The organism is Variovorax beijingensis (assembly GCF_003951285.1).
GTDB lineage: Bacteria > Pseudomonadota > Gammaproteobacteria > Burkholderiales > Burkholderiaceae_C > Variovorax > Variovorax beijingensis.
This window is the reverse complement of record NZ_RXFQ01000005.1, coordinates 354,387-407,995: the sequence shown is the minus strand read 5'-3', so window position 1 is coordinate 407,995 and position 53,609 is coordinate 354,387. Positions and strand designations below refer to the sequence as shown.

Annotated in this window: 61 protein-coding genes (1 of these 61 only partly in view); 39 read left to right on the top strand and 22 right to left on the bottom strand. The window is 68.5% G+C overall.

What is annotated here, in order from left to right; genetic code table 11:
• Window positions 1–6: 6 nt before the first annotated feature.
• The 5 genes from rpsC to EJO66_RS11300 all read left to right on the top strand — a co-directional run bounded on the left by rpsC (window position 7) and on the right by EJO66_RS11300 (window position 2,523).
• The gene (gene rpsC / locus EJO66_RS11320; protein ID WP_015867665.1) at window positions 7–933 is read left to right on the top strand and encodes a 30S ribosomal protein S3; all 927 of its coding nucleotides are present in this window, start codon (window positions 7–9) and stop codon (window positions 931–933) included.
• Between the two features lie 28 nt (window positions 934–961).
• Window positions 962–1,378 (top strand): 50S ribosomal protein L16, encoded by a 417-nt coding sequence (rplP, locus tag EJO66_RS11315; protein WP_015867664.1) that lies wholly within the window; start codon window positions 962–964, stop codon window positions 1,376–1,378.
• Window positions 1,379–1,433: 55 nt separating this feature from the next.
• On the top strand, window positions 1,434–1,643 hold the full coding sequence (gene rpmC, locus EJO66_RS11310; RefSeq protein WP_026284221.1) for a 50S ribosomal protein L29: 210 nt from the start codon (window positions 1,434–1,436) through the stop codon (window positions 1,641–1,643).
• 9 nt (window positions 1,644–1,652) lie between these two features.
• A complete protein-coding gene (gene rpsQ / locus EJO66_RS11305) occupies window positions 1,653–1,922 on the top strand; it encodes a 30S ribosomal protein S17 (RefSeq protein WP_015867662.1) in 270 nt (89 codons plus the stop codon).
• Between the two features lie 94 nt (window positions 1,923–2,016).
• Complete coding sequence (locus EJO66_RS11300) at window positions 2,017–2,523, top strand: peroxiredoxin (protein ID WP_124958954.1); 507 nt, start codon at window positions 2,017–2,019, stop codon at window positions 2,521–2,523.
• 5 nt (window positions 2,524–2,528) lie between these two features.
• On the opposite strand, the gene EJO66_RS11295 is transcribed toward EJO66_RS11300, so the two are convergent.
• Entirely contained in the window at window positions 2,529–3,116 is a 588-nt protein-coding gene (locus EJO66_RS11295) for a GNAT family N-acetyltransferase (protein ID WP_124958953.1), read from the bottom strand.
• The gene (locus EJO66_RS11290; protein WP_124958952.1) at window positions 3,113–3,826 is read right to left on the bottom strand and encodes a cytochrome b/b6 domain-containing protein; all 714 of its coding nucleotides are present in this window, start codon (window positions 3,824–3,826) and stop codon (window positions 3,113–3,115) included. Before EJO66_RS11290 ends, EJO66_RS11295 begins: the two co-directional genes overlap by 4 nt.
• Window positions 3,827–3,983: 157 nt before the next feature.
• Between EJO66_RS11290 and EJO66_RS11285 the strand changes: the two genes are divergently transcribed.
• Window positions 3,984–4,430: a c-type cytochrome gene (locus EJO66_RS11285; protein ID WP_124958951.1), complete on the top strand. Its 447-nt coding sequence runs from the start codon at window positions 3,984–3,986 to the stop codon at window positions 4,428–4,430.
• A 62-nt stretch (window positions 4,431–4,492) separates the two neighbouring features.
• Here EJO66_RS11285 and EJO66_RS11280 read toward each other — a convergent pair whose 3' ends face one another.
• Entirely contained in the window at window positions 4,493–4,990 is a 498-nt protein-coding gene (locus tag EJO66_RS11280) for a TlpA disulfide reductase family protein (RefSeq protein ID WP_124958950.1), read from the bottom strand.
• Window positions 4,991–5,079: 89 nt separating this feature from the next.
• Here EJO66_RS11280 and EJO66_RS11275 point away from each other — a divergent pair, with 89 nt between their 5' ends.
• The 11 genes from EJO66_RS11275 (at window position 5,080) to EJO66_RS11225 (ending at window position 14,385) form a co-directional block, all read left to right on the top strand.
• A complete protein-coding gene (locus tag EJO66_RS11275) occupies window positions 5,080–5,622 on the top strand; it encodes a hypothetical protein (RefSeq protein ID WP_124958949.1) in 543 nt (180 codons plus the stop codon).
• Complete coding sequence (locus EJO66_RS11270) at window positions 5,619–6,863, top strand: MFS transporter (RefSeq protein ID WP_124958948.1); 1,245 nt, start codon at window positions 5,619–5,621, stop codon at window positions 6,861–6,863. The genes EJO66_RS11275 and EJO66_RS11270 overlap by 4 nt, the downstream gene beginning before the upstream one ends.
• Entirely contained in the window at window positions 6,860–7,315 is a 456-nt protein-coding gene (locus tag EJO66_RS11265) for a PTS sugar transporter subunit IIA (RefSeq protein WP_124958947.1), read from the top strand. Before EJO66_RS11270 ends, EJO66_RS11265 begins: the two co-directional genes overlap by 4 nt.
• Window positions 7,284–7,553: an HPr family phosphocarrier protein gene (locus tag EJO66_RS11260; protein WP_124958946.1), complete on the top strand. Its 270-nt coding sequence runs from the start codon at window positions 7,284–7,286 to the stop codon at window positions 7,551–7,553. The genes EJO66_RS11265 and EJO66_RS11260 overlap by 32 nt, the downstream gene beginning before the upstream one ends.
• Before the next feature lie 103 nt (window positions 7,554–7,656).
• Window positions 7,657–9,450, top strand: coding sequence for a phosphoenolpyruvate--protein phosphotransferase (gene ptsP, locus EJO66_RS11255; protein WP_124958945.1), 1,794 nt, complete (start codon window positions 7,657–7,659; stop codon window positions 9,448–9,450).
• 212 nt (window positions 9,451–9,662) lie between these two features.
• A complete protein-coding gene (locus tag EJO66_RS11250) occupies window positions 9,663–10,034 on the top strand; it encodes a DUF4148 domain-containing protein (protein WP_124958944.1) in 372 nt (123 codons plus the stop codon).
• Between the two features lie 42 nt (window positions 10,035–10,076).
• Entirely contained in the window at window positions 10,077–10,544 is a 468-nt protein-coding gene (locus EJO66_RS11245; RefSeq protein WP_124958943.1) for a Spy/CpxP family protein refolding chaperone, read from the top strand.
• A 130-nt stretch (window positions 10,545–10,674) separates the two neighbouring features.
• Window positions 10,675–11,031: a DUF4260 domain-containing protein gene (locus EJO66_RS11240; protein WP_223262266.1), complete on the top strand. Its 357-nt coding sequence runs from the start codon at window positions 10,675–10,677 to the stop codon at window positions 11,029–11,031.
• 100 nt (window positions 11,032–11,131) lie between these two features.
• Window positions 11,132–11,830, top strand: coding sequence for a response regulator transcription factor (locus EJO66_RS11235; protein ID WP_164547811.1), 699 nt, complete (start codon window positions 11,132–11,134; stop codon window positions 11,828–11,830).
• Window positions 11,827–13,224 carry a HAMP domain-containing sensor histidine kinase gene (locus tag EJO66_RS11230; RefSeq protein ID WP_125965298.1) on the top strand — a complete coding sequence of 466 codons (1,398 nt, stop codon included), beginning with the start codon at window positions 11,827–11,829 and terminating at the stop codon, window positions 13,222–13,224. The genes EJO66_RS11235 and EJO66_RS11230 overlap by 4 nt, the downstream gene beginning before the upstream one ends.
• 117 nt (window positions 13,225–13,341) lie before the next feature.
• Window positions 13,342–14,385 carry an NADP-dependent oxidoreductase gene (locus EJO66_RS11225; RefSeq protein ID WP_124958940.1) on the top strand — a complete coding sequence of 348 codons (1,044 nt, stop codon included), beginning with the start codon at window positions 13,342–13,344 and terminating at the stop codon, window positions 14,383–14,385.
• Window positions 14,386–14,460: 75 nt separating this feature from the next.
• Here the strand turns inward: EJO66_RS11225 and EJO66_RS11220 are convergent, their stop codons facing one another.
• The 6 genes from EJO66_RS11220 to EJO66_RS11195 form a co-directional block, all read right to left on the bottom strand.
• Window positions 14,461–14,784: a hypothetical protein gene (locus EJO66_RS11220; RefSeq protein ID WP_124958939.1), complete on the bottom strand. Its 324-nt coding sequence runs from the start codon at window positions 14,782–14,784 to the stop codon at window positions 14,461–14,463.
• Window positions 14,785–14,857: 73 nt separating this feature from the next.
• On the bottom strand, window positions 14,858–15,709 hold the full coding sequence (locus EJO66_RS11215) for a DMT family transporter (RefSeq protein WP_124958938.1): 852 nt from the start codon (window positions 15,707–15,709) through the stop codon (window positions 14,858–14,860).
• Between the two features lie 71 nt (window positions 15,710–15,780).
• Complete coding sequence (locus tag EJO66_RS11210) at window positions 15,781–16,491, bottom strand: AraC family transcriptional regulator (protein ID WP_125965297.1); 711 nt, start codon at window positions 16,489–16,491, stop codon at window positions 15,781–15,783.
• Between the two features lie 37 nt (window positions 16,492–16,528).
• Window positions 16,529–17,665 (bottom strand): SLC13 family permease, encoded by a 1,137-nt coding sequence (locus EJO66_RS11205; RefSeq protein ID WP_125965306.1) that lies wholly within the window; start codon window positions 17,663–17,665, stop codon window positions 16,529–16,531.
• The gene (locus tag EJO66_RS11200) at window positions 17,646–19,178 is read right to left on the bottom strand and encodes a class I adenylate-forming enzyme family protein (RefSeq protein WP_125965307.1); all 1,533 of its coding nucleotides are present in this window, start codon (window positions 19,176–19,178) and stop codon (window positions 17,646–17,648) included. The genes EJO66_RS11205 and EJO66_RS11200 overlap by 20 nt, the downstream gene beginning before the upstream one ends.
• Before the next feature lie 104 nt (window positions 19,179–19,282).
• A complete protein-coding gene (locus EJO66_RS11195) occupies window positions 19,283–20,188 on the bottom strand; it encodes a LysR family transcriptional regulator (protein WP_124958936.1) in 906 nt (301 codons plus the stop codon).
• A 112-nt stretch (window positions 20,189–20,300) separates the two neighbouring features.
• Between EJO66_RS11195 and EJO66_RS11190 the strand changes: the two genes are divergently transcribed.
• Complete coding sequence (locus EJO66_RS11190) at window positions 20,301–21,860, top strand: MFS transporter (protein WP_124958935.1); 1,560 nt, start codon at window positions 20,301–20,303, stop codon at window positions 21,858–21,860.
• An 18-nt stretch (window positions 21,861–21,878) separates the two neighbouring features.
• Here the strand turns inward: EJO66_RS11190 and lipA are convergent, their stop codons facing one another.
• Genes lipA through EJO66_RS11170 form a run of 4 tightly spaced genes read right to left on the bottom strand, consistent with a single transcriptional unit; the run spans window position 21,879 to window position 24,789 of the window.
• The gene (gene lipA, locus EJO66_RS11185; RefSeq protein ID WP_124958934.1) at window positions 21,879–22,877 is read right to left on the bottom strand and encodes a lipoyl synthase; all 999 of its coding nucleotides are present in this window, start codon (window positions 22,875–22,877) and stop codon (window positions 21,879–21,881) included.
• Between the two features lie 7 nt (window positions 22,878–22,884).
• A complete protein-coding gene (gene lipB, locus EJO66_RS11180; RefSeq protein WP_124958933.1) occupies window positions 22,885–23,565 on the bottom strand; it encodes a lipoyl(octanoyl) transferase LipB in 681 nt (226 codons plus the stop codon).
• A gap of 19 nt (window positions 23,566–23,584) precedes the next feature.
• Window positions 23,585–23,899, bottom strand: coding sequence for a YbeD family protein (locus EJO66_RS11175; RefSeq protein WP_124958932.1), 315 nt, complete (start codon window positions 23,897–23,899; stop codon window positions 23,585–23,587).
• Window positions 23,896–24,789: a D-amino acid aminotransferase gene (locus tag EJO66_RS11170; protein WP_124958931.1), complete on the bottom strand. Its 894-nt coding sequence runs from the start codon at window positions 24,787–24,789 to the stop codon at window positions 23,896–23,898. The genes EJO66_RS11175 and EJO66_RS11170 overlap by 4 nt, the downstream gene beginning before the upstream one ends.
• Window positions 24,790–24,945: 156 nt before the next feature.
• On the opposite strand from EJO66_RS11170, the gene EJO66_RS11165 reads away from it, so the two are divergent.
• The 17 genes from EJO66_RS11165 (at window position 24,946) to EJO66_RS11085 (ending at window position 40,061) form a co-directional block, all read left to right on the top strand.
• A complete protein-coding gene (locus EJO66_RS11165; protein ID WP_124958930.1) occupies window positions 24,946–25,419 on the top strand; it encodes an ATP synthase subunit I in 474 nt (157 codons plus the stop codon).
• Between the two features lie 24 nt (window positions 25,420–25,443).
• Window positions 25,444–26,322: a F0F1 ATP synthase subunit A gene (gene atpB, locus EJO66_RS11160; protein ID WP_124958929.1), complete on the top strand. Its 879-nt coding sequence runs from the start codon at window positions 25,444–25,446 to the stop codon at window positions 26,320–26,322.
• Window positions 26,323–26,371: 49 nt separating this feature from the next.
• The gene (gene atpE, locus EJO66_RS11155) at window positions 26,372–26,629 is read left to right on the top strand and encodes a F0F1 ATP synthase subunit C (protein WP_124958928.1); all 258 of its coding nucleotides are present in this window, start codon (window positions 26,372–26,374) and stop codon (window positions 26,627–26,629) included.
• A gap of 34 nt (window positions 26,630–26,663) precedes the next feature.
• Window positions 26,664–27,134 (top strand): F0F1 ATP synthase subunit B, encoded by a 471-nt coding sequence (locus EJO66_RS11150; protein WP_124958927.1) that lies wholly within the window; start codon window positions 26,664–26,666, stop codon window positions 27,132–27,134.
• Between the two features lie 7 nt (window positions 27,135–27,141).
• On the top strand, window positions 27,142–27,672 hold the full coding sequence (locus EJO66_RS11145) for a F0F1 ATP synthase subunit delta (protein WP_124958926.1): 531 nt from the start codon (window positions 27,142–27,144) through the stop codon (window positions 27,670–27,672).
• A 49-nt stretch (window positions 27,673–27,721) separates the two neighbouring features.
• Window positions 27,722–29,275 (top strand): F0F1 ATP synthase subunit alpha, encoded by a 1,554-nt coding sequence (gene atpA, locus EJO66_RS11140; RefSeq protein ID WP_124958925.1) that lies wholly within the window; start codon window positions 27,722–27,724, stop codon window positions 29,273–29,275.
• 21 nt (window positions 29,276–29,296) lie between these two features.
• Window positions 29,297–30,172, top strand: coding sequence for a F0F1 ATP synthase subunit gamma (atpG, locus tag EJO66_RS11135; RefSeq protein WP_124958924.1), 876 nt, complete (start codon window positions 29,297–29,299; stop codon window positions 30,170–30,172).
• Window positions 30,173–30,258: 86 nt separating this feature from the next.
• Window positions 30,259–30,630: a hypothetical protein gene (locus EJO66_RS11130; RefSeq protein ID WP_125965296.1), complete on the top strand. Its 372-nt coding sequence runs from the start codon at window positions 30,259–30,261 to the stop codon at window positions 30,628–30,630.
• 125 nt (window positions 30,631–30,755) lie between these two features.
• Complete coding sequence (gene atpD / locus EJO66_RS11125) at window positions 30,756–32,156, top strand: F0F1 ATP synthase subunit beta (RefSeq protein WP_124958922.1); 1,401 nt, start codon at window positions 30,756–30,758, stop codon at window positions 32,154–32,156.
• 12 nt (window positions 32,157–32,168) lie between these two features.
• A complete protein-coding gene (locus tag EJO66_RS11120; RefSeq protein ID WP_124958921.1) occupies window positions 32,169–32,588 on the top strand; it encodes a F0F1 ATP synthase subunit epsilon in 420 nt (139 codons plus the stop codon).
• A gap of 238 nt (window positions 32,589–32,826) precedes the next feature.
• Entirely contained in the window at window positions 32,827–33,996 is a 1,170-nt protein-coding gene (locus EJO66_RS11115) for an ROK family protein (protein WP_124958970.1), read from the top strand.
• A complete protein-coding gene (locus EJO66_RS11110) occupies window positions 33,993–35,531 on the top strand; it encodes a sugar ABC transporter ATP-binding protein (RefSeq protein ID WP_125965295.1) in 1,539 nt (512 codons plus the stop codon). Before EJO66_RS11115 ends, EJO66_RS11110 begins: the two co-directional genes overlap by 4 nt.
• Window positions 35,518–36,519, top strand: coding sequence for an ABC transporter permease (locus EJO66_RS11105; RefSeq protein ID WP_015867625.1), 1,002 nt, complete (start codon window positions 35,518–35,520; stop codon window positions 36,517–36,519). The genes EJO66_RS11110 and EJO66_RS11105 overlap by 14 nt, the downstream gene beginning before the upstream one ends.
• A 55-nt stretch (window positions 36,520–36,574) precedes the next feature.
• On the top strand, window positions 36,575–37,540 hold the full coding sequence (locus tag EJO66_RS11100; protein ID WP_124958919.1) for a substrate-binding domain-containing protein: 966 nt from the start codon (window positions 36,575–36,577) through the stop codon (window positions 37,538–37,540).
• Window positions 37,541–37,577: 37 nt separating this feature from the next.
• Complete coding sequence (locus EJO66_RS11095; RefSeq protein ID WP_420856672.1) at window positions 37,578–38,705, top strand: Gfo/Idh/MocA family protein; 1,128 nt, start codon at window positions 37,578–37,580, stop codon at window positions 38,703–38,705.
• Window positions 38,706–38,754: 49 nt separating this feature from the next.
• Window positions 38,755–39,462: a phosphatase PAP2 family protein gene (locus tag EJO66_RS11090; RefSeq protein WP_124958917.1), complete on the top strand. Its 708-nt coding sequence runs from the start codon at window positions 38,755–38,757 to the stop codon at window positions 39,460–39,462.
• Between the two features lie 80 nt (window positions 39,463–39,542).
• Window positions 39,543–40,061 carry a DUF3617 domain-containing protein gene (locus EJO66_RS11085; RefSeq protein WP_124958916.1) on the top strand — a complete coding sequence of 173 codons (519 nt, stop codon included), beginning with the start codon at window positions 39,543–39,545 and terminating at the stop codon, window positions 40,059–40,061.
• On the opposite strand, the gene hpxZ is transcribed toward EJO66_RS11085, so the two are convergent.
• From hpxZ to EJO66_RS11045, 8 genes are all read right to left on the bottom strand, one after another.
• Entirely contained in the window at window positions 40,062–40,451 is a 390-nt protein-coding gene (gene hpxZ, locus EJO66_RS11080; RefSeq protein WP_223262264.1) for an oxalurate catabolism protein HpxZ, read from the bottom strand.
• An 8-nt stretch (window positions 40,452–40,459) separates the two neighbouring features.
• On the bottom strand, window positions 40,460–41,236 hold the full coding sequence (locus EJO66_RS11075; protein ID WP_021012746.1) for an ABC transporter permease: 777 nt from the start codon (window positions 41,234–41,236) through the stop codon (window positions 40,460–40,462).
• A complete protein-coding gene (locus EJO66_RS11070) occupies window positions 41,233–42,066 on the bottom strand; it encodes an ABC transporter ATP-binding protein (RefSeq protein WP_124958915.1) in 834 nt (277 codons plus the stop codon). Before EJO66_RS11070 ends, EJO66_RS11075 begins: the two co-directional genes overlap by 4 nt.
• 8 nt (window positions 42,067–42,074) lie before the next feature.
• Complete coding sequence (locus EJO66_RS11065; RefSeq protein ID WP_125965293.1) at window positions 42,075–43,082, bottom strand: ABC transporter substrate-binding protein; 1,008 nt, start codon at window positions 43,080–43,082, stop codon at window positions 42,075–42,077.
• Window positions 43,069–43,614, bottom strand: a complete 546-nt coding sequence (locus tag EJO66_RS11060; protein WP_124958913.1) for a VOC family protein — start codon at window positions 43,612–43,614, stop codon at window positions 43,069–43,071. The genes EJO66_RS11065 and EJO66_RS11060 overlap by 14 nt, the downstream gene beginning before the upstream one ends.
• Window positions 43,611–44,825, bottom strand: a complete 1,215-nt coding sequence (locus tag EJO66_RS11055; RefSeq protein WP_125965292.1) for an FAD-dependent oxidoreductase — start codon at window positions 44,823–44,825, stop codon at window positions 43,611–43,613. Before EJO66_RS11055 ends, EJO66_RS11060 begins: the two co-directional genes overlap by 4 nt.
• 163 nt (window positions 44,826–44,988) lie before the next feature.
• A complete protein-coding gene (gene atzD / locus EJO66_RS11050; protein ID WP_125965291.1) occupies window positions 44,989–46,161 on the bottom strand; it encodes a cyanuric acid amidohydrolase in 1,173 nt (390 codons plus the stop codon).
• A 135-nt stretch (window positions 46,162–46,296) separates the two neighbouring features.
• Complete coding sequence (locus EJO66_RS11045) at window positions 46,297–47,202, bottom strand: LysR family transcriptional regulator (protein WP_124958910.1); 906 nt, start codon at window positions 47,200–47,202, stop codon at window positions 46,297–46,299.
• Between the two features lie 132 nt (window positions 47,203–47,334).
• Here EJO66_RS11045 and EJO66_RS11040 point away from each other — a divergent pair, with 132 nt between their 5' ends.
• From EJO66_RS11040 to EJO66_RS11030, 3 genes are read left to right on the top strand one after another with little or no spacing between them, the layout of a single operon-like run.
• Entirely contained in the window at window positions 47,335–48,435 is a 1,101-nt protein-coding gene (locus EJO66_RS11040) for a ligase-associated DNA damage response exonuclease (protein ID WP_125965290.1), read from the top strand.
• Window positions 48,432–50,087 carry an ATP-dependent DNA ligase gene (locus EJO66_RS11035; protein WP_125965289.1) on the top strand — a complete coding sequence of 552 codons (1,656 nt, stop codon included), beginning with the start codon at window positions 48,432–48,434 and terminating at the stop codon, window positions 50,085–50,087. Before EJO66_RS11040 ends, EJO66_RS11035 begins: the two co-directional genes overlap by 4 nt.
• Entirely contained in the window at window positions 50,084–52,861 is a 2,778-nt protein-coding gene (locus tag EJO66_RS11030; protein WP_125965288.1) for a ligase-associated DNA damage response DEXH box helicase, read from the top strand. Before EJO66_RS11035 ends, EJO66_RS11030 begins: the two co-directional genes overlap by 4 nt.
• Before the next feature lie 10 nt (window positions 52,862–52,871).
• Here EJO66_RS11030 and trxC read toward each other — a convergent pair whose 3' ends face one another.
• Window positions 52,872–53,321: a thioredoxin TrxC gene (gene trxC, locus EJO66_RS11025; RefSeq protein WP_124958906.1), complete on the bottom strand. Its 450-nt coding sequence runs from the start codon at window positions 53,319–53,321 to the stop codon at window positions 52,872–52,874.
• Between the two features lie 76 nt (window positions 53,322–53,397).
• Here trxC and pdeM point away from each other — a divergent pair, with 76 nt between their 5' ends.
• On the top strand, window positions 53,398–53,609 hold the 5' end (the start) of the coding sequence (gene pdeM / locus EJO66_RS11020; RefSeq protein WP_125965287.1) for a ligase-associated DNA damage response endonuclease PdeM. 472 nt of this gene lie beyond the right edge of the window; 212 of the gene's 684 nt are visible here — the first part of the coding sequence; the start codon lies at window positions 53,398–53,400; its stop codon lies beyond the right edge, outside the window.

The window sequence follows — 53,609 nt, the reverse complement described above, 5'->3', positions numbered from 1 at the left end:
AGAAATATGGGACAGAAAATCCATCCGACCGGCTTCCGCCTTGCGGTTACCCGTAACTGGTCCAGCCGCTGGTACGCAAGCGACCGCGATTTCGCGGGCATGCTGGCCGAAGACATCAAGGTTCGCGAATACCTCAAGAAGAAGCTGAAAAACGCTTCGGTGTCGCGCGTCATGATCGAGCGTCCCGCCAAGAACGCACGCATCACGATCTACTCGGCTCGTCCGGGCGTCGTGATCGGCAAGAAGGGCGAAGACATCGAGAACCTCAAGCGCGAACTGGGCAAGCAGCTCGGCGTGCCGGTGGCAGTGAACATCGAAGAAGTGCGCAAGCCTGAAATCGATGCCCAGCTGATCGCCGACAGCATCACGCAGCAGCTCGAAAAGCGGATCATGTTCCGCCGCGCCATGAAGCGCGCCATGCAGAACGCCATGCGTCTGGGTGCCCAGGGCATCAAGATCATGTCGGCCGGCCGCCTGAACGGCATCGAAATTGCCCGTACCGAGTGGTATCGCGAAGGTCGCGTGCCCCTCCACACGCTGCGTGCCGACATCGACTACGGCACCTCGGAAGCCAAGACCACCTATGGCGTCATCGGCGTCAAGGTCTGGGTCTACAAGGGCGACACGCTGGGCCGCAACGACCTGCCGGCCGTCGAAACGCCGCGTCCGGACGACGAGCGTCGTCCGCGTGGTCCGCGCCGCGATGGCCGCCCGGGTGGCGACCGTCCGGGTTCGGACCGTCGTGGTCCCGGCCCGCGCGCCGGTGCCCGTGGCCCGATCGGTGGCAACACCGCTCCGGCCGACGGCAGCGACAAGCCCGCAGAAGCCACTGGCGCAGCCCCTGCTGCTCCGGGTGCAGACTCGAAACCCGCCGTTAAGCGCGTCCGCAAAGCCGCGCCAGCTGCAGCAGCTGACGGTGCCAAGACCGAGTGATCGGTCTTAGAACTACGGAGTATTAAAAATGCTGCAACCTGCACGCAGAAAGTTCCGCAAGGAACAAAAGGGCCGCAACACCGGCGTCGCAACCCGGGGCAACTCGGTTGCCTTCGGTGACTTCGGTCTCAAATGCACCGACCGCGGCCGCCTCACGGCGCGCCAGATCGAAGCCGCTCGCCGCGCGATTTCGCGTCACGTGAAGCGCGGTGGCCGTATCTGGATCCGCGTGTTCCCGGACAAGCCGATCTCTACCAAGCCCGCCGAAGTGCGGATGGGTAACGGTAAGGGCAACCCCGAGTACTACGTCGCTGAAATCCAGCCTGGCAAGATCGTGTTCGAGATCGTCGGCGTGCCCGAAGAACTCGCCCGCGAAGCGTTCCGCCTGGCCGCCGCCAAGCTTCCGCTGCGCACGACGTTCGTCGCTCGCCAGCTCGGCGCCTGAGAGGAGAACATCCATGGCAACACGTAAGAAAAAAGAAACCGCGGCTCCGGCCAAGGTGACCAAGGCTGCAACGCTGCGCACGAAGGACGTCGCAGGCCTGCAAGCCGAAATCAAGGACCTGCAGAAGGCCCATTTCGGCCTGCGCATGCAGAAAGCCACGCAACAGCTGTCGAACACCTCGACGCTGCGCGTGACGCGCCGCGACATCGCGCGCGCCAAGACCATTCTTGCTCAGAAGCAGCAAGAAACCCAAGCCGCCAAGTAAGGAGTGAACATGACGGAAGCTAAAAAATCCCTCAAGCGCACCTTGATCGGCAAGGTGGTCAGCGACAAGCGTGCCAAGACCGTGACCGTGCTGGTCGAGCGCCGTGTGAAGCACGAGCTCTACGGCAAGATCGTGGCCAAGACGAGCAAGTACCACGCCCATGACGAAAAGGGCGAGTACAAGCTGGGCGACACCATCGAGATCACGGAAAGCCGTCCGATCTCCAAGACCAAGAACTGGGTCGTGACCCGCCTGGTCGAGAAGGCCGTGCTGGTCTGATCACTGGTTGATCGACCCCGGGAAGCCTCTCGAAGGCAACCCATCCGGAAACGGCCCACAATGTGGGCCGTTTTTCTTTTTCAGGAGCACTCAGATGATCAAAGTCGGCGACACCCTACCTTCGGCAACCCTGCAGGAATATTCCGAGGTCGAGGGCGAAGGCTGCAGCATCGGACCGAACCCGGTGGACGTGGGCAAGGCCACGGCCGGCAAGACCATTGCGCTGTTCGCGCTGCCGGGCGCCTTCACGCCCACCTGCTCGGCCAAGCACGTGCCCGGCTATGTGCAGCACTTCGACGACTTCAAGGCCGCCGGCGTGGACGAGATCTGGTGCGTGAGCGTGAACGACGCCTTCGTGATGGGCGCCTGGGCACGCGACCAGAAGACCGGCGCCAAGGTGCGCATGCTGGCCGACGGCAGTGCCGATTTCGCCAAGGCCACCGGCCTCACGCTCGACCTGACCGGACGCGGCATGGGCCTGCGCAGCAACCGCTATTCGATGCTCGTGAAGGACGGCAAGGTGGCCACGCTGAACGTCGAGGCACCGGGCAAGTTCGAGGTCAGCAACGCCGAGACGCTGCTGGCCCAGGCCCGCGGCTGAGCTGACTAAAGCTCCACTTTGAGGTAGTGCGCGCCCGCGATCGGGTTGTGATAGTAGGGCGGCACTTCCTCGAAACCCAGGTCCTCGTAAAGCGCGCGAGCCGACTCCATCTCGTCCAGCGTGTCGAGCAGCACGCAGGCATAGCCTGCGCCGCGCGCGGCGTCGAGGATCGCTTCGGCGAGCTGCCGCCCGACCCCCAGCCCCCGAAAGCCGGGCCGCACGAACAGCCGCTTCATCTCGGCGGCATTGGCGTAGTCGGTGTTGTCGAGCGGGCGCAGTGCGCAGCAGCCGGCCACGTGCGCCAGCGTGCCGTTGGCGCGCAGGAAGGTCGGCGCGCGTTGCCCGGCCTCTTCCTTGATGTGGGCGGCATCGACCAGCGCAAGCAGCAGGGCGCCGCGCGGTTCGGCGTAGTCGCCCGGCAGCGTGGCGACCTCTTCCTCGAAGTTCTGGAAGCACAGATCGATGTCCAGCGAGGCGGCGTAGTCGCGGAAGATCGCGCGCGCCGCATCGAGTTCGCCAGGTTCCTCCGGCGTCAGGAGCACGACGGCTGGCGTATCGGCCAGCGGCAGGGGGCGTGAAACCGAAAAGCTCATACGCGCAGCGATGAAATCCACCAGGCCGCACCTGCGCATGCGGCGAACAGCACCAGCGCGAGCCCGCGCGAGGCGGTGTCGTCGCGGCTGGGCGCCGCCTGGCTGTGGGCGGGCGTGACCAGCTTGTCGCCCGACACCATGGGCCGCACCAGGCGGTGCCGCTTGACCAGCACGTAGAAGAGCACCGCCAGCACGTGCAGGCTCACCAGGGCAATCACGATCGTCTTGCCCGGCCCCTCGTGCCAGCCCGTGGCAAGGCTCACCACGTCGCCGGAGACGAAGCGCGTGAGCGGCCCCGCTGCGGAAATTTCGTCGTCCGCCATCAACCCCGTGCCGACCTGTGCCGCAAGCACCGCAAGCACGGCGAAAACCGAGAGGGCACCCAATGGCGTGTGGCCGATCACATGATCGGGATGAGCCCGCCCGCGCAGGTACGCGACGACCGAGCCCGGGCCATAGAAGAACGAGGCAAAGCGCGACCAGCGTCCGCCCACGAAACCCCAGAGCAGGCGAAACAGCAGCAGGGCGAGCACTGTGTAGCCCAGGCGGAAGTGCCACTCCATGACGCCGCCGAGGCCGGTGGCGATCAGGCCGATCACGGTGACGCTCAATGTCCAGTGGAAAACGCGCGTCGGCAGATCCCAGATGCGCTTTCGGACGGGGGTGTCGGACGATGCGGCCTGCATGGCGGCCACGGAGGAGTCGGTCATCGAAGAGGCGGGGTGCGCAAAAGACTGCGGAAGGCGCAGATTAGCAAAGTCCGGGCCGCTGCATGCTTCGGGTTGTTGCTATGCGCGCCAGGAACGCTGCCCCTACACTCGGCGCGGCGCCGTTTTCGACGGTGCCGAACCCACAACAAGGACCCCGATGATTCGACTTGCTCCGTTCGCGCTGGCCGCTGCCTGCGCCGCGATTTCCCTGCCGGCGGCCGCCCAGTTCGCCAAGCCCGAGGACGCCATCAAGTACCGCCAGAGCGCGCTGTTCGTGATGGGCCAGCATTTCAGCCGTGTCGGCGCCATGGCCAATGGACGCATTCCCTACGATGCGGCTGCCGCCTCCGCCAACGCAGAGATCGTGGCCGAAATGGCCAGGCTGCCCTGGACCGCTTTCGGGGCCGGAACCGAAGGCGGCAAGGGCAAGCCTGAGGTCTGGAAGGAAACCGCGAAGTTCAAGGAGCACCAGGACAAGATGGTTGCCGAGACCGGCAAGCTGGTGGTCGCAGCCAAGGCCGGCACCATCGACGCGCTCAAGGCCCAGTTCGGCGCCACCGCCTCGAGCTGCAAGGCCTGCCACGACAGCTTCCGCAACCAGTAGCCGAGCGGCAGAACAAGAAAGGCGCTGCCGAAAGGAGCGCCTTCATGATTCCAGCGGGCGGATCAGGCCTCGGCGAGCAGCTTCTCGATCAGCTTGTGGAGCTCGGCGAAATCGGGCTCGCCCACATAGCGCTTCACGATCTCGCCCTTCTTGTTGACCAGGTAGGTGGTGGGCGTGAGCTTCACGTCGCCCCAGGCCTGCGCCACGCTGCCGGTGTTGTCGATCGCCACCTTGAACGGCAGCTTGCGGGTCTCGGCAAAGTTGACGACGTAGCTCGGCGGGTCGTAGCTCATGGCCACTGCCAGCGTGTCGTAGCCCTTGGACTTGTACTTGTCGTAGGTGGCGATGACCTTGGGCATTTCAGCCACGCAGGTCACGCAGCTCGTAGCCCAGAAGTTCACCAGGGTGACCTTGCCCTTCAGGTCGTTGGTGCTTTTCTTGCTGCCGTCGAGCAGCACGAAGGTCGAGGCCGGTGCCGCGGTGGCGCCGGAACCGAGGTACACCCCCACGCCAGCGGCCAATGCAAGGGCGACTGCGGCGACGGCGATGTATTTTTTCATGGCAGCGGATGGAGAGAGGCGGGGCGATTTTAGTTCCGCCCGCCGGATCGTGCCGGCGTGCGTCCGCGCGGCTCGATAATGGCTTTCCGATGCCATCGTCCGATTCCCGTTTCCGGCCCCCGCTGGCCGCAGCCGCCGCGCTCGTGCTTGCCGCCTGCAGCCCCACCTTCAATTGGCGCGAGGTGCCGGTTGCCGATGACGGCCTGGTCGTTCTCCTGCCCTGCAAGCCGGACCGCGCCAATCGCGCCTTGCCGCTCGGCGTCGAGTCGGTGCAGGTCGACATGGCGGGCTGCGAGACCGGCGGTGCAACCTTCGCCGTGGCCCATGCATCCGCCGACAGTCCGGCGCAGGCCGAGGCCTGGCTCAAGGCGTGGCGTGCTGCCACCCGCAGCCAGCTGGGCGAGACGCAGATGACCGAAGCCCCTGCTGCACTGAAACGCGCGCTCGCCGCGCCCGCACCGGTGCGGCTCGATGCGCAGCCGCCGCGGCAGGGCGCCGCACCGGTCCAGGTGCTCTGGTTCGCCCAGTCGAAGAAGAACGGCGGTGTCTCGCTCTACCAGGCCACCGTGCTCGGCCGCCCTTCTGCGCCCGACGCGGCAACCACTTTCTTCGAGGGCCTGCGTCTCCCATGAGCGGCGGCCTGCTTGCCGGCCGGCGGCGCATCGCCACCGTCTTCCTGGCCTTCGCCTTCGCCTATTTCCTCTCGACGCTGGTGCGGGCCATCACGGCCACGCTGTCGCCGGCGCTCACCGCCGAGTTCGGACTCGAGTCGCGCGATCTTGGATTGCTCGCGGGCGGCTATTTTCTGGGCTTCGCGTTCACGCAGCTGCCCATGGGCACCTGGCTCGACCGCCATGGGCCCAAGCGCGTGATCGTCTGCTTCCTGTCCGCCGCGGTGGCCGGCTGCCTGCTGTTTTCGGTGGCCACGCATTTCTGGCTGCTGCTGGCGGCGCGCGTGCTCACCGGCGTCGGCGTGAGCGCCTGCCTGATGGCGCCGCTCACCGGCTACCGGCGCTGGCTGACGCCGCCCATGCAGCTGCGCAGCAACTCGTGGATGCTGATGGTGGGCTCCTTCGGCCTGGTCGGCGCGACCCTGCCGGTGCAGTGGCTCATGCCCTACCTCGGCTGGCGGCCGCTGTTCTGGCTGCTGGCGGCGGGCGCGCTCGTGTCGATGGCGCTGATCGCATGGGCGGCGCCGGCATGGGATGACGGCGCCGCCCGGGAAAAGAACCAGGACGAGGGCAGCTACGCGGCCGTCTGGCGCGACCCCTTCTTCCGCAAGCTGGCGCCGATCGGTTTCTTCAACTACGGCGGCTTCGTCGCGATGCAGACGCTCTGGGTCGTGCCATGGCTCACGCGCGTGGCGGGCTACACGCCCCAGGAGGCCGCCGGCGCGCTGTTCTGGATCAGCATCGCGCTGCTCGCGACCTATGGGCTCTGGGGCATGGTCAATCCGCGGCTCGCGCACCGCGGCATTCCCGCTGCCCGGCTGCTGGCCTGGGGCATGCCGCTCGGGATGCTCGTGCTTGCTCTGGTTTTGATAGCTGGCCCCGCGGCGGGGACGGTGGCCTGGGTGGTCTTCCTGTGCGTCTCCACCGTCGTCACGCTGGCCCAGCCCGCCGTTGCCCTGGCCTTGCCGACCGCGCTCGCGGGCCGCGCGCTGTCGGCCTACAACCTGGTGGTCTTTGCAGGCGTATTTGTCGTGCAGTGGGGCATCGGCCTGCTGATCGACCTGTTCGCCAGCGCCGGGCTCGATCCGGTGGCGTCGTTCCGTGCGGCGCTGTCCGTTTTCCTCGCCTGCTGCGTTATGTCGTATGTCTACTTCCTCTGGGCGCCCCCGCATAATCGGTGCGTAGTTCCCCGACCCGCATGAACAGCATCCTCATCATCGCCCACTCACCGTTCGCGCAGGCGCTGCGGCGGTGCGCGCTGCATGTGTTCCCCGATTGCGAACAGGCCATCGTCGCACTCGACGTGCTGCCCAACGTGTCGCCCGAAGAAACGCTGGCGGCGGCCCGCATCACGCTCGCGCAGCAGCTCAATGCACCGCGCTCGCAGGTGCTGGTGCTGGCCGACGTGTTCGGCGCAACGCCCTGCAACGTGGCTCAGAAGCTGGTGGACGGCGTCCGCTCGCGGCTGGTGGCAGGCGTCAACCTGCCGATGCTGCTGCGCGCGGTGACCTACCGCCACGAGCCGCTCGAGACGCTGGTGCAGCGCGCCATCGCGGGCGGCACCGCGGGTGTCATGCAGGTGGCGGTGGCGGCACCCCAGAATCAGGCGAAGAGAAAGCACAGTGATCAAGAAATCCGTGACCATCAGCAATAAGCTCGGCCTTCATGCGCGCGCATCGGCCAAGCTCACCAAGATCGCAGGCAGCTTTCCTTGCGAGGTGTGGCTCTCGCGCGGCGACCGCCGCATCAATGCCAAGAGCATCATGGGCGTCATGATGCTGGCCGCCGGGCTCGGCTCGACCGTCGAGCTCGAGACCAACGGCCAGCAGGAAGAAGAGGCGATGGATGCCCTCGTTCAATTAATGAACGACAAGTTCGGCGAAGGCGAATGAATGTGGCCCCCACGCTCCGCACTGCGTGTCGTCGCTGCCCCCCGAGGGGGCTCGGCCGCCTTGGGGCGGCCCGGCGGCGGCCGGTGACCTTCGGTAGACGCCCATGACCTTCGCAGTCCACGGCCTCCCTGTCGCCCGTGGCATTGCCATTGGCCGCGCGGTGCTGGTGGTGTCGAGCCGCATCGACGTGGCCCACTACTTCATCAAGCCCGAAGAAATAGAAACCGAGATCGACCGGGTGCGCATGGCCCGCAACGCGGTGGCCGACGAGCTTGCCAAGCTGCAGGCCAGCGTCGCGCTGATGGGCCCCAACGATGCGCCGCACGAGCTCGCGGCGCTGCTCGAAGTGCACCAGATGCTGCTGCAGGACGAGGCGCTCACCGGCGGCGTGAAGCACTGGATCACCGACCGGCTCTACAACGCCGAATGGGCGCTGACCACGCAGCTCGAAATCATCGCGCGCCAGTTCGACGAGATGGAGGACGAGTACCTGCGCGAGCGCAAGGCCGACCTCGAGCAGGTGGTCGAGCGGCTGCTGCACCGCATGAAGGGCACGGCCGCGGTGCTGGCGCCGAGCCCGCCGCGCCGCAAGCGCCCCGCGGCCGAGGAGGACGACGACCCCACCGCCGGCGACGGCATCGACGCGCCGCTGGTGCTGATCGCGCATGACCTGTCGCCGGCCGACATGCTCCAGTTCAAGAAGAGCGTGTTCGCCGGCTTCGTGACCGACGTGGGCGGGCGCACCTCGCACACCGCCATCGTCGCGCGCAGCATGGACATTCCGGCCGTGGTGGGCGCGCGCACCGCGAGCCAGCTGGTGCGCCAGGACGACTGGGTGATCATCGACGGCGATGCCGGCGTGGTGATCGTCGATCCCTCGCCGATCATCCTGGCCGAGTACGGCTTCAAGCAGCGCCAGGGCGACCTCGAGCGCGGCCGGCTCGCACGCCTGCGCCACAAGCCCGCGGTGACGCTCGACGGCCAGCGCGTCGAACTGCTCGCCAACATCGAGATGCCCGAGGACACCGTCGGCGCCGTCAAGGCCGGCGCGGTGGGCGTGGGGCTGTTCCGCAGCGAGTTCCTCTTCATGGGCCGCGAGTCGCAGCACCAGACCCGCCTGCCCGACGAGGAAGAGCAATACCAGGCCTACAAGCGCGCGGTCGAAGGCATGCAGGGCATGCCGGTCACCATCCGCACCATCGACGTGGGCGCCGACAAGCCGCTCGACGGCAAGGCAGTCAGCAAGCAGGAGCACCTGAATCCCGCGCTCGGCCTGCGCGCCATCCGGTGGAGCCTGGCCGACCCGGCGATGTTCCTCACGCAGTTGCGCGCCATCCTGCGCGCGGCGGCGCACGGCGAGATCCACCTGCTGATCCCCATGCTCGCGCACGTCAGCGAGATCCGCCAGACGCTGTCGCTGATCGACTTCGCGCGCTCGGAACTCGACAGCCGCGGCGCCGTGTACGGCAAGGTGAAGCTCGGCGCGATGATCGAGATTCCCGCCGCCGCGCTCACGCTCAAGACCTTCCTGAAGTACTTCGACTTCCTGTCGATCGGCACCAACGACCTGATCCAGTACACGCTGGCCATCGACCGGGCCGACGAGGCCGTGGCCCACCTCTACGACCCGGCCCATCCCGCGGTGCTCAGGCTGGTGGCCGACACCATTGCCGAATGCCGCCGCCAGGGCAAGAGCGTGGCCGTGTGCGGCGAAATGGCGGGCGACGTGGCCTTCACGCGCCTCTTGCTCGGCCTGGGACTGCGCAGCTTCTCGATGCATCCGTCGCGCATCCTCGCCGTCAAGCAGGAAGTGCTGCGCGCCGACACCAGCAAGCTCGAGGCGTGGGCCAAGGGCGTGCTCGAGTCGGACGATCCGGCGGCGGCCCTGGCAGGCTGAGACGCGCGCGGCCTCTTCCAGAAACACCGAGGAACCGGCTTTGCCGGGCCTCTGGTGTTGCCCCCGGTAGGGGGAGGGCGAAGCGACACGAAGTGCGCGAAGCCTGGGGGCGAGCGAAACATAACGAAACACGCCGAAACTGCGGCGAAAGGACTTGCAGCACCGCGGCAAGCACCATCAGGTCTCCTCTTCCACAACAGAAAGGCCTGATCGTGAAATCTCTCTCCCTGACCCAAGTCGTTGCCATCGGCTCCTTCGCGCTGCTCGCTGCAGCCGGCGCCAAGGCTGAATCCTACGAAGGCGTCCAGCCGCTCGCCTCGGCCAAGAGCCGCGCCGAAGTCAACGCCGAGGCCGTTCGCGCGGCTTCCGCACCGGACCAGAACGTCGTGCGCGGTTCGCGCGGTGCCGAGACCATGGCCGTTTCCAGGGACCGCGCGGGCGTCGTCTTCGAAGCCATGCGCACCGCCGCCGCACCCGACCAGAACGTGACCTCGGGTTCGCGCGTGAACAGCAAGGTCGTCTCGACCATGCAGAACCCCGTCGATGCACGCGCCGCAGCCGCCGGCAACAGCAACAGGCTCTAAGACCCACGCCCGCAGGGCACCCCTCGGGCCGCAAGGAACATCATGAAACACTGGATCAAACGCACTCTCTTCGGTTTTGCCGGCCTTGCGGTGGTGGCGGGCAGCATTGCCGGCTGCGCCGGCCATCGGCACGGCTGGGGCAGCGGCGACTCCGCCGAGTTCCGCACCAGGATGGTCGAGCGCGTCGGCAGCAAGCTGGAACTCGACGCAGCGCAGAAGCAGAAGCTCACCGTGCTGGCCGAGAAGCTGCAGGCGCAGCGCGAAGCGATGCGTGGTGCGAGCGGTGCAGGCGATCCGCGTTCGCAGTTCAAGGCGCTGTTCGCGGGCAACAAGCTCGACCAGGCGGCGGCCACGCGGCTCGTCGACGAGAAGACCACGGCCGTGCGCAACGGCAGCCCCGAGATCATCGCGGCCGCCGCCGATTTCTTCGACAGCCTGAACGCCGAGCAGCAGCAGAAGGTGCGTGACTTCATGGATCGCGGCGGACGCCGCTGGCGCCGTCATGGCTAGGCTTGGCTCGCCCCCGGTCTTCGCGCACTTCGTGTCGCTCCGCCAACCCCCCTCCAGGGGGCGACACCTGTGGCCAGGAGAAGCCGGTTCCACGGTATCCCACGACCAGGCAGTGGCAGGCGGCGTGCGCATGCTGCTGCGTGTGGAAGGTGTCGTGGTGCTTGCCGCATCGCTGGCCGCCTATGCGCAGTTCGGTGCCGGCTGGGGCGTGTTCGCGCTCTGGCTGCTGGCGCCCGATCTCGCGATGCTGGGCTACCTGGCCGGGCCGCGCATCGGCGCCGCCTTCTACAACGCCACGCATTCGTACCTCGGCGCCGTCGCGCTGCTGGCCATCGGTGCGCTCGCGGCCATCCCGTGGGCCGTGGCCGGCGGGCTGATCTGGTGCGCCCACATCGGCCTCGATCGCGCGCTCGGCTGGGGCCTCAAGTACGGCGCGGGCTTCGGCTCGACGCACCTGGGCCGCATCGGGCGGGCCGATCCGTGGTGAAGGCCGCGCAATGGCGCGCCTCGCAGCGGGCGGAAATGGCGGTGCAATGCCCGCAGGCCTGATCGTCAGCCAACTGTTTGCCAGGAGGCACAATCCCGCCATGCCGCGCATCCTGCTGATCGACGACGACGAACATCTCGCCGCGCCGCTGACCACCTACTTCGCCCGCTTCGGCTACACGCTGGAGAGCGCGGTGCGCCCGAGCGAAGGGCTCGCCAAGCTGCGCGCGGGCCCCTACGACGCGGCGATCCTCGACGTGATGCTGCCCGAGATGGACGGCTTTGCGCTGTGCCGCGAGATCCGCAAGGAGAGCGACATTCCGATCGTGATGCTCACTGCGCGCGGCGAGGTGATGGACCGCGTGGTCGGCCTCGAGCTGGGCGCCGACGACTACGTGCCCAAGCCCTTCGAGCCGCGCGAACTGGTGGCGCGCGTGCAGACCATCCTGCGCCGCCAGCGCAGCACGCCGGCGGCGGCCAACGGCAACGGCACCCAGCACCGCGTGTTCGACGGGCTGTCGATCGACCTCGACCGGCGCCAGGTGCTGCGCCAAGGCGAGCGCGTCGAACTCACCGGCACCGAGTTCGAACTGCTCGCGCTGCTGGCGGCCGAGCCCGGCAAGGTGTTCAGCCGCGACGACATCCTGAACCGCCTGCGCGGCCACGAGGCCGAGCTCTACACCCGGGCGGTCGACATCGTGGTGAGCCGCCTGCGCAAGAAGCTCGAGCCGCTGGACTGCATCAAGACGCTGCGCAATGCCGGCTATGCGCTGGCCGTCGCGCGCAGCGAGCCTGCATGAAGGGCAGGCGGCGGAGTTTGCGCGAGGCGCTGCGCGGGATCGCATCGCGCCGCGCGGAGCTGCACAGGCAGTGGCACGCGCAGTGGCACGAGAAGGTGCAGGGCAAGCGCCGCTGGCGCCGCTCGCTGCGCATCCGGCTGGTCATGATGTTCGTGATGCTGGCGCTGGTGATGGCGGCGGTGTTCATGGGCGGCATGAAGAAGTCCTTTTCGACCGGCTGGGCCGAGGCCGCCAAGCCGATGCTGGTCGACTATGCCGACCGGCTCGTCGCCGAGATCGGCACGCCGCCCGACGTGGCGCGCGCGCAGGCGCTCGTCGCCCGGCTGCCGATCACGATCCGCATCGTGGGCCCCAAGGTCAACTGGGACTCCAACCCCGGCGGCATCCAGGGCCGCGGCGGCTGGATGCACGACCGCGACGAGAAGCCCTGGAGCGACAAATGGTTCATCCGCCCCACGGCCGATGGCCACCACGTCATCTTCGGCTGGTCGCCCAGGCTCTGGCAGCTCGCGCCGCGCGTCGTCGGCTGGGCCACGCTCTGCGCGCTGCTGCTGCTCGTGGTGCTGGGCTATGCCTATGTCAGCCGGCTGCTGCGGCCGCTGATCGACATCCGCGAAGGCGCGCAGCGCTTCGGCCGCGGCGAGTTCACGCAGCCGATTCCGATCCGCCGCAACGACGACCTGGGCGATCTTGCCGAGCACATCAACACCATGGCCGACGACATCCAGGCCATGCTCGATGCCAAGCGCGGGCTGCTGCTGGCGTTGAGCCACGAGTTGCGCTCGCCGCTCACGCGCGCCCGGCTCAATGCCGAGCTGCTGCCGGTCACGCCCGAAAGCCAGGCCGAGCGCGAGGCGCTGCTGCGTGACCTCAACGAGATGCGCGACCTGATCAGCGACCTGCTCGAGAGCGAGCGCCTCGCAAGCCCGCACGTGGCATTGCAGCGCGAGCCGGTCGACCTGGCGGCGCTGGTGCGCGAAGTCGCGGCCGAGATGCCGGGCGCCCAGCAGGTGCACCTGGACCTGGCCGAGGGACTGCCGCCGCATGCCGTCGACCGCATGCGCATCCGCCTGCTGGTGCGCAACCTGCTGGACAACGCCCTGCGCTACAGCACCGACGCTCCCCGCCCGCCCTGCGTGTCGCTGCGCGCCGTGGTCGACGGGCCGGCGCAGGGTGTCGAGATCGAGGTCCGCGACCACGGCCCCGGCGTCGACGAGGCCCAGCTCGAACGCCTGACCGAGGCCTTCTACCGCACCGACAGCGCGCGCGCGCGCGCCACCGGCGGCGTCGGGCTCGGGATGTACCTTTGCCGGCTGATCGCCGAGGCGCACGGCGGGAGCCTGGCGGTGCGCAACGCGAATCCAGGGCTGCGGATCGTCGTTCGCCTGGCCTGAGCGGCCGCCGCCAGGCCTGGGCGCGGGTCCGGCGGTGCTGTCGCCTGCGCTACGGCCGACGGCGCCGCGCGCCGCTAGCATGGCGCCGCAACCACGACCTTTCCAAGGAGACCTCCCATGGCCGAAGCGCCCGTCAATCACCAGGTCAGGCTCGCCAAGCGGCCCGAGGGCGCGGCAACGCGCGAACACTGGCAGTTCACGACCGAGCCGGTCGGCGAGCCCGCCCAGGGCGGCGTGCTGGTCAAGACCCTTTCGCTCTCGCTCGACCCCGCCATGCGCGGCTGGCTCAACGATGCCAAGAGCTACATCGCGCCGGTGGAAATCGGCGCCGTGATGCGCGCGGGCGGCATCGGCCGCGTCATCGCCTCGAAGAACCCGGACTTCGCGGCCGGCGACACGGTCTACGGCACGCTGGGCGTGCAGGAATACATGCTCGTGCCCCAGGAGGAGATCAAGCGCAGCGGGCTCGCCAAGATCGACCTGCGCGCCGGCACCATCCACCAGTGGCTCAACGTGCTCGGCATGCCGGGCATGACCGGCTACTTCGGGCTGATGGACGTCGGCCAGCCCAAGGCGGGCGAGACGGTGGTCATCTCCGGCGCCGCGGGCGCCGTGGGGCAGACGGTCGGGCAGCTCGCCAAAATCAAGGGCTGCCGCGTGGTCGGCATTGCCGGCGGCCAGGCCAAGTGCGACTGGGTGGTGAAGGAGCTGGGCTTCGACGCCTGCATCGACTACAAGGCCGGCGCCGCTGCCGTGCGCGACGGCCTCAAGACGCACTGCCCCAAGGGCGTGGACATCTACTTCGACAACGTCGGCGGCGAGATCCTCGATGCGGTGCTGGCGCGGCTCGCGCGCAAGGCCCGCGTGATCATCTGCGGCGCCATCAGCCAGTACAACAACGCCAACAGCATGCCCGCGGCCGGCCCCCGGAACTACCTGAGCCTGCTGGTGAACCGCGCGCGCATGGAAGGCATCGTGGTGTTCGACTACGCGGACCGCTTCCCCATTGCCGTGGCCGAGCTCGCCGGCTACCTCAAGGACGGCCGCATGAAGAGCAAGGAAGACGTGGTTGTGGGGCTCGACACCTTCCCCGAGGCGCTGAACCGGCTATTCAGCGGCGAGAACTTCGGCAAGCTGGTGCTGCAGGTGGCCGAGGACTGAAGCGCAGGCGTCGAACGGCCGGCCGCGAGGCCGGGCTCCAGCGACACCCGGGTCTTTCTTTGGAGGCGCTGCGGTTCAGCCTTCGTCGGGCCGCATCGGAATGTCGCCCATCGCGTCGTCCTCGCGCAGGCTGCGCGCGGCCTTCAGCAGTTCGATCGACAGGCCGCCGCCCTGGCCGGCGAAACCCTTGGCGACGCCTTCCAGCGCCGTTGCGAGGCCGCTCTCGCCGTCGGCGCGCGCATCCATGCTGATGTTGAGCACCCGCGCCGCCATCTGGCGGTAGGTGATGGCGCCCGCGCCCTCGAGTGCGGCCACCAGGTCGAGGTACAGCGCCAGGTTCAGGTCGAACACCAGCTTGGGCGTGATCTCGAAGTCTTCGTTCTTGTTCTTGTTTTCCATGAGTGGGGGCTCCTTTTTTCCTGAGCCTCCACTCTAGCCATAAAAACGCGCGCTTCCGTCGGACGAACGCCATTCAGCGTGCGCGCGCGCCCATGACGGCCGCCGAAATGATGAGCAGGGCCGCCAGCGCGATGGTCCAGGTCAGTGGCCGGCCGGTCACGAGCAGCAGCAACGCCGTCGAGCCCAGGGGGGTGAGGTAGCTCAGGATGCCGATGCGCCGCGGGTCGCCGCGCTTGAGCGCCATGTCCCACACGAAGAAGGCCGCGCCCAGCGGGCCGAGGCCGCACAGCACGAGCAGCAGCCAGTCCTTGCCGGACAGCGCGGCCGGCGCTTCGAGCAGCGCGTGGCAGGCCAGCGAGAGCACGCCCGAGACCAGCCCGAACAGGCCGATGGCCGAGGTCGGAAAGGTTTCCACACGCTTCGTCCACAGCGAATAGCTGGCCCAGATGAAGGCCGAGCCCAGCGCCGGCAGGAAGCCCCAGTAGCCTTGGATCGCGATGGCGCCAGCGCCTGCGCCGCCGCGCGTGCCGAGGATCGCGACCGCCGCGCCCGCAAAGCCCAGCAGCGCCGCTGCCAGGTGCAGCGGCCTGAGCGACACGCCCGGCAGCAGCACCGGCGCCAGCACCACCATGAACAGCGGCCACAGGTAGTTGACCAGGTTGGCCTCGACCGGCGGCGCATGCCGCAGCGCGATGAACAGCAGAAAGTGAAAGCCGAACAGGCCGTAGACGCCCAATGCCAGCGTGCGCGGCGGCACGCGCCAGGCTGCACGGTCACGCAGCACCAGTGGCCAGCTCGGCAGGCTGCCGATGATCAGCGCGAGCCCGGTCAGGAGGAAGGGCGGCAGGTGCGAGAGGGCGGTGCCGAGCGAGGCGAGCGTGGCCCAGAGCGCGATCGCGAAGAGGGCATGGAGGGTGGGCGACATGGAGAGCGAGGCTAACCCGGCCGGCCGTCGCGCAGCGCCGGTGCGTCGTCGCGCAACGACGGTGTTGCCGGTCAGCAGCGATCGCGCCGGCGCAGCGCGGCGGTGAGCGCCGAGGGCGAGCGGTAGCCCGTGCGGCGCGCCGTTTCGGCCACGCCCATGCCTTCGAGCCGCAGTTCGCGCGCATGCGCCAGTCGGAGGCCGCGCAGCCAGTGCATCGCGCTCACGCCCTGTTCCTCGCGGCAGCGCTGCGCGAGCTGGCTGGGGCTCAGGCAGGCGACCGTGGCCAGGTCGGCGACCGTGAGCGGCTCGTGCCACCGCGCCCGGGCCCAGGCCGCGAGCGCCGGCCAGTCGATGCGGCGGCGGCGCGTGTGCGGCATCGAAGAAGGCGCGGGGCTCCAGGCTTCCAGCAGCAGCGCGGGACCGTGCTGCAGGGCAAGCGCGAACTGCCGCGGCTGTGTCGTGCAATGCGCGAGATAGCGCGCCAGCGCATGCAGCTGAATCGGGTCGGCCGGCGCGCGCTCGGCACACCGGGCCCAGGGCCCATGCGCGGTGTCGAACACGAGGCAGCTGCTGCCGCTGCTGCCGCGCGCTTCGAAGTCGTGCCGGTCGCCCGGCGCGACCACCTGCGCCTGGCCGGCGCCTATGCCGCTGCCGCGGCCTTCGACCTCGATCTCCAGCACGCCCTCCAGGCCGACCAGCACCTGGAAGTGGTCGTGCGCATGGCTGCCGCGCGACGTGCCGTAGTGGCGCAGCGAAAGGATGGGCGGGGCGGGCTGGTGCATGGGTCGGGCGCCATTGTCCTGCGGCGCTCCCCGCCTGTCACCCGAGCCGCAGCAGCAGCGCCGAGGCCGCGCACACCAGCAGGAACGGAATGCTGATGCGATGGAACTCGCGCAGCCCGTGCGGCAGCCTGGCCAGGCGCAGCGCGATCAGGTTGGCCAGCGAGCCCAGCACGCAGCCGAAGCCGCCCACGCTCACGCCGGCCGCGAGCGCGGGCAGGTCGCGCACATGGCCGTCGAGCAGGATCGCGGCCGGCACGTTGCTGATGAACTGCGAGGCGACGATGGCGGCGAGGTAGGCGCGCCATCCTTCGGTGATGGGCCAGTGGTTCAGCAGCGAGCCGACCGCCTGCAGCTCGGCCAACTGGCGCAGGTCCACGAACATCAGCGCAATGATCGCGAGCAGCGCCCAGTCGATGCCCTTCAGCACGCGCGGATAGGTCAGCAGGAACACCGCGAACACCACGCCCAGGCCCGCGAGCAGCCAGTGCCGGTCGAGCGCGATCACGAAGCCGACGAACAGAACGCCCGCCAGTGCCAGCAGGCGCGGCTGCACCGGCGCGGCCTCGGTCTCGGGCTTGAGCGCGATGGGCGTGCGCGGCACCAGCAGCCAGGCCGCCGCGAAGAGCCAGAACAGCATCACGGCCACGGTCGGCAGCATCATGCCCATGAAGCCGACGAAGCTCTCGCCCGAGCGGTGCCAGAGGTAGAGGTTCTGCGGATTGCCGATGGGCGTGAGGGCCGAACCCGCATTGACGGCCAGCGCCTCGAGCACCACCAGCCGCGCGAGCGGCAGGTGCGCCTGGCTCGCGAGCACGCGCGTGAGCGGCACCAGCAGGAACAGGCTCACGTCGTTGGTCACCAGCGCGGAAAGCAGCGCCGCGCTGGCGGTCAGCAGCAGCGCCAGGCTGCGCTGGCTGTGCGTGCGCGCGAGCAGGCGCTGCGCGGCGGCCTGCAGCATGCCGCTTTTCTCGACCCCCTGCGTGATCGCGAGCAGCCCGGCCAGCGCGCCCACGGTCTGCCAGTCGACCAGCCGGAGCCAGTCCATCGGCGCACGCGGACGCAGGAAGGCGAACAGGAGCGCGACGGCGGCCAGCAGCCACAGCAGGCCGTTGCCGCCGCCTTGTTCGGGGGGGGCGGCTGCCCGCACCTGCGTTTCAGCGGCCGACGAGTTCACGCAGTTCACGTTTGAGCACCTTGCCGATCGCGCTGCGCGGCAGCTCGTCGATGAAGCTCAGGCGCGCCAGGCGCTGCGTCTTGCCGAGCTGCGCGTTGGCCCATTGCAGCAGCGCGTCCTCGGACGTGCCATCGCCCTCGCGGCGCACCACGAAGGCCACCGGCGTCTCGCCCCATTGCTCCGACGGCACGCCGGCCACCGCCACGTCGGCCACGGCGGCATGGCCGCGCAGCACCGCCTCGAGATCGCTCGGATAGATGTTGAAGCCGCCGCTGATGATCATGTCCTTCTTGCGGTCGAACAGCGTGAGGAAGCCGTCGGCATCGAAGCGCCCGATGTCGCCGGTGCGGATGAAGCGCTTGCCGGTGGCGTCGAACCACTCGGCCTCGCGCGTCTTGCCGGGCTGGCGGTGGTAGCCGGTCATCATGCCGCCCGAGTGGCCCACCACCTCGCCGGCCAGTTCGATGTTGGCGCGCGGGATCTCGCGGCCCTCCTCGTCGATCAGGCGGATGTCGCTGCCTTCGGCCGGCTGGCCGACCGTGTGCAGCTTGTCCGGATGCAGATGGGCTTCGAGGATGCAGGTGCCGCCGCCTTCGGTCATGCCGTAGAACTCGATCAGCCCGCCGGGCCAGCGCTCGAGCACGTCGGCCTTGAGCGCGGCGTTGAAGGGCGCGCTGGTGCTGAACTTGAAGCGGAAGGACGAGAGGTCGTGCGCGTCGAAGCGCGGATGCGCCATCAGGCGCTGGTATTGCACCGGCACCAGCATGGTGTGCGTCACGCGGCGCTGCTCGGCCAGTGCCAGGTAGCCGGCCGCATCGAACTTGGGCATCAGCACCACGCAGCCGCCGAAGGCAATGGTCGGAAAGAACACCACCAGCGTGGTGTTCGAATAGAGCGGCGTCGACAGCAGCGTGACGGTGTCCGGGCCGTAGCCGTACTTGGCGCCGCGCTGCACATGGGCCCAGCGCATGCCGTGGCCCTGCACGATGCCCTTGGGCTCGCCGGTGGTGCCCGACGAATAGATGATGTTGAAGGGCCAGGAGGGCTGCGTCTCGACGGCGCGCGGCCGCGTGCCGGCGGGGGCCAGCCAGCCCTCGAGGGCCTGCCCGGCGGCGGAACCGTCGAGCGCCACGCGCGGGATGCCGCCTTCCTTGGCGGGGCCGACGACCTCGGCCGCCGAGGCGTCGGTGAAGAGGAGGCGCGCATCGGCATCCTCGATCATGCGGGCCAGGCTGGCCGGCGTGGAGCCGGGCGCCAGCGGCGCGACCGCGACGCCCGCGCGCAAGGCGCCGAGGAACACCGCCGCATAGTTCACCGAAGACGCCGCGCAGACCGCAATGGCGTCGCCGGGCCCGAGGCCGTCGCGCTGAAGTGCGGCCGCGACGCGGTCCATCAGCGCGTCGAGCGCGCCGTAGTCCAGTGCCTGTTGCGCGTCCGCGAGCGCGGCGTGGTCGGGCGTGTGTTGCGCGTGGAGGCGAACCAGGTCGGCGATGGCGCCGAAGCCGCGCTCCATGGCAGCTTGAATGGCAGGGTGCGTTTGCAAAATCGATCCTTCGTCTTGGCCAGGCGGCAGGATAGCGAAGACCCCGGCCCGGCGGTGAGCCGCACGCGACGAGCCTACGCCGCGCGCAGCGTGCGGCGCGGCCGCGGCGCGGGCTTGTCCCGGCGCGCCCACTCGGCCTGTTCGATCAGGCGGCCGAGCTCGGCCACGGCCGGGCTGCGCTCCCCCGCATCGCCATCGCCGTAGGCCAGCGTGAAGTCCAGCATCGGCAGCGCGGGCAGGCCATGGCGCTCGTCGAGCACCGCCATGCCGGGGCGCAGGTTGTCGCAGGTGAAGGTGGCCACCGCCAGGCCGCTCAGCGCGGCCGTGCGCAGGTCCTGCAGGCTGTGCGAGCTGAAGGCGCCGTGCCAGGGAATGCCGGCCTGGTTCAGCGCATCGATGCTGAGCTGGCGGCACACACAGGGCGTTGGCGAATAGGCCAGCGGCAGCGAGGCGCCCTCGGTGCGCTCGAAGCCCTCGGCCGCGGCCCACACCATCGGCAGGCGCCGCAGCAGCGTGCCCTCGACCGCGCCCGAGACCGACACCACCACCGCCAGGTCGAGCTCGCGCTCGCGCACCATCGTGGCCAGGTCGAGCGTCAGGCCCACGCTCACCTCCAGCCGCACGTTGGGACAGCTGCGCGCGAACTGTTGCAAGAGCTGCGGCAGCCCCTCGCTCATGAAGCTCTCGGGCACGCCGAAGCGCACCGTGCCCTCGATGGGCGAGCAGCGGAAGTGCCGCGCCAGCGCGTCCTGCGCCTGCAGGATGCGCTCGGCATGGCGCAGGAAGTCTTCGCCGTCGGCGGTCAGGCGCAGGCGCCGCGTGGTGCGGTGGAACAGCGGGCGCCCGACCAGTTCCTCGAGCCGGCGGATCTGGTGGCTGACCGCCGATTGCGTCAGGTGCAGCTGCTCGGCGGCGCGCGTGAAGCCGTTGGCGCGGTGGACGGCGGTGAAGGCCTGCAGGAGGCCGGTGTCGAAGTTCATGGCCGCCTAGATTAATGAAATTGCGTCTTGAATGGAGAGAAATTTAATCATTTGCCCAATGAAACAGGGGTCTTGAGAATGCCTCGGACCACTTTCTTCTCTTCACCTCCCGATGTCCTCTTCCGCTCCCCGCCATCCTTTCCTCGCGCTGGCCGCCATCTGCCTCGCCGCGCTGATGTTCGGCCTGGAGATTTCGAGCGTGCCGATCATCCTGCCGGTGCTGGAGGCGCGGCTGCACGCCGACTTCCAGGACCTGCAATGGATCATGAACGCCTACACCATCGCCTGCACCACGGTGCTGATGGCCACCGGTACCCTGGCCGACCGCTACGGACGGCGCCGCATGTTCGCGCTCACGGTGCTGGCCTTCGGCCTGGCCTCGCTGCTGTGCGGCCTGGCGCCCGGCACGCCGGTGCTGATTGCCGCGCGCTTCCTGCAGGGCATGGCGGGCGGCGCGATGTTCATCTGCTCGATTGCGATCCTGTCGCACCAGTTTCCGGACGGCCGGGCGCGCGGCCGCGCCTTCGCGATCTGGGGCGTGGTGGCCGGTATCGGCCTGGGGTTCGGGCCGGTGGTGGGCGGCGCGATCATCGCGCTGGCCAGCTGGCAGTGGGTCTTCCTGGTGCATGCGCCGCTGGCGCTGCTCGGGCTGGCGCTGATCATGGCCGGCGTGGCGGAGTCCCGCGATCCGATGGCCCGCCAGCAGAAGCTGGACCTGGCGGGCATCGTCACGCTGACCATCGCGGTGCTTGGGCTCACCTGGCTGATCACGCAGGGCGACAGCCTGGGTTGGACCAGCCCGGCCGCACTGGGCCTGATGGCCGCCACCGCGGCGGGCCTCGCGGCCTTCGTCGCGGTCGAGCGCTTCCATCCGCACCCGATGTTCGACTTCTCGGTGTTCCGCATCCGCGACTTCTCGGGCGCCATCCTCGGCTGCATCGGCATGAACTGCAGCTACTGGCCGTTCATGATCTACCTGCCGCTGTATTTCTCCGCAGGCCTGGGCTACGGCACGACCGCCGCCGGCCTGGCGCTGCTGGTCTACACGGTGCCTTTCCTGGTGATGCCGCCGATCGCGCAATGGCTGCTGCTGCGCTACCAGGCGCGCTTCGTGATTCCCGCCGGCCTGTTCCTGATCGGCCTGGGCTTCATGGCGATGAAGTGGGGCAGCGGCCTCGCGCACCTGGGCGGCTGGACGGTGCTGCCCGGTGCGCTGGTCGCCGGCATCGGCCTGGGCCTGACCACCACGCCCGCGACCAACATGACCACCGCCTCGGTGCCCGCGCACCGCGCCGGCATGGCCTCGGGCATGGACGTCAGCGCGCGCCTCATTTCCCTGGCCATCAACATCGCGGTGATGGGCCTGGTGCTGGTGGCGGGCATCCTGGCGGCGCTGCGGGGCTCGCTGGGGGCGGCGCTCGATGCGGCGCGGCTGCGCGCATTGGCCGAGCAGCTCGCGGGCGGGGACGTGGCGGGCGTGCAGCAGGCGCTGGCCCTGCCGGATGTTTCCGGTGCGCTCCTGCAGGCCGCCGTGACCCACGGCTTCGGATGGGTCATGCTGTATGGCGGGCTCGGCGCCTGGTTGACCGCGGCGCTCAGCTTCGCGGTGTTCGGCGGCCGGCAGGCTACGGCCGCGCGGGACGCCTCGCCCCGGGTGGCCGGCGGGCGCTGAGGCGCGCCCGGCAGCTTGTCAGACGCCCGCGGCGTGCGCCTGCTGGTCCGCGTGGTAGCTCGAGCGCACCATCGCGCCCACGGCCGCGTGGCTGAAGCCCATCCTGTAGGCCTCTTCCTCGAACATCTTGAAGGTGTCGGGATGCACGTAGCGGCGCACGGGCAGGTGCGAGCCCGACGGCGACAGGTACTGGCCGATGGTCAGCATGTCGATGTCGTGGGCGCGCATGTCGCGCATCACCTGCAGGATCTCTTCGTCGGTTTCGCCCAGGCCCACCATGATGCCGCTCTTGGTCGGAACCTGGGGGTGCAGCGCCTTGAACTTCTTCAGCAGGTTGAGGCTGAACTGGTAGTCGCTGCCGGGGCGCGCTTCCTTGTAGAGGCGCGGCGCGGTCTCCAGGTTGTGGTTCATCACGTCCGGCGGCGCGGCCTTGAGGATCTCGAGCGCGCGGTCGTCGCGGCCGCGGAAGTCGGGCACGAGAATTTCGATCTGCGTCATCGGCGAGAGCTCGCGGATGTTCGTGATGCAGTCGACGAAATGCTGGCTGCCGCCGTCGCGCAGGTCGTCGCGGTCGACGCTGGTGATCACCACGTACTTCAGGCGCAGCTTGGCGATGGTCCTGGCGAGGTTGAGCGGCTCGTCCTTGTCGAGCGGGTCGGGGCGGCCGTGGCCCACGTCGCAGAACGGGCAGCGGCGCGTGCACTTGTCGCCCATGATCATGAAGGTGGCCGTGCCGTTGCCGAAGCATTCGCCGATGTTCGGGCACGAGGCCTCTTCGCAGACCGTGTGCAGGTTGCTCTCGCGCAGGATCTGCTTGATCTCGTAGAAGCGCGTGGTGGGGCTGCCGGCCTTCACGCGGATCCACTCGGGCTTCTTGAGCACCTCGCCCTGCTGCACCACCTTGACGGGGATGCGCGAGAGCTTGGCCGCGGCCTTCTGCTTGGCGAGCGGGTTGTAGGTTTCGGCGCTTTGTGCCTCTCTCACGACGGGGGAGGGGACGACTTCTGTGGTGCTCATTGGATTGCTAAGGCGCCAGGTAGGTGCTGAGCTTCTGGCTCAGGACCCGGGCAGCTTCTTCCCATGTGGTTTGGACCCCGATTGTAGAAAGATCGACCGTTTGCAGCCCCGCATAGCCGCAAGGGTTGATGCGCGAGAAGGGTTCGAGGTCCATCGCGACGTTGAGCGCCACGCCGTGGTAGGTGGCGTGGCGGCTCACCTTGATGCCGAGCGCGGCGATCTTGCCGAGGCCGCGAAACGGGTCGCCCGCGGGCAGCGGGCCGGTCAGCGCGGCATGCGAAAAGGGGTCATCCGGCCGCACGTAGATGCCCGGTGCGCCCGCCACGCGGTGGCCCGTCACGCCGAAGTGGGCCAGCGTGCGCAGCACCGATTCCTCGATGCGGTAGACGTATTCCTTCACGAAGTAGCCCGCGCGCCGAAGATCGATCAGCGGATAGGCCACCACCTGGCCCGGGCCATGGAAGGTGACCTGGCCGCCGCGGTCGGTCTGCACGACCGGGATCGCGCCCGGGTTCAGGATGTGGTCCTGCCTGCCCGCAATGCCCTGCGTGAAGACCGGGGCGTGCTCGCAGATCCACAGCGCATCGGGCGTCTCGGGCAGGCGTTCGAGCGTGAACTGCTTCATCGCGCCGTAGGTGGCGGCGTAGTCGGCGGCGCCGAGCCATTTCACTTCGATGCCCGTGCTCATCGCGTGCCCGGCGCTTTCTTCAGAGAACGACCTTGACCATCGGATGGGCTGACAGCGCGCGGTACAGATCGTCGAGCTGCTCGCGGCTGGTGGCCGTGACGGTGATCGTCACGCCCAGGTAGTTGCCCGCCTTGCTGTCGCGCAGCTCGACGGTGGTGGCGTCGAAGGCCGGATCGAAGCGCTCCGCGATCTGCGTGATGGCATGCACGAAGCCATCGGCCTTGACGCCCATGACCTTGATCGGAAACTGCGAGGGGTACTCGATCAGCGATTCCTTGCGCGGATCGGGAACGTGAACGGTGGCGGTTTCGATCTTGTCGTTGGTGTCGGTCATGCGGGAACTCCTTGCGTTTGCGCGTTGTGCAGCTTGGCCTGCTGGTAGGCCGCGTACAAGGCTTGGTAGATGGGGCCGGGGAGGCCATTTCCAATCGCCTGGCCATCGAGCGCCACGACCGGCAGCACTTCCTTGCTGGCCGACGAGAGCAGCAGCTCGTCGGCGCCGAAGACCTCGTCGCGCGAAATGCGGCGCAGCGCGAAGGCAATGCCGCATTCGGCGCACAGGCGTTCGAGCAGGCCGTAGCGGATGCCGGTCAGCACCAGGTTGTCCTTGGGCGGCCCCACGAGGCCGCCGTCCTTCGCGATCCACACGTTGCTCGACGACGCCTCGCTGAGCCATTCGTCACGGAACATGATGGTCTCGGCCGCGCCGGCCTCGACACTGATCTGCCGCGCCAGCACCGCACCGAGCAGGCTGGTGCTCTTGATGTGCGCCTTCTGCCAGCGGAAGTCGGCCGCGCTCACGCAGGCCACGCCCTTGGCGCGCACGGCATCGGCCACCGGCGGCAGCGGATTCACCATCACGAACACGGTCGGGTGCACGCCACGGGTCATGGCATGATCGCGCGGCGCGACACCGCGGGTAACTTGAAAGTACACGGCCTGGGGCGCATCGCCGCCCGCCTCGACGAGCCGCATCACGATGCCGCGCCACTGGGCGAGCGTGAGCGGATTGGCAATCTGCAGTTCGGCCAGCGAGCGATCGAGCCGTGCCATGTGCTCTTCGAAGCAGAAAGGCTGGCCGCCGTAGACGGGGACGACTTCGTAGATGCCGTCGCCGAAAATGAAGCCACGGTCGAGCACGCTGATCTTCGCGTCGCGCAGGGCGGTGTACTCGCCATCGAGGTAGCAGAGCGTAGAGGGGAGTGCGGCAGTAAGAGGGTGCATGCGGGAATTATGGTTGTGTGCGCCAGGTCGGGTTCCAGTCAGCCAGCGAAGCCGTGTTTTGCAAACGTGACAGTTCAGGTGGCCGGGCAGGCTGGGTTTCTACTTATAATCAATGGCTTTGTTAAATTGACGGCTGACAACGCGAGCGGCATTCCAATGACAACCAGCGCTCCTGTCTCCGAGATCGATGCTGAAGTCTCCGACTTCAAGCCGCTGACTGCCGAGGAGGCTCAGAGGCTTCGCGAGAAAAATCCCGAAATGTCGCCCTGGTGGGTGATTGGGGCCCAGGTGGCCATGGGATTGCTTGTGGCCGGAGTGGCATGGGTGTGGACGCAGCGGCCAGGTGCCGCGGTGTCGGCGTTTTACGGAGCCATGGCGGTAGCGATCCCGGCGGCGTTGTTCGTCCGGGGTGTGCGGCGGGCACGGGGCGCCTTGTCGCAATCTGCTGTCATGCTGCGGTTTTTTGTGTGGGAGTTGATCAAGATCGGACTGACCGTTGCCTTGCTGGCGGCGGCGCCGTGGCTGATCGAGGGCATCAGCTGGCTGGCTTTGCTGGCCGGCGTGGTGGTCGCCATGAAGATGTACTGGGTGGCCCTGTTGGTGCGGCCCGGATTGTTGAACCGGATTTGACTGTTTAAAAAGAGACGCTGAAAGATGGCCGCCGAAGGACACGCCCCGACCGCGAGTGAATACATCGTTCACCACCTCCAGCACTGGCAAGTTGACTGGAGCCTCAACCCCGTGGTCCAGAAGGCCATCGTCGACTTCAATGTCATCAACCTCGACTCCGTGCTCTACGCGCTGGTCGTGGGTGCACTGGGCTGTTTCGTGCTGTGGCTGGCCGCGCGCAAGGCGACGCCCGGCGTGCCGGGCCGCTTCCAGGCGGCCGTCGAAATACTGGTCGAAATGGTCGACAACCAGGCCAAGTCGAACATCCACAACGCGAAGAGCCGCAAGTTCATTGCGCCGCTGGCGCTCACCGTGTTCGTCTGGATCTTCCTGCTGAATGCCATGGACATGCTGCCGGTCGACCTGCTGCCGTCGATCTGGGCCAAGGTCTTCGAGGCGGCCGGACACGATCCGCACCACGCCTACATGCGCGTCGTTCCCACGGCGGACCTGTCCACCACGCTCGGCCTGTCGACCTCGGTCCTGTTGCTGTGCCTGTTCTACAGCATCAAGATCAAGGGCCTGGGCGGCTGGGGCCACGAACTCATCACGGCGCCGTTCGGCGCGCACCCCGTACTCTGGCCGATCAACCTGCTGATGCAGGTCATCGAATACCTGGCCAAGACCGTCTCGCATGGCATGCGATTGTTCGGCAACATGTATGCGGGCGAACTCGTTTTCATGCTGATCGCGCTCATGGGTGGCGCGATGGCGGCCTCGTTCTCGGGAGTGCTGCTGCCCATCGGGCACATCATTGCCGGTACCGTCTGGGCGATCTTCCACATCCTGGTGATCACGCTTCAGGCATTCATTTTCATGATGCTGACCCTGATCTATCTCGGCCAGGCTCATGAAGCGCATTGAGTTTTCTTTTTTCTTTTCGTTTGCTTTCAATCTGTATTAAGGAGTCATCATGGAAAACGTTCTCGGTCTCGTCGCTCTGGCTTGTGGTTTGATCGTCGGTCTCGGCGCGATCGGTGCTTCCATTGGTATTGCACTAATGGGTGGCAAGTTCCTCGAGTCGTCGGCTCGTCAACCTGAACTCATGAACGAACTGCAAACCAAGATGTTCATCTTGGCCGGTCTGATCGACGCTGCGTTCCTGATCGGCGTGGCTATTGCCCTGCTGTTCGCTTTCGCCAACCCGTTCATCGCCGCTCTGCCGAAGTAATTTCCGTTCAACGCCACTCCAGAAAGGTGTTGCCGTGAGTATCAACGCGACCCTGTTCGTTCAGGCCATCGTCTTCCTGCTGCTTGTGCTGTTCACGATGAAATTCGTGTGGCCGCCGATCGCGAAGGCATTGGACGAACGAGCACAAAAGATCGCTGCGGGCCTGGCGGCCGCCGAGAAGGCCAAGGCCGAACTGGCTTCCGCCAACCAACGCGTCGAGCAGGAGCTGGTGGCGTCTCGCAACGAGACCACCAGCCGCCTGGCCGATGCCGAGCGCCGTGCCCAGCAGATCATCGAAGAGGCCAAAAGCCGCGCAACCGAGGAGGCCAACAAGATCGTGGCCGCCGCGCGCGAAGAGGCCAACCAGCAATCCGTGCGTGCGCGTGAAGCGCTGCGCGAGCAGGTGGCCGCATTGGCCGTCAAGGGTGCCGAGCAGATTCTCCGCAAGGAAGTCAATGCCGGCGTTCATGCCGACTTGCTCGGCCGCCTGAAGACCGAGCTCTGAGGACGACATGGCCGAACTCGCGACCATTGCCCGTCCCTACGCCGAAGCGCTGTTCAAGGCGTGCCCCGGCGACCTCGAAGGCACGGCCGGCTGGCTCGACCAGCTGGCGTCCGTCGCCGGCAGCCCGCAGCTCCTGGAGTTCGCGGCCAACCCGAAGGTGCCGCCCGAGCAGGTGTTCGAGCTGATCGCCGGGCTTTCGAAGCAGCCATTGCCCGATGCGGGCAAGAACTTTCTGCGCGCCGTGATCGACAACGGCCGGCTGGTTGCATTGCCCGAAGTGGCGCTCCAGTTCCGTGCCTTGTGCAATGCGCGCAGCGGAGCTGCCGATGCCGTGATCTACAGCGCGTTTCCGATCGACGACGCGGCGCTGAAGGACGTGGGCGCGGCGCTGGAGCGGCGCTTTGCGCGCAAGCTCACGACGCGGGTCGAACTCGACCCCTCGCTGATCGGCGGCATCCGCGCCGTGGTCGGCGACGAAGTGCTCGACACTTCGGTCAAGGCGCGCCTCGAACAAATGAAAGCGGCGCTGACCGCCTGACGGCGGCCGGCAGCCAGTTGGCCCCATTTACAGAAAGAAGGAAAGAGTCATGCAACTCAATCCCGCAGAAATTTCCGAACTGATCAAGAGCCGCATCGAGGGTCTCGGCGTCAGTGCCAACATCCGCAACGAAGGCACCGTGGTTTCGGTGACCGACGGCATCGTGCGCGTGCACGGCCTGTCCGATGCGATGCAAGGCGAAATGCTGGAATTCCCGCCGAGCGCCGATGGTACGCCGTCGTTCGGCCTGGCGCTGAACCTCGAGCGCGACTCGGTCGGCGCCGTGATCCTGGGCGAATACGAGCATATCTCCGAAGGTGACACCGTCAAGTGCACGGGCCGCATCCTGGAAGTGCCCGTCGGCCCTGAGCTCATCGGCCGCGTGGTGAACGCGCTGGGCCAGCCGATCGACGGCAAGGGTCCGATCAACGCCAAGATGACCGACGTGATCGAAAAGGTCGCTCCGGGCGTGATCGCCCGCAAGTCGGTCGACCAGCCCCTGCAAACCGGCCTGAAGTCCATCGACTCGATGGTGCCGATCGGCCGTGGCCAGCGCGAGCTGATCATCGGCGACCGCCAGACCGGCAAGACGGCCGTGGCCATCGACGCGATCATTGCCCAGAAGGGCCAGGGCGTGACCTGCATCTACGTCGCAATCGGCCAGAAGGCTTCGTCGATCAAGAACGTGGTGCGCGCGCTCGAGCAAGTGGGCGCCATGGACTACACCATCGTGGTGGCCGCGTCGGCCTCCGAATCGGCTGCCATGCAGTACGTGTCGGCCTATTCGGGCTGCACGATGGGCGAGTACTTCCGCGATCGCGGCCAGGACGCGCTGATCGTCTATGACGACCTCTCCAAGCAGGCTGTTGCGTACCGTCAGGTGTCGCTGCTGCTGCGCCGCCCGCCAGGCCGCGAAGCCTATCCCGGCGACGTGTTCTATCTCCACAGCCGTCTGCTCGAGCGCGCCGCGCGCGTCAACGCCGACTACGTGGAAGCCTTCACCAAGGGTGAGGTCAAGGGCAAGACCGGCTCGCTCACCGCACTGCCGATCATCGAAACGCAAGCTGGCGACGTGTCCGCTTTCGTGCCCACCAACGTGATCTCGATCACCGACGGCCAGATCTTCCTGGAAACCAACCTGTTCAACGCAGGTATCCGTCCCGCCATCAATGCCGGTATCTCGGTGTCGCGCGTGGGTTCGGCGGCCCAGACCAAGATCATCAAGGGCCTGTCGGGCGGTATCCGTACCGACCTCGCGCAGTACCGTGAGCTGGCTGCGTTCGCGCAGTTCGCCTCCGATCTGGACGAAGCCACCCGCAAGCAGCTCGACCGCGGCGCCCGCGTGACCGAACTGCTGAAGCAGGCCCAGTACAGCCCGCTGCCGATCTCGCTGATGGGGGCCTCGCTATTCGCCGTGAACAAGGGTTTCATGGACGACCTGGACATCAAGAAGGTTCTGCCCTTCGAGCATGGCCTGCACCAGTTCCTGAAGACCAGCCATGGCCCCCTGCTCGACAAGATCGAGCAAGCCAAGGCGCTCGATAAGGACGCCGAGGCCGAACTGACGGGCGCGATCACCGCGTTCAAGAAGTCGTTCGCCTGATCGACCTGACAAGGAGCCCCCATGGCAGCTGGTAAGGAAATCCGCGGCAAGATCAAATCGGTGGAGAACACCAAGAAGATCACCAAGGCCATGGAAATGGTCTCGGTCTCCAAGATGCGCAAGGCGCAGGAGCGCATGCGCGCCGCTCGCCCCTACAGCGAGAAGATTCGCAACATCGCGGCCAACCTGGGCCGGGCGAACCCGGAATACGTTCACACTTTCATGAAGACGAACGAGGCCAAGGCCATCGGCTTCATCATCGTGACGAGCGACAAGGGTTTGTGCGGCGGCTTGAACACCAACCTGCTGCGCGCCGTGACCACCAAGCTGCGCGAAGCGCAGGCGGCTGGTACAGCCATCGAGACGGTGGCGATCGGCAGCAAGGGCCTCGGCTTCCTGAACCGCATCGGTGCCCGCGTGGTCGCGCACGCTACCCACCTGGGTGACACGCCCCACCTGGACAAGCTCATCGGCCCGGTCAAGACGCTGCTCGACGCCTATGCCGAAGGCAAGCTGTCTGCGGTGTACCTGTGCTACACGAAGTTCATCAACACCATCAAGCAGGAGCCGCTGGTCGAGCAGCTGCTTCCGCTGGCGGCGGAATCGCTGCAGGTCGAGGAGGGACAGCATTCGTGGGACTACATCTACGAGCCCGATCCTGAAAGCGTGATCGATGAGCTGCTGGTGCGCTATGTGGAGTCGCTGGTCTATCAGGCCGTGGCCGAGAACATGGCGTCCGAGCACTCGGCCCGCATGGTCGCGATGAAGGCGGCAACCGACAACGCCGGCAACGTGATCAGCGAGCTCAAGCTCGTCTACAACAAGACTCGCCAGGCAGGCATCACCAAAGAACTTTCGGAAATCGTGTCCGGCGCCGCAGCGGCCGCCGGTGTTTGATCGAGGCGATGTATCGGGCCACATTGCCGTTCGGGGCACGCAACGCGGCCCGATGACCGAAGGCCTTTTTTAGGGGATTCTGAACAATGAAGAAACTTCTCGTTCTGGTGGCCGTGGCTGCCGCTCTGACCGCCTGCTCCAAGACGGAAGAGGCGCCTGTCGCACCGGCACCTGCCGCTGCTCCCGCTCCCGCAGCGCCTGCTGCTCCTGCCGCACCGGCCGCAGCCGCTCCCACGGCATCGGCCGCGGATCTGCCGCAAGAGTGCAACGACTACCTGGCGAAGGCTCAGGCGTGCGTGTCGTCGCAAAGCGGTGCCGCCGCCGATGCGATGAAGGCAAGCGTGGAGCAGACCAAGGCGGCCTGGGCTTCGATGGGCACCGACAAGGCTGCGCTGGGCCAAGCCTGCAAGGCCGCCAGCGACGCCTTCGCCGCACAAGCCGCGGCCCTGAAGTGCTGAACGGAAGTATTTGAAATTCAAGGGTGCCGGCCCGTCCGGCATTCTTGCAAAAGCGGCCCGCGATGGCACAAGGACGCTTCTGCAAGAACCTGTCGCAACATTATTGAGATCCAGAAGGAAACGCCATGGCTGAAGGAAAAATTGTCCAATGTATCGGCGCCGTGGTCGACGTGGAGTTCCCGCGTGACCAGATGCCCAAGGTCTATGACGCCTTGAAATTCGAAGGCGGCGGGCTGACCCTCGAAGTCCAGCAGCAGCTCGGCGACGGCGTGGTGCGCACCATTGCGCTCGGCTCGTCCGACGGCCTGCGCCGCGGCCTCATCGTCACCAACACCGGCGCGCCCATCACGGTGCCCGTCGGCAAGGCCACGCTCGGCCGCATCATGGACGTGCTCGGCCGTCCGATCGACGAGCGCGGCGACGTGAGCCAGGACCTCACCGCATCGATCCACCGCAAGGCGCCCGCGTACGACGAACTGTCGCCTTCGCAGGACCTGCTGGAAACCGGCATCAAGGTGATCGACCTCGTGTGCCCGTTCGCCAAGGGCGGCAAGGTGGGCCTGTTCGGTGGTGCCGGCGTGGGCAAGACCGTGAACATGATGGAACTCATCAACAACATCGCCAAGGCTCACTCGGGCCTGTCGGTGTTCGCTGGTGTGGGTGAACGTACCCGCGAAGGCAACGACTTCTATCACGAGATGGCCGATTCCGGCGTCGTGAACCTCGAGAAGCTCGAGGACTCGAAGGTCGCCATGGTCTACGGCCAGATGAACGAGCCCCCGGGCAACCGCCTGCGCGTGGCGCTGACCGGCCTGACCATCGCCGAGTCGTTCCGCGACGAAGGCCGCGACGTGCTGTTCTTCGTGGATAACATCTACCGCTACACGCTGGCCGGTACCGAAGTGTCGGCTCTCTTGGGCCGCATGCCTTCCGCCGTGGGCTACCAGCCGACGCTGGCCGAGGAAATGGGCCGCCTGCAGGAGCGGATCACGTCGACCAAGGTCGGCTCGATCACCTCGATCCAGGCCGTGTACGTGCCGGCCGACGACTTGACCGACCCGTCGCCCGCCACCACCTTCGCCCACCTGGACTCCACCGTGGTGCTGTCGCGCGACATCGCTTCGCTCGGTATCTACCCGGCCGTGGACCCGCTCGATTCGACCTCGCGCCAGCTCGACCCGAACGTGGTCGGCGAAGAGCACTACAACGTGGCCCGCGCCGTGCAAGGCACGCTGCAGCGCTACAAGGAACTGCGCGACATCATCGCGATTCTGGGCATGGACGAACTGGCACCGGAAGACAAGCTGGCCGTGGCCCGCGCCCGCAAGATCCAGCGCTTCCTGTCGCAGCCGTTCCACGTGGCCGAAGTGTTCACGGGTTCGCCCGGCAAGTACGTGCCGCTGGCCGAAACCATCCGCGGTTTCAAGATGATCGTGAACGGCGAAGCCGACCACCTGCCGGAACAAGCGTTCTACATGGTGGGCAGCATCGACGAGGCGTTCGAAAAGGCCAAGAAGGTCGCTTAACAAGGAATCACCATGGCAGGCACCATTCATGTGGACGTGGTCAGCGCGGAAGAGTCGATCTTCTCGGGCGAAGCCAGGTTCGTCGCGCTGCCCGGTGAAGCCGGTGAGCTCGGCATCTATCCGCGCCACACGCCGCTGATCACGCGCATCCGCCCGGGCGCCGTGCGCATCGAAACGGCCGACGGCGGCGAGGAGTTCGTCTTCGTGGCCGGCGGCATTCTCGAAGTGCAGCCCAACGCCGTCACCGTGCTGTCCGACACCGCCATCCGCGGCAAGGACCTCGACGACGAGAAGGCCAACCAGGCCAAGGCGGCCGCCGAGGAAGCGCTCAAGAACGCCAAGAGCGACATCGACATCGCGATGGCGCAGTCGGAACTGGCCGTGATGGCTGCGCAGATCGCTGCGCTGCGCAAGTACCGCCAGAAGAAGTAAGCAAGAGCGAAGAAAAGCGCATCACGAAGAAGCCGCCTCCGGGCGGCTTTTTTGCGCTCGGCGCTCCTGCAAAACGCCTGGCTTTGGTCTGAACATGGTCGAAGTTCGGCCTTGTCCGGCTGAAGCTGCGCCCCTAGTATTCGCCTTCGCCCCGGACTGCAGCGGCTGCAGCCGGCGGCCAAAAGAATATCTGGAGACAAAGCGCGTGGCACCCTGGAGTGGCATCACTGCGGACGAGATGCGGTTGCTGGAGACCACCTTCTGGTCGGCCGGCGGCTCGCGCCATGCCATGGCCGAGCAGCTCGGCTTTTCCAAGAGCAAGGCCAATGCGCTGATCGCTGGCCTGGTCGAGCAGGGCCTGCTGGCCGAAGCGGGCCTGCAGCGTTCCTCGGGTGGGCGCCGCGCCGAAAACCTGCAGCTGCATGCCGGCCTCGGCGTGCTCGTGGGCATCGACATCGGCGCCACCAGCCTCGACGTCGCGGTGCTGCGCCCCGACCTCACGGTGCTCGCGCAGCACGACGAGCCCGCCGACGTGCGCGAAGGCCCGGCCGTGGTGCTGGCGCGGGTGCGCGTGCTGATGCGCGAGCTGCTCGCGCGCTGCGGCCACGGCGCGAAGGACGTGCTGGGCATCGGCATCGGCGTGCCGGGCCCCGTCAACTTCGAGATCGGCCAGCTTGTGAATCCGCCGCTGATGCCGGCCTGGGACAGTTTCTCGATCCGCGACTACCTGCGCGAGGACTACGCGGCGCCCGTCTTCGTCGACAACGACGTGAACCTGATGGCGCTCGGCGAACTCTGGCGGCTGAAGCGCTCGCTCAACAACTTCCTCGTGATCAAGATCGGCACCGGCATCGGCTGCGGCATCGTCTGCCACGGCGAGGTCTATCGCGGCGCGGCCGGGTCGGCCGGCGACGTGGGCCACATCTGCGTCGACCAGGACGGGCCGCGCTGCCATTGCGGCAACGTCGGCTGCGTCGAAGCCATGGCCGCGGGGCCGGCCATCACGCGCATGGCCGTGCAGGCGGCCGAGGCCGGCGAAAGCGCCATGCTGGCCGAGTGCCTGCGCGTGCACGGGCGCATCGAGGCCGTCGACGTGGGCCAGGCGAGCCGCGCCGGCGACACGGCGGCCAACGGCATCATCCAGCGCGCCGGCAACCTCATCGGCCAGATGCTGGCGTCGGTGGTGAACTTCTTCAATCCGTCGCATGTGTTCATCGGCGGCGGCATCACGCGCATCGGGCCGCTGTTCCTGGCGGCGGTGCGGCAGAGCGTGTACCAGCGCTCGCTCGCGCTTTCGACGCGGCACCTGGAAATCCAGTACACGCCGCTGGGCGTGCAGGGCGGCCTGGTGGGGGCCGGCGTGCTCGCGATGCACGAAACACTGAAGGTCCGCGGAGTGGCGCCATGACGGCAGAAGCAGAAAGCAAGGGAAGCGTCGCGGTCGAATTCGACGGCGTGGTGAAGGCCTTCGGTCCGGTGCAGGTGCTGCACGGCGTGAGCTTCGCGCTGGCGCCGGGACGCGTGTATGGCCTCCTCGGCGAGAACGGCGCGGGCAAGTCCACGCTGATGAAGATCCTGTCGGGCTACGAGCCGCTCACCGGCGGCACGCTGCGCATCAACGGCCAGCCGCAGCAGTTCGCGAGCTCGCGCGACGCCGAGGCGCTGGGCATCGTGCTGATCCACCAGGAGTTCAACCTCGCCGAAGACCTGAGCGTGGCGCAGAACATCTTCCTCGGCCATGAAAAGAAGAGGGGCTGGCTGCTCGACGATGCGTCGATGGAGCGCGACGCCGCGGCAGCCCTTGCCGCCGTCGGCCTGCAGGTCGATCCGCGCACCAAGGTGCGAAGGCTCATCGTGGCCGAGAAGCAGCTCGTCGAGATCGCCAAGGCCATTGCACGCCGCGCACGTTTGCTGGTCATGGACGAGCCGACCGCCACGCTGACCCCGGGCGAAACCGAGCGCCTCTTCAAGCTCATCGCGCAGCTGCGCGCCGATGGCGTGACCATCGTCTACATCTCGCACAAGCTCGACGAAGTGGAGCAGGTGACCGACGAGGTGATCGTGATGCGCGACGGCCGCTTCGTGGCGCGTGCGCCCACGCCCGAGGTCACGCGCCACCAGATGGCCAACCTCATGGTGGGCCGCGAGCTGGCCGACCTGTATCCGCCGCGCGACCTGGTGGTGGCCGCCGATGCGCCCGCCATGCGCGTGCGCAACTTCAGCGTGCCCGGCTGGGCGCAGGACGCGAGCTTCGAGGTGCGCCCCGGCGAGATCCTCGGCTTCGCGGGCCTGGTCGGCGCGGGCCGCACCGAGCTGTTCGAAGGCCTGCTGGGCCTCAGGCCCGCGAGCGGCGAGGTCGAGATGCTCGGCAAGCCCGTGCCGCACCACAAGGGCTGGCGCGATCCGCGCGATGCCGCCAGACACGGGCTCACCTACCTGAGCGAGGACCGCAAGGGCAAGGGCCTGCACGTGAACTTCGGCCTGCGCCAGAACCTCACGCTGATGGCGCTCGAACGCTATGCGCGGCCCTGGCTGCAGCCCGACGCCGAACGCGGCGCGCTGGCCGAGGCGGTGAAGGACTACGGCATCCGCACCGGCTCGCTCGACGTGCGCGCCTCGTCGCTCTCTGGCGGCAACCAGCAGAAGCTCGCGCTCGCCAAGGTGCTGCAGCCGAAACCGAAGGTGGTGGTGCTCGACGAGCCCACGCGCGGCGTCGACATCGGCGCCAAGCGCGATATCTACTTTCTGATCCAGCGACTCGCGCGCGAAGGGCTCGCGGTGATCGTCATCTCGTCGGAGCTGATGGAACTCATCGGACTGTGCCACCGCGTGGCGGTGATGCGCGCGGGCCGCCTTGTTGCCACGCTCGACGCAGACCACTTGACTGAAGAGGAGCTCATCGCTCATGCCACCGGAACAGCAGACATCCATGCCGCAGCCTGAAGCCGCGCAACACCGCAGCGAGGGCAAGCCGCGCTGGACCGAGCACCTGCACGGGCTCGGCCCGGTCATCGGCCTGGTGCTGCTGTGCATCGGAGGCACGCTGCTCAACAGCGACTTCGCGACCGTGGACAACGCGATGAACGTGCTCACGCGCACGGCCTTCATCGGCATCATCGCGGTGGGCATGTGCTTCGTGATCATCTCCGGCGGCATCGACCTGTCGGTGGGCTCGATGGCGGCGCTCATCGCGGGCAGCGTGATCATGTTCATCAACTGGGCCGGTCCCGCCTCGGGCTCGCCATTGATGGCGGTGGTGATGGGCGCGGTGCTCGCGGTGGTGCTGGGTGCGCTGTTCGGCCTGGCGCACGGCCTGCTGATCACCAAGGGGCGCATCGAGCCCTTCATCGTCACGCTGGGCACGCTCGGCATCTTCCGCGCGTACCTCACGTACTTTGCCGACGGCGGCGCGCTCACGCTCGACAACGACCTGTCGGACCTCTATGCGCCGGTGTACTACGCAAGCCTCGCGGGCATTCCGGTGCCGGTGTGGGTGTTCGTGATCGTCGCGATCATCGGCGGCGTCATATTGAACCGCACGGCCTACGGGCGCTATGTGCAGGCCATCGGCTCCAACGAACAGGTCGCGCGCTATGCGGCGGTGGACGTGGACCGCGTGAAGATCCTCACCTACGTGCTGCTGGGCGTGTGCGTGGGCATTGCCACGCTGCTGTACGTGCCGCGCCTCGGATCGGCCTCGCCGACCACGGGCCTGCTGTGGGAGCTCGAGGCGATTGCCGCGGTGATCGTCGGCGGCACCGCGCTCAAGGGCGGCGCGGGCAGCATCACGGGCACCGTGGTGGGCGCCATCCTGCTCTCGGTCATCAGCAACATCCTGAACCTCACCAGCATCATCAGCGTGTACCTCAACGCCGCGGTGCAGGGCTTCGTGATCATCATCGTCGCGTTCCTGCAAAGAGGGCGCCGCTAGCGCATTCGCGTTCCGTTCCTTTTCATCACTCATCAACCACAAGGAGACATCCAGCATGACAAGCTTCCTCACACGCCGCATCGCACTCACGGCCGTGGCGGCCGCGGCGCTCGCGAGCCTGCCCGCACTCGCCGCCGAGAAAGTGAACCTCGGCGTTTCGATTCCGGCGGCCACGCACAGCTTCATGGGCGGCATCAACTACTGGGCCAACCAGGCGAAGAAGGACCTGGAGAAGGAACACAAGGACCTGAAGATCACGATCAAGACCGCGGCCAATGCGCCCGAGCAGGCGAACCAGCTGCAAGACCTGTCGACGGTCACCAAGATCAATGCGCTCGTGGTGTTTCCGTTCGAATCGGCCGCGCTGACCAAGCCGGTGGCGCAGGTCAAGGCCAAGGGCGCCTACGTGACCGTGGTCGACCGCGGCCTCACCGACACCAGCGCGCAGGATGCCTATGTGGCCGGCGACAACACCGCCTTCGGCCGCATTCCGGCCGAGTACATCGCCAAGCAGCTCGGCGGCAAGGGCAACGTGGTGGCGCTGCGCGGCATTGCCACCACGCTGGACAACGAGCGCATGGACGCCTTCAACGCGGTGCTCAAGAACCATCCCGACATCAAGCTGCTCGACGCCAAGTACGCCAACTGGAACCGCGACGACGCCTTCAAGGTCACGCAGGACTACCTCACGCGCTTCAAGAACATCGACGCCATCTGGGCCGCCGACGACGACATGGCCGTGGGCGTGCTCAAGGCCATCGAGCAGGCCAAGCGCGACGACATCAAGATCGTCTTCGGCGGCGCGGGCGCCAAGGGCATGGTCAAGACCATCATGGACGGCAAGGACAAGCGCATCGGCGCCGACGTGAGCTACTCGCCCAAGTTCATCTACGACGCGATCAAGCTCACGGCCGAAGCGCGGCTGAAGGGCGAGAAGCTGCCCGCGACGACGATCATTCCTTCGGTGCTGATCACCAAGGAAAACGCCAAGGACTTCTACCACCCCAATTCGCCGTTCTAAGGTGACCGAGATCGCTTCCCGCAAGCTGCGCTGCGCCATGGTCGGCGGCGGCCGCGACGCCTTCATCGGCGCCGTGCACCGCAACGCCATGGCGCTCGACGGGCAGATCGAGCTCGTGGCCGGCGCGCTGTCGTCGAGCGCGGAGAAGGCGCGCGCCTCGGGGCGCGACCTGCACCTGGCCGACGACCGCAACCACGGCGACTGGCAGTCGCTGCTGGCCGACGAGCTGAAGCGCCCGCCCGAGGAGCGCATCGACTTCGTCTCCATCGTCACGCCCAACCACGTGCACTTTCCGGTCGCGCAGGCCTTCGTGGAAGCGGGCTTCCACGTGGTGTGCGACAAGCCACTGGTGCACACGCGCGCGCAGGCCGACGCGCTGGTCGCGGCCGTGAAGAAGCAGGGCACGCTGTTCGGCGTGACCTACAACTACACCGGCTACCCGATGGTGCGGCAGGCGCGCGAGATGGTCCGCTCGGGCCAGCTCGGCGAACTGCGCAAGGTGGTGGTCGAATACAACCAGGGCTGGCTCGCGAGCCAGCTCGAAGGCGCCGGCAACAAGCAGGCCGACTGGCGCACCGATCCCGCAAGGAGCGGCGCGGCCGGCGCCATCGGCGACATCGGCTCGCACGCCGAGAACCTGGTCGCCAGCGTCACCGGCCTGGAGATCGAGAGCCTGTGCGCCGACCTGAGCGCGCTGGTGCCGGGCCGCATGCTCGACGACGACGGCAGCCTGCTACTGCGCTTCAAGGGCGGCGCGCGCGGCGTGCTGATTGCCTCGCAGGTCAACACGGGCCTGGAGAACGACCTGCGGCTGCGCGTGTCGGGCACGCTCGGCACGCTCGAATGGCGGCAGGAGCAGCCGAGCCAGCTGGCGCACCTGCCGCACGACGGGCCGAAGCAGATCTTCACGCGCGGCTCGCCCTGGCTGTGCGAGGCCGCGCAGCGCGCCAGCCGCCTGCCTGCCGGCCATCCCGAAGGCTTCATCGAGGCCTTTGCCAACATCTATGCCGGCGTGGCGGCCGACATCCGCGCGCGGAATGCGGGCCAGCCGGCCGATGCCATCGCGGCCGACTACCCGGGCGTGGAAGACGGTGCGCGCGGCGTGCGCTTCATCGAGCGTACGGTGGCCTCGGCCCAAAGCGAATCAAAATGGACGCCCTGGTAGGGCCACGGGCTCGCTTGCGCGGGTTCCAGGCGCACCGCATCGGCCGTTCATGACATCTTCTTCTTTCGAGAATCCGCCGCCTTCGAGTCCGCAGCCCTGGCTTCGCATACTGGGCCGGCGGTGCCGCGCGCTCTGGCCGCTGAAGCTGGTCGGCAACACGGTCGCGACCGCGGGTTTCTTCCCGCTGTATTTCTGGATCATGAAGAACGCCGGCCAGCCCTGGACGCTGCCGCTCACCGCGTTCGACCGGCTGATCGCCTTCTGGCCGGCGCTGCTGCCGGTCTATCTATCGCTGTGGCTCTACATCGCGCTGCCGGTGTTCCTTGCCAAGGACAGGCGTGAACTCTGGAGCTTTGCGCTGGGCTGCGCCTTCATGACCGGCATCGCGCTCGTGGTGTTCTGGTTCGTGCCCACGGCCATCCCGAACTTCAGCATCGACACCAGCCCGGGCACCTCTTTGCATCTGCTGAAAACTGTCGATACGGCCGGCAACGCGTTTCCGTCGCTGCATGTGTCGTTCTCGGTGTTTGCCTGCGTGGTGCTTGCGCGGCAGCTGCGCGAGGTGGCTGCGCCCGCGTGGGCTCGCGCGCTCAACATCGCGTGGGCCGTGGCCATCGTCTATTCGACGATGGCGGTGCGCCAGCACGTGCTGGTCGACGTGCTCGGCGGGCTGGCGCTGGGCATCGGCTTCGGGCTGGCCTCGCGTCCCCGCAAGGCCGCGGCGGCGGCAGCCGCCGCGCAGGCACGGCCGGCGTAGGCCGATTGCGCTATTCCATCCGCGCGCCGCGCGCGGTAGAACCCGAGCATCCTTTTCTTCGAACCAACGCGGAGCCCGCCATGAAGATTCGCCCATCCGCCATTGCCCTCTTCATGCTGGCCTGCAGCACGGCCTTGCCCGCGCTGGCCATCGACTATCCCGCGCGCAAGCCCGGCTTGTGGGAGATGAAGATGGGAGACAGCGCCAGCGGCGCGCCGGCGCAGACCATCCAGCAATGCATCGACGCCGCCACCGACCAGGCGCTGCGCGACATGGGGCAGGGCATGGGCAAGGACGCCTGCTCGAAGCAGGAGATACGCAGGGAAGGCAGCACGCTGGTGATCGATTCCGTGTGCAAGATGGGCACGACCACCGCCACCAGCCACGCGGTGGTCACGGGCGACTTCGGTTCCAGCTACCGGATGGAAAGCAGCTCGACCTACAAGCCGCCGATGATGGGCAAGTCCAGCGGGAGCTTCGTCATGGAGGCAAAGTGGGTCGGCCCGTGCAAGGCCGGGCAGAAGCCCGGCGACATGATCATGGGCAACGGCATGAAGATGAACGTCGTCGACATGATGAAGGGCCAGCCGAAGAAATAGCTAGCCCATCAGGCTCACGTGCGCCGACACCACGCGCCAGCCCTCCGGCAGGCGCGCCCAGGTCTGGCTCTGGCGGCCCGTGCGTTCGCTGCCCGCGCGCCTGAACTCGACGTTCGCGACCGCAAAGTCCCGACCGAAGGTGGTGATGGCCCTTGCGGTGATCTCGCGCTCGAGGTTGACCGCAGGCCGGCCCTGGCGGAACGCGCGTATCGCGTCGTAGCCGTAGAGATTCTCGCCGGCGCCGTAGCGCAGCGTGTGCGGCGAATCCCAGAACAGCCTGTCGAGCACCGGAACGTCGTTGGTGACGAGCGCGCGCTCGTACTCGGCGAACGCGGCCTCGACTTCGGCGAGCACGGCGGGCAGGTTGATGTCGGTCATGGAAACGGTCATGGCTTGCATTACTTTCCGCCCCAGTGCACGAAGCGCCGCTCCGCCACCAGGAACACGAGGTTCATCACGTAGCCGAGCAGGCCCGCCGCGAAGATCGAGGCGTACATGTCGGGCATGTCGAAAATGGTCTGGGCGTTCATGATGCGCTGGCCGAGGCCATCGGTGGAGCCGATGAACATCTCGGCCACGATCACGATCACCAGTGCGATCGACACGCCCGAGCGCATGCCGACGAACACCTGCGGCATCGATTCGAGCAGGATCACGTCGGTCAGCACGCGCCAGCGCGGCGCGCCCATCACCTTGGCTGCGAGCTGGCGCTGCTTGCGCGCGCTCATCACGCCGTAGGCGACGTTGAACAGGATGGCCAGCGCCGCACCGAAGGCCGCGACCGCGATCTTGGTGGCCTCGCCGACGCCGAACAGCACCAGGAACAGCGGGAACATGGCCGAGGCCGGCGTCGAGCGGAAGAAGTCGATCGCGAACTCGATCGATTCGTAGATCTTCTCGTTCGACCCCAGCACGATGCCGAGCGGCACCGCGATCACGAGCGCAAGGCCGAAGGAGGTGACGGTGCGCACGATGGTCTTGAAGAAGTCGCCCCACAGCGTGCCGTGCGCAAGGCCGTTCCAGAAGGCCGCGAGCGCCTCGAGCGGCGAGGGCAGCAGCACCGGGTCGACCGCGCGCGTCGCATGCACGAAGGCCCAGAGGCCGATCAGCGCGGCGATGCCGAACAGCGGCCGCAGGCGGGCGCCGAAGGCGTTGGCTCGATGGGCGAGGCTCATGGCTTGCGCACCTCCCGCTGGAACACGTCCAGCGCGCGGGTCTTGGTGGCGATGAAGGCCGGCGTGATCGTGGTGTCGGCCGTGCGCGGGCGCGCCACGTCGAAGGGCAGGTTCTCGGCCACGCGCGTGGGCCGCTTGGTCAGCAGCAGCACCTCGTCGGCCAGCAGCACGGCCTCGTCGAGGTCGTGCGAGACCAGCAAGGTGGTGGTCCGGCGTTCGACCAGCACCTTCTGCAGCCGCTCGCGCAGGAACATCACCATCTCGTAGTCGAGCGCGGAGAAAGGCTCGTCGAGGAACAGCACCTCGGGGTCGACCACCAGCGCCCGCATGATCGACACCAGCTGCTGCTGGCCGCCCGACATCTGGTAGGGGTAGCGCTGCAGGTCGAGCTTGACGTCGAAGCTCTCCATCAGCCTGTCCATGCGCGACTGCTGCTGCGCCTTCGACAGGTTCAGGTACTGCAGCGGGTAGCGGATGTTGTCGATCGCGCGCAGCCACGGAAACACCGCCTCGCGGTAGTTCTGGAACACGTAGCCGATGCGCGTCTCGCGCGCTTCCTTGCCCTCGAACAGGATCTGCCCGCTGTCGCACGGCAGGATGCCCGCGATCATGTTGATCAGCGTGCTCTTGCCGCAGCCGTTGGGGCCGAATACCGACACGATCTTCCCCTTCGGAATGTCGAGGTCGAAGTTGTCGTAGATGGTCGCGTCCTGGAAGCGCTTGGTCAGCCCGCGGATCGTGATGTGCGTGCCCTTCGGGTACCAGCGGTGCGAGGCGCCGGCATCCGCGGCGCCGGGCGCGGCGGTGCCGATCGGCAGATGGGTGCTCATGGTGCGCATCAGAAGGCCCGCACCAGTGCCTTGCCGTCGATCCTTGCCTTGACCACGCCCAGCTCGGTGCCGATGTCGAGGAACTTCTGGAAGTCGCCCACGTCGGCGGGGGTCATGTCCCTGGCCATCACGATGCGCGGCAGCGGTACGGTGGCGGCCAGCTCGGGCGGCACCTTCATGCCCTGCACCAGGTAGCCGCGCGCGCTGCTGTCGGCCTGTGCCTCCTTCACGCCGCGCGCCCACGCGGCGGCGAAGCGCCTGGCCACGTCGGGCTTGTCGGCCATGAACCTGCCCGACATCACGGCGCCGGCCGCGAAGGCCGAGGCGCTCTTGTTGCCCAGCAGGTAGGTGGAGATCACGCCGGCCTCGATGCGCTTGCCGACCTTCTGCGCGACCATGATGGTGGCCGAGGGCTCGAGCGTGTAGCCGCCGTCGAAGTTGCCCGACTGCAGCGCGCCCAGGTGCACGCCGATCTGCTGTTCCTGGATCGTGAAGTCCTTGCCCTCGGCCAGGCCCACCTTCCTGAGCACCGCGCGCGCCGCGCCGATGTTGGCGGGGCCGGGCGCCGAGAACAGCTTGAAGCCGTTCCTGAAATCCTTCAGCGTCCGCGCCGGGCTGTCGGCCTTGACGACGAACTGCTCGATCACGTGCTGCGCGTTCTGCCCGTTGAGCGAGATGTACTTCAGCGTGTTGGGCCGGCGCGATTCCATGTTGGCGCCTTCGAGCGTCACCAGGTTCACCGCCGCGTCGATGCCGTTCGACACCAGCGCCTGCACGGTCAGCGGGTGGCTGGTCATGGGCACCTCCTCGATCTCCAGGTCGGCCTCCTTGAAGTAGCCGCGGTTCACGGCCACGTAGAACGGCAGCGCCGCGCTCGAGGGAAACACGCCGACCTTGATCCTGTCGGCCGCCTGGGCCGGCAGCACCGCGAACGCGGCGAGGACGAAGGCCGCGGCGCCGGCAAGACGGGCGGTGGCACGAAGGGGCGCGGCGAAGAAAAGCTCAGGGCGTGGCATCGTGGGGTTCTCCGGAACGGGGTGGCGGGGTCAGGGCGGGATAGGCAAGCGGATCGAAGAAGGAGCTGCCGGCGCGGTACACGCGCGCGGCCGACATGTCGGGCGGCGCGCCGTCTTCCACCGCGCCTTCGAAGGTGAGCTCGAGCTGCACGCCGCTCGGGTCGTAGACGAACAGCTGCCACAGCGTGGTGCCGGGCACGAGGAATTCGCGCCAGTCCAGCCCCGCGGCGCGAAAGCGCGCGACGTACGCGTGGTAGCCCGAGCAGGCCAGCGACACGTGGTCGATGGCCCCGCTGCCGTGCGGCACCCGGCCGCCCGCACCCAGCGCCGGGCCGCCGGCATAGACGTGGATGATGGCCTGCCCGCCCGGCTGCCCGCAGGCCAGCCATGCGCCGGGGTAGCCGAAGTCGGGCCGCGCGATCTCGCGCAGGCCGATCACGCCGGTCCAGAAGGCGCGGGTGCGGCCGAGGTCGGCGGTCTTGATCGCGAGATGGAAGAGGCCGTGCGTGATGGCGGCGTTGGTCGCTGTCATGGCGCAGGCACCGGTTCGTGCTGGCCCAGCGACACGTCGCGGAACAGCGTGGAAAGGTCGCCGAGGAACGCGGGCCCGGTCTTCCAGCGCGTTCCGGCCACCGGGTCGGCGCCGGCCAGCATGGTGTCGGTGGCGGTGATCGACAGCGCCATCGCGAAGCGGATGCGCTCGCGCCGCGCGGCGTCCACCAGCGCCAGCCAGCCGCGCGGCGCCCGGCGGCCGGCGCGGATCTCGCGCTCGAGGATCAGCGCGGCGGCGCAGGCGTCCTCCATGGCCTGGGTCGCGCCCTGGCCCAGCGTGGGTGCCATGCCGTGGGCGCTGTCGCCCAGGTACATCACGTCGGCATCGGCTTCGCCGAACAGCACGTCCGATTCCTGCATGCGGGCCCAGTGGCTGTGCGGCAGGTTTGCGCACATGGCGTCCATCAGCCATTGCACCTGCGCGCTCGGCGCACCCTGCGCGGGCTGGTAGGTGGCGCGCATCGCGGCTTCGGTCTTCCATTCGTCGCGCAGCGGCGCGCCGGGTTCGACCGGGTAGGTCGCCGCGATGTAGACATGCCCCGGCGGCACGCGGAAGGCCAGCAGCCGGTGCGGGCCGTTGAACCACTGGCCGTAGTCGTCGATCAGGCCGGCGCTGGTGTCGGGCACCAGCGTGCGCAGGATCGCCACGCCCACGTGGCGCGGCTCGGGCAGGCCCGAGAACGCGGCGCGGGTGGCGGAATAGCGGCCGTCCGCGCCGACCAGCAGGTCGATGTCGTCGATGCGGTGCTCGACGCCGCCCTGGAGGTAGCGCACGGCGGTGCGCCCGCCGCCGCCCGTGGCCGCGGCGATCGACGCGATCTCGCAGCCATACCGGATCGCCGCGCCCGCGCCTTCGCGCAGCACGCGGTAGAGCTCCGACCAGCGGATGCGGATGCCGGGGTTGTCCGCCACCTGCGACAGCGGCAGGTCGAACAGCACCGTGCCGTCGGTCAGCGCGATCTGCCAGTGCTGCCACGGCAGGCTCGCGGCCTCGACCTCGGCGGCCAGCGCCGCGTCGCACAGGCGCAGCGCCTTGACCGCGTTGGGGCCCACGTTCAGGCCGGTGCCGGCCTCGGAGTGGTCGTCGGGGCCGACGCGCTCCAGGCAATGCAGTTCGACGCCGGGCAGCGCGGCGAGCCGGCGGGCCAGGATGGCGCCGGCCACGCCGGCACCGATGATCACGATCTTCATGCGGATGGGCTCTCGCTGAGAGGCGCCGCCGCGGCAGGCGCGCGACGCCGGTGTTGCCGGAAATGGCGTTGTTCGAAGGCGGGGCCGGTGGCGTGCATGGTGGGTGCGGGCACCTGCAGGATGCGTACCAAGTCCGCGCCGGCATCGGGTTGCGGGCGTGCTGTCATGCCGCGTGCGCGATCACCGCGACCAGTCCGCCGCCGTCCGGTCCCTGGTGCTCGGCGCCTCCGGAAACGAAAATGCGCGCGTCCCCCAGCACGCCGGCCACCATGCCGCCGACCGCGCCGCGGATGTGGCGCTGGGCATTGATGTCGGTGTCGTCGAGCATGGTGTGGCGCGCGCCGCGCACGTGGCCGCGGCGGTCGGGCTCGCACTTGACGAACACCGCCGCCACCCGCGCCGCATCGGCCGCGCTCAACTGGGGCGCCGCGTTCATGCCCAGCGGCCGCAGCGCCTCGGCCACCGCGCCGATGTCCAGCGCGTCGCGCATCGGTGCGCAGGCCATGCGCAGCGTGCCTTCCCATGCCGCGCTGTGGCCGAGCACGATCACCTCGTTGGCCTCGACCTCGACGCCCGACGAAATGCTCGCGCGGCGGGAGAAGCGCTCGAAGTCGAGCAGCATCGCGGCCTCCAGCGCCGGATCGTCGGGCAGCTCGCCCAGTGCGATCGCCACGCCGAAGGCGCCGGCGGCACGCGCCGCCGCCATCGAGCGGCCCGAGTCGGCGGTCAGCACCGTGTGGCCGGCCGCGGCGGCGGCCTGGGCGCGCGCGGCCGTCACGCAGGGGCACTTGACCTGCACGAAGGCCACGTCCTCGGCGCGGGCGATGCCGGAGCCGCGCATCGCCTCGCGCACCGCGCCGGCCACCGACGCCACCTGCGCCCAGCGCCCGACGTGCTGCGCGGGCAGCGGCGCGCTGACGGCCGTGCCGATCGCGAGCGCGCCCGGACCGGGCCCGGCGGCCGCATCCGCTGCGGGCCGCCCGCTGCGGGCGAACACCACGTAGTGCGGGCTCAGCACACCCTCGGTGCCGCCCGACAGGATGCAGGGCAGCTCGCGCAGCAGTTCGGCGGCCGGCCGGCCCAGCCGCGCGGCCAGCAGGCTCATCAGCGTCTGCGTGAAGTAGCCGCGCGTGAAGTCGTTGACGCCGCCATTGCCTTCGGTCTTGCCGATCACGGCCACCACCTGCGCGGGCTCGATCGCGCCCTGGTCGAACAGCGCGGCGAGCGCCGAGAGGTCGCCCGGATGCGCCATCGGCAGCCGGTGCACGGCCAGGCGCGGGCGCGTGGCGGCCTGCGTCGGCGCGATGCCTGGGGGGAGGAGGGTGTGGGCGTCCATGGATGCTGCGGTGCAACAGATGAACGCAGTATGGGCAGCCGGGGTGCAAACTTCCAGCGCAATGTTTCGCTCGGACCGAGCGCAAATTGTGTGCAGTGAGCGATTCGCCGCTTGAACGGCGCGCCCGCGGGCTGCTCAGCCCGGCAGCGCCGCCAGCCGGTTGACCAGCGTTTCCATGAACGACAGCGTGGCGATCGGCAGCATGCGGCCGGCGCGCGCCGCCAGCACCAGCTGGCTGTGCGCCAGCGCCCGGTCCGACAGCGGGATCGACACCAGCTCGCCGCGCCGCACCTCGTTGAGCGTGCCGATCTGGAACTGGAAGCTGATCGCGCCCGTCTGCCGCGTGAACTCCTTGAGCGTCTGCACGGTGCTGGCCTCCAGCGCGACCTGCAGCGCGATGCGCGAGCGCGCCATCACGTCGTCCAGCAGCCGGCGGCTGCCGAACGACCGGTCGCCCAGCGCCACGGTGTACTTCTGGCAATCGGCCAGCCGCAGCGTGGCGCGCTTCGCGAGCGGATGGTCGGGCCGCAGCATCGCGCACAGCGGCTGCGCGATCGCGCTGATCACGCGCAGCGTCTGCGACGGCTGCGGGTCGTGCACCAGGATCAGCTCGACATCGTCGGCCATCAGCGACGCGGCCAGGTTGCCCGTCACGCCCGAGACGATCTGGAACTGCACGCCCGGGTGCGTCTGCTGGTAGTGCGCGATGGTGCCGGGGATCAGGTCGGTCGCCACCGATTCGGCGCAGCCGATGCGCACCGTGCCGCGCACCAGCCCGCGCAGCTGCTCGATCTGCGACTCGGCCGAGCGCATGTCGGCCATGCTGCGCCGCACCGCGGTGATCAGCACCTCGCCCGCTGCCGTGAGGCGCACGCCGCGCGGCAGGCGCTCGAACAGCGGCGTGCCGATGTCGGACTCGATCTCCAGGATCTTGCGGTTGAGCGCCGTCGAGGCCACGTGCAGCTTCTCGGCCGCCTTGCGGATCGACCCCGCGCGCGCGACGGCATCGAGGTAGACGAAGTGGCGGGGCGGATGCAGCATGGGTGGTTGCGAAGATTGTTCCACAGGCCCATGCGCGGCCGGGCCGGCGAAGCAAGCGTAGGCCGCCGCCCACAGTGCTTTGCGCCCGGCCTTCGGCACGCGGAGCGCCGCGCCGGCCTACGATGTCGGGCCATGACCGCGCCGCTGCCCCACAGTTCCGCCTTGCGCCCTGGCGACCTCGTGGTGGCGCGGCCCGAGGGCCTCTACTGCCCGCCGGGCGACTTCTACATCGACCCCTGGCGGCCGGTGGCGCGCGCCGTCATCACCCATGCGCATTCCGACCACGCGCGCGCCGGCCACGGCCACTACCTCGCGCACACCGACAGCGCCGGCACGCTGCGCACCCGCCTCGGCGACGCCATCGCGCTGCAGACGCTGCCGTACGGCGAGGCGATCGGGCACCACGGCGTGCGCATCTCGCTGCATCCGGCCGGCCACGTGCTGGGCTCGGCGCAGGTGCGGCTCGAACACGGCGGCCGCGTGTGGGTGGCCTCGGGCGACTACAAGACCGAGCCCGACGGCACCTGTGCGCCCTTCGAGCCGGTGCCCTGCGACACCTTCATCACCGAGTCGACCTTCGGCCTGCCGATCTACCGCTGGCCCACGCAGGCGGCCCTGTTCGCCGAGATCGACGCCTGGTGGCGCGCCAATGCCGAAGCCGGCCGCGCATCGGTGCTGTTCTGCTATGCCTTCGGCAAGGCGCAGCGCATCCTGCATGGCGTGGACGCCTCCATCGGGCCGATCGTGGTGCACGGCGCCGTGGAGCCGCTCAATGCCGTGTACCGCGCCGCGGGCGTGGCCTTGCCGCAGACCCTGCGCGTGACCGATGCGGGTGTCGATGCCGCGCTGCTCAAGCGGGCGCTGGTGCTGGCGCCGCCCTCGGCCCAGGGAACACCATGGATGCGCCGCTTCGGCCACCATGCCGACGCCTTCGCGAGCGGCTGGATGCAGCTGCGCGGCACGCGCCGCCGGCGCGGCGTGGACCGCGGCTTCGTGATGTCCGACCACGCCGACTGGCCCGGCCTGCAGCAGGCCATCGCGGGCACGGGGGCCTGCCGGGTGTTCGTCACCCACGGCAGCGTGGCGGTGATGGTGCGCTGGCTCAGCGAGAACGGATTGGAGGCGCAGGGCTTCAGGACCGAGTACGGCGACGAGGACGACCAGGAAACTCCCTCGCCTGCCGGCCCCCATCCCAGCCTTCCCCCGGAAGGGGAAGGAGCAACCGGACCATGAAGGACTTCGCGGCGCTCTACCGCGAGCTCGACGCCAGCACCTCGAGCCTTGCCAAGCAGGCCGCGCTGCAGCGCTACCTGCGCGAGGCCGATCCGGCCGATGCGGCCTGGGCCGTGTACTTCCTGGCCGGCGGCAAGCCGCGCCAGCTCGTGCCCACCAGGCTGCTGCGGCTGCTCGCGCAGGAGGCCGCGGGCCTGCCCGAATGGCTGTTCGACGAGAGCTACGAGGCGGTCGGCGACCTGGCCGAAACCATCGCGCTGCTGCTGCCGCCGCCCACCGAGGCGCACGACCTCGGCCTGGCGCGCTGGGTCGAGGAGCACCTGCTGCCGCTGCGCGAGGCCGGCAAGGCAGCGCCCGACGGGCTCCCCGCACGGCTGCGCGCGCAGTGGCGCCAGCTCGCGGCCGAAGAGCGGCTGGTGTACTTCAAGCTCATCACCGGCGCCTTCCGCGTGGGCGTGTCGAAGCTGCAGGTCACGCAGGCGCTCGCGGGCGTGGGCGGCATCGATCCCAAGCGCGTGGCGCAGCGCCTCATGGGCTACACCCACATCGGCGGCCGGCCGCGGGCGGAAGACTACCGCGCGCTGATCGCGCCGGAGTCGGGCGCGGAGCAGGTGCAAAAAACCAGCGGGCAGCCGTACCCGTTCTTTCTTGCGCATGCCTTCAACCTGCCGCTCGAGCAGTTCGATGCCGCGCTGGGCCCGCCGGCCGGCTGGATCGTCGAATGGAAGTGGGACGGCATCCGCGCGCAGCTGGTCAAGCGCGCGGGCGCCAGCTGGCTGTGGTCGCGCGGCGAGGAACTGGTGACCGAGCGCTTTCCCGAGCTGGCCGTGCTCGGTGATGCGCTGCCCGACGGCACGGTGCTCGACGGCGAGATTGCCGTCTGGCGCGACGACCGCGTGCAGCCCTTCGCGGAGCTGCAGAAGCGCATCGGCCGCAAGACGCTGGGCGCGAAGCTGCTGCGCGAGATCCCGGTGGTGCTGCTGGCCTACGACATCCTCGAATGGGAAGGGCGCGACCTGCGCGCGCTGCCTCAATCGGAGCGCCGGCTGCTGCTCGACGAACTCGTCACGCGCATGCAGCATCCGTCGCTGCTGCCGAGCCCGATGCTCACCGGCATCGAATGGAGCGACTTCGCACGCCAGCGCGAAGCGGCGCGCAGCCTGGGCGTGGAGGGCATGATGCTCAAGCGCCGCGACGCGCAGTACGGCGTGGGCCGCACCAAGGACGTGGGCGTGTGGTGGAAGTGGAAGATCGATCCGCTCAGCATCGACGCCGTGCTCGTCTACGCACAGCGCGGCCACGGCCGGCGCGCGAGCCTCTACAGCGACTACACCTTCGCCGTCTGGGACGGTCCGCCCGAGCAGGAAGACCGCAAGCTCGTGCCCTTTGCCAAGGCCTATTCGGGCCTCACCGACGCCGAGATGGCGCGCGTGGACGCGATCATCCGCAAGACCACCGTCGAGAGCTTCGGTCCGGTGAAGAGCGTCGCGCCCACGCTGGTGTTCGAGCTGGGTTTCGAAGGCATTGCGCGCAGCGCGCGCCACAAGAGCGGCATCGCGGTGCGCTTTCCGCGCATGCTGCGCTGGCGCGAGGACAAGCCGGTGGCGGAAGCCGACACCCTGCAGACGCTCGCCGCGCTGCTGCCGTCATGACCGCGCCGCCTGACCCCGCATTTCTCCCTCCCCTCCCGGGGGAGGGCAGGGGCGGGGGCAAGCGGCGCATCAAGGATCGGCCGCCTGTGCTCGAAGGCCGCGAGCCCCCATCCCCACCTTCCCCCGGAAGGGGAAGGAGCAAGGCAGCAGCAGTCAAGGCGGCGCTCGACGCCTGGTTTGCAGCGCGCGGCTGGAAGCCCTTCAAGTTCCAGCGCGACGTGTGGAAAGCCGTGGCCGCGGGGCGCTCCGGGCTGCTGCATGCGACCACCGGCGCGGGCAAGACCTACGCGGTGTGGCTCGGCGCGCTGCAGGCGTTCTCGTCCGCGGCGCCGCCGCCCTCGCGCAGCGCAAAGGCCACGCCGCCGCCGCTCACCGTGCTGTGGATCACGCCCATGCGCGCGCTCGCGGCCGACACGCTGCGCGCGCTGCAGCAGCCGCTCGAGGCCATGGATGCCCAGGGCGTCGACGTGCACCGCTGGAGCGCCGGCGCGCGCAGCGGCGACACCTCGTCGGCCGAGCGCAGCGCGCAGAACGAGCGCCTGCCCACGGTGCTCGTCACCACGCCCGAGAGCCTGTCGCTGCTGCTCGCGCGCGCCGATGCGAGCGAGGTGCTGGGCCGCGTGAAGATGGTGGTGGTCGACGAGTGGCACGAACTGCTCGGCAACAAGCGCGGCGTGCAGGTGCAGCTGGCGCTCGCGCGGCTCAGGCGCTGGAACCCGTCGTTGTGCGTGTGGGGCATGTCGGCCACGCTCGGCAACCTGCCGGAGGCCATGCATGCCTTGCTGGGCCGTGAAGAGGGCGTGCTGGTGCAGGGCGCGGTGCCCAAGAAGCTGGTGGTCGATTCGCTGCTGCCCGGCCGGGCCGAGCGCTTTCCGTGGGGCGGCCACCTGGGCCTCACGATGCTGCCGCAGGTGCTCGACGAGATTGCCGCCAGCAGCACCACGCTGGTGTTCACCAACACGCGCTCGCAATCGGAGATCTGGTACCGGGCCATGCTCGAGGCGCGGCCCGAATGGGCCGGCCTCATCGCGCTGCACCATGGTTCGCTCGACCGCGCGGTGCGCGAATGGGTCGAGCTGGGCTTGAAGAACGGCGAGCTCAAGGCCGTGGTCTGCACCTCGAGCCTGGACCTCGGCGTGGACTTTTTACCGGTCGAGCGCGTGCTGCAGATCGGTTCGCCCAAGGGCGTGGCGCGGCTGCTGCAGCGCGCGGGGCGCTCGGGCCACGCGCCGGGCCGGCCGTCGCGCATCACGCTCGTGCCCACGCACAGCATCGAGATGGTCGAAGGCGCCGCGGCGCGCGCGGCCATCGCGGCCGGCCACATCGAGGCGCGCCACACGCCGGTGCAGCCGCTCGACGTGCTGGTGCAGCACCTGGTGACCGTGGCGCTCGGCGGCGGCTTCGTGCCCGACGACCTGTATGCCGAAGTGCGCGGCACCGCCGCCTATGCGGATCTGTCGCGCGAGAGCTGGGCGTGGTGCCTGGCCTTCGTCTCGCAGGGCGGGCCTTCGCTGGCCGCCTATCCCGACTACCGCCGCGCGGTGCCCGATGCAGAAGGCGTCTGGCGCGTGCCGGACGCGCGGCTCGCGCGGCGCCACCGCATGAACATCGGCACCATCGTGAGCGACGCGAGCATGGCGGTGCAGTACATGGGCGGCGCCAGGATCGGCAGCGTCGAGGAAGGCTTTGTCGCGCGCATGAAGCCCGGCGACTGCTTTCTGTTCGGCGGCCGGCTGCTCGAGCTCGTGCGCATCCACGACATGACGGCCTGGGTGCGGCGCGCCACCGGCAAGCGCGCCGCGGTGCCGCGCTGGAACGGCGGGCGCATGCCGCTGTCGACCACGCTGGCCGACGCGGTGGTGCAGCAGCTCGCGCTGGCCGGCGAGGGGCGCTATCCATCGCCCGAGCTGCAGTGCGTGCGGCCGCTGCTCGAGATCCAGCAGCAATGGTCGGCCCTGCCCACGCCAGAGACCCTGCTGGCCGAAACCCTCGCCACGCGCGAAGGTTCGCACCTGTTCCTCTATCCCTTCGCGGGGCGCCACGTGCACCTGGGGCTTGCGAGCCTCCTGGCCTGGCGCGTGGCGCAGCACGAGGCGCGTACTTTTTCCATTGCGGTGAACGACTACGGCTTCGAGCTGCTGAGCGCCACGCCGGTCGACTGGCCCGCGCTGCTGCCGCAGGTGCTGCGCCTGCCGCAGGGCGAGGACGCGCATGCCACGCTGCTGCACGAGGTGCTGGCCTCGCTCAACGCGGGCGAGCTGGCGCAGCGCCGCTTCCGCGAGATCGCGCGCGTCTCGGGGCTGATCTTCCAGGGCTATCCGGGCGAGAAGCGCAGCAGCAGGCAGCTGCAGGCCTCGTCGTCGCTGTTCTGGGAGGTGTTCCGCAAGTACGATCCGGCGAACAAGCTGCTGCTGCAGGCCGAGCAGGAACTGCTCGCGCAGGAACTCGAAATCGGGCGCCTGGGGGCCAGCCTTGCGCGCATGGCGACCCAGCAGCTGGTGCTGAAGCCGCTCGAGCGGCCCACGCCGTTCTCGTTTCCGCTCATGGTCGAGCTGTTCCGCGAGAAGCTCTCGAACGAGAACGTGGCCGACCGCATTGCGCGCATGGTCGAGCAGCTCGAAAAGGCCGCGGGCGGCGTGGTCACGGCCGGCGGCGTGGAGCGCGTGAAGAGCACGCTCGCGTTCGGGCAGGAAGGTCCCGGCAAACCGCCGGCCACGCCGCGCCGGGAGCGCAGGTCGCGATCACGGCCGTCACGGCCGTTGCCGCCGCTGTGAGCCGTTCAGCTCAACCCGCGCCGTGCGCCTTGACCCAACGCACGATGTCCGCCGCCCCCATGGCGCCGGCCTGGCGCGCCACTTCGCGGCCGCCGCGGAACAGCGCCAGCGTCGGGATGCTGCGGATGTTGAAGCGCGCGCCCAGCGCCGGCACGGCTTCCGTGTCGACCTTGGCCAGCCGCACCTGCGGTTCGAGCTGGGCCGCGGCCTGTTCGTAGCCCGGCGCCATCTGGCGGCACGGGCCGCACCAGGGTGCCCAGAAGTCCACCAGCACCGGGATTTCATTGCGTGCAATGTGGCGGTCGAAGGTCTTTTCGTCCGGCAGCGCGGCGGAATGGCCGGTGAACAGCGCGCGGTGGCAGTTGCCGCAGTCGGGCGCGCTGCCCAGCTGCGCCGCGCGCACGCGGTTGGTCGTGTGGCAGTGCGGGCAGACGATGTGCAGCGAAGGCGTTTCGGTCATGACGAAGAACTGGGGCTCGCGGGGTGAATTGCAAGACGGCCGCCGGCCCGGCCGTCTTTTGCGACACTCGTGGCCCGTGACCGCTTCGAATCTTCCCGCATCGGCGCTCCCGGTCCAATGGGCCGGCGAACTGTTGCATCTGTTGCCCGAGCACGCCGTCTGGTGGCCCGAAGGCCGCGTGCTGTTCATTGCCGACCTGCACATCGGCAAGGCCGCGACCTACCGCGCGCTCGGGCAGCCGGTGCCGGGCGGCACCACGCAGGAGAACCTGGCGCGGCTCGACGCGCT

Excerpts from the sequence above, each read along its gene's own strand:
- EJO66_RS11105 (WP_015867625.1), top strand. The coding sequence starts at position 35,518 with ATGCCGCAGCCTGAAGCCGCGCAACACCGCAGCGAGGGCAAGCCGCGC.
- EJO66_RS11035 (WP_125965289.1), top strand. The coding sequence starts at position 48,432 with ATGAAGGACTTCGCGGCGCTCTACCGCGAGCTCGACGCCAGCACCTCG.
- rplP (WP_015867664.1), top strand. The coding sequence starts at position 962 with ATGCTGCAACCTGCACGCAGAAAGTTCCGCAAGGAACAAAAGGGCCGC.
- EJO66_RS11295 (WP_124958953.1), bottom strand. The coding sequence starts at position 3,116 with ATGAGCTTTTCGGTTTCACGCCCCCTGCCGCTGGCCGATACGCCAGCC.
- atzD (WP_125965291.1), bottom strand. The coding sequence starts at position 46,161 with ATGGACGCCCACACCCTCCTCCCCCCAGGCATCGCGCCGACGCAGGCC.
- EJO66_RS11285 (WP_124958951.1), top strand. The coding sequence starts at position 3,984 with ATGATTCGACTTGCTCCGTTCGCGCTGGCCGCTGCCTGCGCCGCGATT.
- atpE (WP_124958928.1), top strand. The coding sequence starts at position 26,372 with ATGGAAAACGTTCTCGGTCTCGTCGCTCTGGCTTGTGGTTTGATCGTC.
- EJO66_RS11110 (WP_125965295.1), top strand. The coding sequence starts at position 33,993 with ATGACGGCAGAAGCAGAAAGCAAGGGAAGCGTCGCGGTCGAATTCGAC.
- EJO66_RS11225 (WP_124958940.1), top strand. The coding sequence starts at position 13,342 with ATGGCCGAAGCGCCCGTCAATCACCAGGTCAGGCTCGCCAAGCGGCCC.
- EJO66_RS11100 (WP_124958919.1), top strand. The coding sequence starts at position 36,575 with ATGACAAGCTTCCTCACACGCCGCATCGCACTCACGGCCGTGGCGGCC.
- EJO66_RS11120 (WP_124958921.1), top strand. The coding sequence starts at position 32,169 with ATGGCAGGCACCATTCATGTGGACGTGGTCAGCGCGGAAGAGTCGATC.
- EJO66_RS11145 (WP_124958926.1), top strand. The coding sequence starts at position 27,142 with ATGGCCGAACTCGCGACCATTGCCCGTCCCTACGCCGAAGCGCTGTTC.
- lipA (WP_124958934.1), bottom strand. The coding sequence starts at position 22,877 with ATGAGCACCACAGAAGTCGTCCCCTCCCCCGTCGTGAGAGAGGCACAA.
- rpsQ (WP_015867662.1), top strand. The coding sequence starts at position 1,653 with ATGACGGAAGCTAAAAAATCCCTCAAGCGCACCTTGATCGGCAAGGTG.
- EJO66_RS11045 (WP_124958910.1), bottom strand. The coding sequence starts at position 47,202 with ATGCTGCATCCGCCCCGCCACTTCGTCTACCTCGATGCCGTCGCGCGC.
- EJO66_RS11170 (WP_124958931.1), bottom strand. The coding sequence starts at position 24,789 with ATGCACCCTCTTACTGCCGCACTCCCCTCTACGCTCTGCTACCTCGAT.
- trxC (WP_124958906.1), bottom strand. The coding sequence starts at position 53,321 with ATGACCGAAACGCCTTCGCTGCACATCGTCTGCCCGCACTGCCACACG.
- EJO66_RS11030 (WP_125965288.1), top strand. The coding sequence starts at position 50,084 with ATGACCGCGCCGCCTGACCCCGCATTTCTCCCTCCCCTCCCGGGGGAG.
- atpA (WP_124958925.1), top strand. The coding sequence starts at position 27,722 with ATGCAACTCAATCCCGCAGAAATTTCCGAACTGATCAAGAGCCGCATC.
- EJO66_RS11085 (WP_124958916.1), top strand. The coding sequence starts at position 39,543 with ATGAAGATTCGCCCATCCGCCATTGCCCTCTTCATGCTGGCCTGCAGC.
- EJO66_RS11075 (WP_021012746.1), bottom strand. The coding sequence starts at position 41,236 with ATGAGCCTCGCCCATCGAGCCAACGCCTTCGGCGCCCGCCTGCGGCCG.
- EJO66_RS11055 (WP_125965292.1), bottom strand. The coding sequence starts at position 44,825 with ATGAAGATCGTGATCATCGGTGCCGGCGTGGCCGGCGCCATCCTGGCC.
- EJO66_RS11115 (WP_124958970.1), top strand. The coding sequence starts at position 32,827 with ATGCGGTTGCTGGAGACCACCTTCTGGTCGGCCGGCGGCTCGCGCCAT.
- EJO66_RS11265 (WP_124958947.1), top strand. The coding sequence starts at position 6,860 with ATGAACAGCATCCTCATCATCGCCCACTCACCGTTCGCGCAGGCGCTG.
- atpB (WP_124958929.1), top strand. The coding sequence starts at position 25,444 with ATGGCCGCCGAAGGACACGCCCCGACCGCGAGTGAATACATCGTTCAC.
- EJO66_RS11210 (WP_125965297.1), bottom strand. The coding sequence starts at position 16,491 with ATGCACCAGCCCGCCCCGCCCATCCTTTCGCTGCGCCACTACGGCACG.
- lipB (WP_124958933.1), bottom strand. The coding sequence starts at position 23,565 with ATGAGCACGGGCATCGAAGTGAAATGGCTCGGCGCCGCCGACTACGCC.
- EJO66_RS11070 (WP_124958915.1), bottom strand. The coding sequence starts at position 42,066 with ATGAGCACCCATCTGCCGATCGGCACCGCCGCGCCCGGCGCCGCGGAT.
- EJO66_RS11040 (WP_125965290.1), top strand. The coding sequence starts at position 47,335 with ATGACCGCGCCGCTGCCCCACAGTTCCGCCTTGCGCCCTGGCGACCTC.
- EJO66_RS11195 (WP_124958936.1), bottom strand. The coding sequence starts at position 20,188 with ATGAACTTCGACACCGGCCTCCTGCAGGCCTTCACCGCCGTCCACCGC.
- EJO66_RS11300 (WP_124958954.1), top strand. The coding sequence starts at position 2,017 with ATGATCAAAGTCGGCGACACCCTACCTTCGGCAACCCTGCAGGAATAT.
- EJO66_RS11095 (WP_420856672.1), top strand. The coding sequence starts at position 37,578 with ATGGTCGGCGGCGGCCGCGACGCCTTCATCGGCGCCGTGCACCGCAAC.
- EJO66_RS11090 (WP_124958917.1), top strand. The coding sequence starts at position 38,755 with ATGACATCTTCTTCTTTCGAGAATCCGCCGCCTTCGAGTCCGCAGCCC.
- EJO66_RS11175 (WP_124958932.1), bottom strand. The coding sequence starts at position 23,899 with ATGACCGACACCAACGACAAGATCGAAACCGCCACCGTTCACGTTCCC.
- EJO66_RS11270 (WP_124958948.1), top strand. The coding sequence starts at position 5,619 with ATGAGCGGCGGCCTGCTTGCCGGCCGGCGGCGCATCGCCACCGTCTTC.
- hpxZ (WP_223262264.1), bottom strand. The coding sequence starts at position 40,451 with ATGACCGTTTCCATGACCGACATCAACCTGCCCGCCGTGCTCGCCGAA.
- EJO66_RS11215 (WP_124958938.1), bottom strand. The coding sequence starts at position 15,709 with ATGTCGCCCACCCTCCATGCCCTCTTCGCGATCGCGCTCTGGGCCACG.
- EJO66_RS11280 (WP_124958950.1), bottom strand. The coding sequence starts at position 4,990 with ATGAAAAAATACATCGCCGTCGCCGCAGTCGCCCTTGCATTGGCCGCT.
- rpsC (WP_015867665.1), top strand. The coding sequence starts at position 7 with ATGGGACAGAAAATCCATCCGACCGGCTTCCGCCTTGCGGTTACCCGT.
- EJO66_RS11130 (WP_125965296.1), top strand. The coding sequence starts at position 30,259 with ATGAAGAAACTTCTCGTTCTGGTGGCCGTGGCTGCCGCTCTGACCGCC.
- EJO66_RS11165 (WP_124958930.1), top strand. The coding sequence starts at position 24,946 with ATGACAACCAGCGCTCCTGTCTCCGAGATCGATGCTGAAGTCTCCGAC.
- EJO66_RS11275 (WP_124958949.1), top strand. The coding sequence starts at position 5,080 with ATGCCATCGTCCGATTCCCGTTTCCGGCCCCCGCTGGCCGCAGCCGCC.
- EJO66_RS11200 (WP_125965307.1), bottom strand. The coding sequence starts at position 19,178 with ATGGAGCGCGGCTTCGGCGCCATCGCCGACCTGGTTCGCCTCCACGCG.
- EJO66_RS11230 (WP_125965298.1), top strand. The coding sequence starts at position 11,827 with ATGAAGGGCAGGCGGCGGAGTTTGCGCGAGGCGCTGCGCGGGATCGCA.
- EJO66_RS11240 (WP_223262266.1), top strand. The coding sequence starts at position 10,675 with ATGCTGCTGCGTGTGGAAGGTGTCGTGGTGCTTGCCGCATCGCTGGCC.
- EJO66_RS11290 (WP_124958952.1), bottom strand. The coding sequence starts at position 3,826 with ATGACCGACTCCTCCGTGGCCGCCATGCAGGCCGCATCGTCCGACACC.
- EJO66_RS11190 (WP_124958935.1), top strand. The coding sequence starts at position 20,301 with ATGTCCTCTTCCGCTCCCCGCCATCCTTTCCTCGCGCTGGCCGCCATC.
- atpG (WP_124958924.1), top strand. The coding sequence starts at position 29,297 with ATGGCAGCTGGTAAGGAAATCCGCGGCAAGATCAAATCGGTGGAGAAC.
- EJO66_RS11220 (WP_124958939.1), bottom strand. The coding sequence starts at position 14,784 with ATGGAAAACAAGAACAAGAACGAAGACTTCGAGATCACGCCCAAGCTG.
- EJO66_RS11245 (WP_124958943.1), top strand. The coding sequence starts at position 10,077 with ATGAAACACTGGATCAAACGCACTCTCTTCGGTTTTGCCGGCCTTGCG.
- EJO66_RS11065 (WP_125965293.1), bottom strand. The coding sequence starts at position 43,082 with ATGCCACGCCCTGAGCTTTTCTTCGCCGCGCCCCTTCGTGCCACCGCC.
- ptsP (WP_124958945.1), top strand. The coding sequence starts at position 7,657 with ATGACCTTCGCAGTCCACGGCCTCCCTGTCGCCCGTGGCATTGCCATT.
- EJO66_RS11235 (WP_164547811.1), top strand. The coding sequence starts at position 11,132 with ATGCCGCGCATCCTGCTGATCGACGACGACGAACATCTCGCCGCGCCG.
- atpD (WP_124958922.1), top strand. The coding sequence starts at position 30,756 with ATGGCTGAAGGAAAAATTGTCCAATGTATCGGCGCCGTGGTCGACGTG.
- EJO66_RS11060 (WP_124958913.1), bottom strand. The coding sequence starts at position 43,614 with ATGACAGCGACCAACGCCGCCATCACGCACGGCCTCTTCCATCTCGCG.